This window comes from Nonlabens xiamenensis, assembly GCF_003865345.1.
GTDB lineage: Bacteria > Bacteroidota > Bacteroidia > Flavobacteriales > Flavobacteriaceae > Nonlabens > Nonlabens xiamenensis.
Genome location: NZ_RMVE01000008.1, coordinates 1 through 57671 on the forward strand (window position 1 = coordinate 1; position 57671 = coordinate 57671).

General features: G+C 40.3%; 47 protein-coding genes, 5 tRNA genes and 1 pseudogene (1 of these 53 running past the window's edge). 37 read left to right on the forward strand and 16 right to left on the reverse strand.

Going from position 1 to position 57671, the window contains the following annotated elements:
• The 3 genes and pseudogenes from EGM47_RS16550 to EGM47_RS15875 form a co-directional block, all read right to left on the reverse strand.
• Nucleotides 1-124, reverse strand: a pseudogene (locus EGM47_RS16550) (transposase); the annotation flags it as partial.
• Nucleotides 125-266: 142 nt separating this feature from the next.
• On the reverse strand, nucleotides 267-761 hold the full coding sequence (locus EGM47_RS15870; RefSeq protein ID WP_124981825.1) for a hypothetical protein: 495 nt from the start codon (nucleotides 759-761) through the stop codon (nucleotides 267-269).
• 5 nt (nucleotides 762-766) lie between these two features.
• A complete protein-coding gene (locus tag EGM47_RS15875; RefSeq protein ID WP_164510934.1) occupies nucleotides 767-2215 on the reverse strand; it encodes an RHS repeat domain-containing protein in 1449 nt (482 codons plus the stop codon).
• 110 nt (nucleotides 2216-2325) lie between these two features.
• On the opposite strand from EGM47_RS15875, the gene EGM47_RS15880 reads away from it, so the two are divergent.
• Nucleotides 2326-2646 (forward strand): hypothetical protein, encoded by a 321-nt coding sequence (locus tag EGM47_RS15880; protein WP_124981827.1) that lies wholly within the window; start codon nucleotides 2326-2328, stop codon nucleotides 2644-2646.
• A 270-nt stretch (nucleotides 2647-2916) separates the two neighbouring features.
• Here the strand turns inward: EGM47_RS15880 and EGM47_RS15885 are convergent, their stop codons facing one another.
• The 10 genes from EGM47_RS15885 to EGM47_RS15930 form a co-directional block, all read right to left on the reverse strand.
• Entirely contained in the window at nucleotides 2917-3294 is a 378-nt protein-coding gene (locus tag EGM47_RS15885) for a hypothetical protein (RefSeq protein ID WP_124981828.1), read from the reverse strand.
• Between the two features lie 2 nt (nucleotides 3295-3296).
• A complete protein-coding gene (locus EGM47_RS15890; RefSeq protein WP_124981829.1) occupies nucleotides 3297-7811 on the reverse strand; it encodes a DUF6443 domain-containing protein in 4515 nt (1504 codons plus the stop codon).
• Between the two features lie 11 nt (nucleotides 7812-7822).
• Nucleotides 7823-11566, reverse strand: a complete 3744-nt coding sequence (locus tag EGM47_RS15895) for an RHS repeat protein (protein WP_124981830.1) — start codon at nucleotides 11564-11566, stop codon at nucleotides 7823-7825.
• A 522-nt stretch (nucleotides 11567-12088) separates the two neighbouring features.
• On the reverse strand, nucleotides 12089-12676 hold the full coding sequence (locus EGM47_RS15900; RefSeq protein ID WP_124981831.1) for a hypothetical protein: 588 nt from the start codon (nucleotides 12674-12676) through the stop codon (nucleotides 12089-12091).
• A gap of 121 nt (nucleotides 12677-12797) precedes the next feature.
• A complete protein-coding gene (locus EGM47_RS15905) occupies nucleotides 12798-13295 on the reverse strand; it encodes a hypothetical protein (RefSeq protein ID WP_124981832.1) in 498 nt (165 codons plus the stop codon).
• Nucleotides 13282-14307, reverse strand: a complete 1026-nt coding sequence (locus tag EGM47_RS15910) for a hypothetical protein (RefSeq protein WP_124981833.1) — start codon at nucleotides 14305-14307, stop codon at nucleotides 13282-13284. Before EGM47_RS15910 ends, EGM47_RS15905 begins: the two co-directional genes overlap by 14 nt.
• 5 nt (nucleotides 14308-14312) lie before the next feature.
• Entirely contained in the window at nucleotides 14313-16460 is a 2148-nt protein-coding gene (locus tag EGM47_RS15915) for a type II secretion system protein GspD (protein WP_124981834.1), read from the reverse strand.
• Nucleotides 16461-16462: 2 nt separating this feature from the next.
• Nucleotides 16463-17866, reverse strand: a complete 1404-nt coding sequence (locus EGM47_RS15920) for a GspE/PulE family protein (protein WP_240642498.1) — start codon at nucleotides 17864-17866, stop codon at nucleotides 16463-16465.
• A complete protein-coding gene (locus EGM47_RS15925) occupies nucleotides 17863-18336 on the reverse strand; it encodes a hypothetical protein (RefSeq protein ID WP_124981835.1) in 474 nt (157 codons plus the stop codon). The genes EGM47_RS15920 and EGM47_RS15925 overlap by 4 nt, the downstream gene beginning before the upstream one ends.
• The gene (locus EGM47_RS15930) at nucleotides 18336-18749 is read right to left on the reverse strand and encodes a type II secretion system protein (RefSeq protein WP_124981836.1); all 414 of its coding nucleotides are present in this window, start codon (nucleotides 18747-18749) and stop codon (nucleotides 18336-18338) included. The genes EGM47_RS15925 and EGM47_RS15930 overlap by 1 nt, the downstream gene beginning before the upstream one ends.
• A gap of 76 nt (nucleotides 18750-18825) precedes the next feature.
• Here EGM47_RS15930 and EGM47_RS15935 point away from each other — a divergent pair, with 76 nt between their 5' ends.
• The 6 genes from EGM47_RS15935 to EGM47_RS15960 are packed head-to-tail and all read left to right on the forward strand — an operon-like array spanning nucleotide 18826 to nucleotide 22748.
• On the forward strand, nucleotides 18826-19194 hold the full coding sequence (locus tag EGM47_RS15935) for a hypothetical protein (protein ID WP_124981837.1): 369 nt from the start codon (nucleotides 18826-18828) through the stop codon (nucleotides 19192-19194).
• Nucleotides 19194-19664 (forward strand): hypothetical protein, encoded by a 471-nt coding sequence (locus EGM47_RS15940; RefSeq protein WP_124981838.1) that lies wholly within the window; start codon nucleotides 19194-19196, stop codon nucleotides 19662-19664. The genes EGM47_RS15935 and EGM47_RS15940 overlap by 1 nt, the downstream gene beginning before the upstream one ends.
• Nucleotides 19651-20856: a hypothetical protein gene (locus EGM47_RS15945; protein ID WP_124981839.1), complete on the forward strand. Its 1206-nt coding sequence runs from the start codon at nucleotides 19651-19653 to the stop codon at nucleotides 20854-20856. Before EGM47_RS15940 ends, EGM47_RS15945 begins: the two co-directional genes overlap by 14 nt.
• A complete protein-coding gene (locus EGM47_RS15950) occupies nucleotides 20844-21161 on the forward strand; it encodes a hypothetical protein (protein WP_124981840.1) in 318 nt (105 codons plus the stop codon). The genes EGM47_RS15945 and EGM47_RS15950 overlap by 13 nt, the downstream gene beginning before the upstream one ends.
• Nucleotides 21143-21622 carry a PulJ/GspJ family protein gene (locus tag EGM47_RS15955; RefSeq protein WP_124981841.1) on the forward strand — a complete coding sequence of 160 codons (480 nt, stop codon included), beginning with the start codon at nucleotides 21143-21145 and terminating at the stop codon, nucleotides 21620-21622. Before EGM47_RS15950 ends, EGM47_RS15955 begins: the two co-directional genes overlap by 19 nt.
• Nucleotides 21612-22748 carry a type II secretion system F family protein gene (locus EGM47_RS15960; protein ID WP_124981842.1) on the forward strand — a complete coding sequence of 379 codons (1137 nt, stop codon included), beginning with the start codon at nucleotides 21612-21614 and terminating at the stop codon, nucleotides 22746-22748. Before EGM47_RS15955 ends, EGM47_RS15960 begins: the two co-directional genes overlap by 11 nt.
• A 320-nt stretch (nucleotides 22749-23068) precedes the next feature.
• On the opposite strand, the gene EGM47_RS15965 is transcribed toward EGM47_RS15960, so the two are convergent.
• A complete protein-coding gene (locus EGM47_RS15965; protein WP_124981843.1) occupies nucleotides 23069-24229 on the reverse strand; it encodes a tail fiber domain-containing protein in 1161 nt (386 codons plus the stop codon).
• Between the two features lie 238 nt (nucleotides 24230-24467).
• Entirely contained in the window at nucleotides 24468-25499 is a 1032-nt protein-coding gene (locus EGM47_RS15970) for a metal-dependent hydrolase (protein WP_317126907.1), read from the reverse strand.
• 113 nt (nucleotides 25500-25612) lie between these two features.
• Here EGM47_RS15970 and EGM47_RS15975 point away from each other — a divergent pair, with 113 nt between their 5' ends.
• Nucleotides 25613-26074, forward strand: coding sequence for a ferritin-like domain-containing protein (locus tag EGM47_RS15975; protein WP_124981844.1), 462 nt, complete (start codon nucleotides 25613-25615; stop codon nucleotides 26072-26074).
• A 324-nt stretch (nucleotides 26075-26398) separates the two neighbouring features.
• On the opposite strand, the gene EGM47_RS15980 is transcribed toward EGM47_RS15975, so the two are convergent.
• A complete protein-coding gene (locus EGM47_RS15980) occupies nucleotides 26399-27262 on the reverse strand; it encodes an OmpA/MotB family protein (protein WP_124981845.1) in 864 nt (287 codons plus the stop codon).
• 426 nt (nucleotides 27263-27688) lie between these two features.
• On the opposite strand from EGM47_RS15980, the gene acs reads away from it, so the two are divergent.
• The 29 genes from acs to EGM47_RS16125 form a co-directional block, all read left to right on the forward strand.
• Nucleotides 27689-29599 carry an acetate--CoA ligase gene (acs, locus tag EGM47_RS15985; RefSeq protein ID WP_124981846.1) on the forward strand — a complete coding sequence of 637 codons (1911 nt, stop codon included), beginning with the start codon at nucleotides 27689-27691 and terminating at the stop codon, nucleotides 29597-29599.
• 404 nt (nucleotides 29600-30003) lie between these two features.
• A complete protein-coding gene (locus tag EGM47_RS15990) occupies nucleotides 30004-30798 on the forward strand; it encodes a helix-turn-helix domain-containing protein (RefSeq protein ID WP_124981847.1) in 795 nt (264 codons plus the stop codon).
• A gap of 79 nt (nucleotides 30799-30877) precedes the next feature.
• Nucleotides 30878-31972 (forward strand): amidohydrolase family protein, encoded by a 1095-nt coding sequence (locus tag EGM47_RS15995; protein ID WP_124981848.1) that lies wholly within the window; start codon nucleotides 30878-30880, stop codon nucleotides 31970-31972.
• Nucleotides 31973-32134: 162 nt separating this feature from the next.
• The gene (locus EGM47_RS16000) at nucleotides 32135-33151 is read left to right on the forward strand and encodes a PLP-dependent cysteine synthase family protein (RefSeq protein ID WP_124981849.1); all 1017 of its coding nucleotides are present in this window, start codon (nucleotides 32135-32137) and stop codon (nucleotides 33149-33151) included.
• Between the two features lie 115 nt (nucleotides 33152-33266).
• On the forward strand, nucleotides 33267-34568 hold the full coding sequence (locus tag EGM47_RS16005; RefSeq protein WP_124981850.1) for a DUF2851 family protein: 1302 nt from the start codon (nucleotides 33267-33269) through the stop codon (nucleotides 34566-34568).
• Nucleotides 34569-34592: 24 nt separating this feature from the next.
• The gene (locus EGM47_RS16010) at nucleotides 34593-34820 is read left to right on the forward strand and encodes a PspC domain-containing protein (protein WP_124981851.1); all 228 of its coding nucleotides are present in this window, start codon (nucleotides 34593-34595) and stop codon (nucleotides 34818-34820) included.
• Nucleotides 34821-34880: 60 nt separating this feature from the next.
• Complete coding sequence (locus tag EGM47_RS16015; RefSeq protein WP_124981870.1) at nucleotides 34881-35849, forward strand: potassium channel family protein; 969 nt, start codon at nucleotides 34881-34883, stop codon at nucleotides 35847-35849.
• A 69-nt stretch (nucleotides 35850-35918) separates the two neighbouring features.
• On the forward strand, nucleotides 35919-38003 hold the full coding sequence (locus EGM47_RS16020; protein WP_124981852.1) for an amino acid carrier protein: 2085 nt from the start codon (nucleotides 35919-35921) through the stop codon (nucleotides 38001-38003).
• A gap of 7 nt (nucleotides 38004-38010) precedes the next feature.
• The gene (locus EGM47_RS16025; RefSeq protein WP_124981853.1) at nucleotides 38011-38871 is read left to right on the forward strand and encodes a helix-hairpin-helix domain-containing protein; all 861 of its coding nucleotides are present in this window, start codon (nucleotides 38011-38013) and stop codon (nucleotides 38869-38871) included.
• Between the two features lie 98 nt (nucleotides 38872-38969).
• Nucleotides 38970-40139, forward strand: a complete 1170-nt coding sequence (locus EGM47_RS16030; RefSeq protein ID WP_124981854.1) for an acyl-CoA dehydrogenase family protein — start codon at nucleotides 38970-38972, stop codon at nucleotides 40137-40139.
• A gap of 130 nt (nucleotides 40140-40269) precedes the next feature.
• Entirely contained in the window at nucleotides 40270-40464 is a 195-nt protein-coding gene (gene rpsU, locus EGM47_RS16035; RefSeq protein ID WP_124981855.1) for a 30S ribosomal protein S21, read from the forward strand.
• Between the two features lie 72 nt (nucleotides 40465-40536).
• Entirely contained in the window at nucleotides 40537-41421 is an 885-nt protein-coding gene (locus EGM47_RS16040) for a tyrosine-type recombinase/integrase (protein ID WP_124981856.1), read from the forward strand.
• Nucleotides 41422-41441: 20 nt separating this feature from the next.
• Nucleotides 41442-41741 (forward strand): ribosome hibernation-promoting factor, HPF/YfiA family, encoded by a 300-nt coding sequence (gene hpf / locus EGM47_RS16045; RefSeq protein WP_124981857.1) that lies wholly within the window; start codon nucleotides 41442-41444, stop codon nucleotides 41739-41741.
• A 99-nt stretch (nucleotides 41742-41840) separates the two neighbouring features.
• Nucleotides 41841-41914 (forward strand) — tRNA-Thr (locus tag EGM47_RS16050).
• 40 nt (nucleotides 41915-41954) lie between these two features.
• Nucleotides 41955-42035: transfer RNA gene (locus EGM47_RS16055), tRNA-Tyr, on the forward strand.
• A gap of 90 nt (nucleotides 42036-42125) precedes the next feature.
• Nucleotides 42126-42198: transfer RNA gene (locus EGM47_RS16060), tRNA-Gly, on the forward strand.
• 163 nt (nucleotides 42199-42361) lie between these two features.
• Nucleotides 42362-42433 (forward strand) — tRNA-Thr (locus EGM47_RS16065).
• 115 nt (nucleotides 42434-42548) lie between these two features.
• Nucleotides 42549-43736, forward strand: a complete 1188-nt coding sequence (gene tuf, locus EGM47_RS16070) for an elongation factor Tu (protein ID WP_124981858.1) — start codon at nucleotides 42549-42551, stop codon at nucleotides 43734-43736.
• Between the two features lie 91 nt (nucleotides 43737-43827).
• A tRNA-Trp gene (locus EGM47_RS16075) sits at nucleotides 43828-43900 on the forward strand.
• 78 nt (nucleotides 43901-43978) lie between these two features.
• The gene (gene secE / locus EGM47_RS16080; RefSeq protein WP_124981859.1) at nucleotides 43979-44173 is read left to right on the forward strand and encodes a preprotein translocase subunit SecE; all 195 of its coding nucleotides are present in this window, start codon (nucleotides 43979-43981) and stop codon (nucleotides 44171-44173) included.
• Nucleotides 44174-44180: 7 nt separating this feature from the next.
• Nucleotides 44181-44735, forward strand: a complete 555-nt coding sequence (gene nusG, locus EGM47_RS16085; RefSeq protein ID WP_124981860.1) for a transcription termination/antitermination protein NusG — start codon at nucleotides 44181-44183, stop codon at nucleotides 44733-44735.
• Nucleotides 44736-44805: 70 nt separating this feature from the next.
• Nucleotides 44806-45246 carry a 50S ribosomal protein L11 gene (rplK, locus tag EGM47_RS16090; protein ID WP_124981861.1) on the forward strand — a complete coding sequence of 147 codons (441 nt, stop codon included), beginning with the start codon at nucleotides 44806-44808 and terminating at the stop codon, nucleotides 45244-45246.
• A gap of 11 nt (nucleotides 45247-45257) precedes the next feature.
• On the forward strand, nucleotides 45258-45956 hold the full coding sequence (rplA, locus tag EGM47_RS16095) for a 50S ribosomal protein L1 (RefSeq protein WP_124981862.1): 699 nt from the start codon (nucleotides 45258-45260) through the stop codon (nucleotides 45954-45956).
• A gap of 11 nt (nucleotides 45957-45967) precedes the next feature.
• On the forward strand, nucleotides 45968-46483 hold the full coding sequence (gene rplJ, locus EGM47_RS16100) for a 50S ribosomal protein L10 (RefSeq protein WP_124981863.1): 516 nt from the start codon (nucleotides 45968-45970) through the stop codon (nucleotides 46481-46483).
• Nucleotides 46484-46537: 54 nt separating this feature from the next.
• A complete protein-coding gene (rplL, locus tag EGM47_RS16105; protein WP_124981864.1) occupies nucleotides 46538-46915 on the forward strand; it encodes a 50S ribosomal protein L7/L12 in 378 nt (125 codons plus the stop codon).
• A gap of 124 nt (nucleotides 46916-47039) precedes the next feature.
• The gene (gene rpoB, locus EGM47_RS16110) at nucleotides 47040-50849 is read left to right on the forward strand and encodes a DNA-directed RNA polymerase subunit beta (RefSeq protein WP_124981865.1); all 3810 of its coding nucleotides are present in this window, start codon (nucleotides 47040-47042) and stop codon (nucleotides 50847-50849) included.
• A gap of 90 nt (nucleotides 50850-50939) precedes the next feature.
• Nucleotides 50940-55247 (forward strand): DNA-directed RNA polymerase subunit beta', encoded by a 4308-nt coding sequence (gene rpoC, locus EGM47_RS16115; protein ID WP_124981866.1) that lies wholly within the window; start codon nucleotides 50940-50942, stop codon nucleotides 55245-55247.
• A 2-nt stretch (nucleotides 55248-55249) separates the two neighbouring features.
• On the forward strand, nucleotides 55250-55561 hold the full coding sequence (locus EGM47_RS16120) for a DUF3467 domain-containing protein (RefSeq protein ID WP_124981867.1): 312 nt from the start codon (nucleotides 55250-55252) through the stop codon (nucleotides 55559-55561).
• 362 nt (nucleotides 55562-55923) lie between these two features.
• Nucleotides 55924-57671, forward strand: part of the annotated coding region (locus EGM47_RS16125) for a beta strand repeat-containing protein (protein WP_317126908.1) (this coding region is incomplete at its 3' end). Its footprint extends 3988 nt past the window's final position; 1748 of its 5736 annotated nt are in view.

Here is a 57671-nt window from a genome sequence, read left to right on the forward strand (position 1 = left end):
ATTGAACACTTTGTTCAAGAATATCGAAATCAACCTGTCGCGTAAAAACATCTATCCAATAGACCGTTGCAAAACTCACGAAATATGCGCCGGCCTTGTGGTGGAATTTGTAGTTTCTGCTCATTCCTCAAAAATACAAAAGCTGCAACACTACATTACAGCTTCTGTATTTTATTTCTTACTCGGTACGCCACTAGTCATAGACTAGCGGTAGCGGGGGACACTACCAACTCAATACAGCGCTTTGGAACACTTTCATCGCGGTTTTAACGATTAGTGCCGCATAATCCGAAATTAGTACGTTCTAATTTTTTATTTTTTAGAGTTGGTAATCTAGCACTGCCAATAGGAGAATCGTACTCAAATCCAAATTTTCTAGAATCGCCTAAAATTTTAGGATAATTTTCAAAGTTGTATATGCGTAAATAAAAATATTCTTGTTTGAGTAAATTAGAATTCAAATTCAACATATATATTCCATCATTTCTAAGGCATGGGTCATAATACTTAAATTTTAGATGAAGTTTTTCACTTTTTAATAGCTTCATAGCTTTATGTTTTTCTATACGAATCCTTCCTGTCTTATAGTCCACATTAGTAGCATTTAAATCTTCATCTAATATTTCAAAATCGCTTAAATAAATAGTCGGATCATTGTCCATGAATATGAGAATTTCAAGATCGACTTGTTCTTGTGAAGATCCAGAAAGACAAGATGAAAATGTTATTATAAATACGATTAAAATGAAAATACTCTTCATAAAATTTAAATTTTGGTAATTTTTTCTAAAGCTTCTTTGGTTAAAGTCAAAATTGGCTTGGATTTAACGGTTATATTATTACCGAAAAAAGCTGCACCTAAAGGTGGTTTTTTCTCATCGATTGTGATACTCCCATCTGGATCAATTGTACCTGTGTGAGTACCCAAACGACCTACAATAATATTTTCTTTATATTCTGAAAACGCTGTAGGATCTGATGGGCCAGGAACTCGAGCATCATTTGAAGATATGAATCCATCGTCTGTAATAGTTGCGTTTAAACCATGCCCATGAATTGATGTACTACTACTTTTTTCATCTAAAGGAATAGCAGGTAATTTACCTTCAGCGACATCACCATTTTGTTGATAAGATCCGTCACCATCTACCACTGTACCATCTGCTTTTACAATTGAGGATTCCTCAGGATTGCCACCATTGTCTATTGTTCGCTTGAGGACACCCAAAGCGGCATTTAGAACAACCTTAGTTGTTTGATAACCTGATTCAACATCTGCTTGACTAGCCAAGCTTCCACCAGACTTACCTTTCTTATAACGTTTATAAGATTTTCGAATTGCTTTAGCTTTTTTTGAATCTCCAATTATACTTACATTACCATCAATACCATTTGCATCTTCACCTATTTTTTCTCCTTTCAAATTGAATAATTCAGTTTGAGGCGCCATCCCATCAGGATCCATAAAGTATATGGGGTTATCAAAGGCATAGTTATAAGGAGAGTGACGACGCATTTGTTCCGCAAGAGGATCAATATTCATCCAACGCCCAAGAGCAGGATCATAATTACGCGCTGTAATGTCTATCCATTCTAAACCTAATTCATCCTGTTCTTCTTTCCCACCAAAGCCATACTTGTGATCACGCCCGTTTACGACATTATTGTACCCTTTGTGTTGTAAGCCAAAAGGATAATAATTATTCTCTTCTCTAATTTCTGTGCTGTTGACTGACCCATCATGGTTATTATCTGCATACGATAGTCTGACGTTTCCTAAGTGATCCTTATATTGATAGACATAATCAAAAGAAGAACCGTTCTGCTCCACATATCCTTCTTCATGGGAGAAAAAGGCCAATTGCTCTGTTCCTCCATTAACCTCATAGATATAGTTGCCCGCGTAGTAGGTGGTGGCATCAGCCACTGGATTAACCGAAGCTGGCGGAGTCAAAAAGATTTCCTTTTTTAGCTTAACACCAGTGGCATCATAAGTATATCTTATCGCTTGACCATTTTCAAAGTTGATACTGGTTAGTAGATTCAAATGATTATAGTTTATACTGGCGATATCTTTATTCCTGTCGGCGGTAAGGTTGCCATTATAATCTCCATACACAAAATCTTTTGGTTGGGTTTGTCCAGCAGGCGCATTGGGCGTATCGCTATACCCTCCATTATAGACGCCGGCCTGTTGGTTATCAGCTGTATCCACCACGTCCAACAGCTGGTTGCTTTTGGGCGCATATTCATATACGAGCTTGTCTACATAATCCATATGCTGGATGTTGTTGGGTGTATCAATATACAAACCAAATCGGTCCAATGAAAGTATATTCCCGTTATCATCATAGTCGATACCGCTTACTGAGTAGTTTTCCTGCGTGTTGGAAGGTTGGTGGAACTGTCCCTTTAGCTCGTCGAGTTCATATCCACTGTGGCGGACTACTATTTACAAAAGTTCTTGATGAAGTTGTTACTACTTACAACACCATTATTTCTCAAATGAATCTAGGTGGAAATACACCTCTTGAAACATTTGAAGGGACTCCTGTACATTTAAATCAATATACCGATGGCCTTGATCTACAAAAAGCAATAAGAATACAAGAAAACAGAAAAAATGCCTGTTCACTATGTTATTAAATCACTAACTCCTTAAGAAACAATAAAAGGAAAGCCTTTTACAACTTTACTTTTATAATTTCAAATACTATTAAAGTAGTAGTTTTGATAACTATCTATAATTGAGCCACATCCCTTATAAGGAACACGCTATTTCAAAATACCCTCGTAGGTTGCATCGCTTGTTCGTGATGCCAAAGCTCGTAATACTTACGCATAAAAAAAACAGCAACTAGTATTTAACCAATTGCTATTTCTTAATTATTACACTCTTATGATCTCAAATATCTCCTAATTCGGAATGTTATCATCATTTAAATGCCCATTATTTGCAGCAATTTCTCGATAAAAATCAACTAACGATTTATCTACTTCCTTACTTAATGGATTAGGAGGATCTACATTATAAATTTTTTTTAGTGCTATCATCTTACTTTGGTATACAGAAACTCCTTTAAATTTCAAGTCATGAGAAATTCTAACATCTTCAATTTGAGAAAAAATATTTTTTACAAAACTGGTATCTTTATGCTCCCCAATTAAATAATAAGCTTCTACTAATTGCGAGGTATTATTACTATTCAACATTTTCTCCACATCTTTCTTATTATAATCATCTTTACAGCTAAAAAACAAAAAAACAAAAAATACATATTTTAAATTGCTCATAATTATTTTACTACAAAGTTAGTTTTCTTTTTTACGATAAATTTATTCTTAGATAAATCCAGCATACTTCGTAAGTTATTGGGAGAAAAACCTCTATAAGTTAGTCCAGGATTGTCTAAGGAAAGACCCCAGAAATTTTGAATTTTAACATCTGAGTCAGCCATTGCTTGAACAGCAACTGAAGTACACGTTCTTCCCCATAGTTCATATTTACCAGGAGATTTGGTAACGTCAGCTAAGTTTTTAAGAATATCATTTTTTTGTCCACTAGTGACTTTTATTTCATAAGAGGTTACATTTTGACCTAGATATGATGCCGTAAAACCTTTATTGTTTTGAATGTGCATAACACCATCGCTATCGATTAGATCATTCAGATCATAAGCTCCATTTCCATCCATATCAGTAGGGTAATAACCATATACAGTACCATCTATTCTTAGAGCTACGTGACCAACATCTTTTACTGCATTAGTATCTTTTTCCCATATTAAAACTTCAAATGATTCACTATACTTAGAATTAAATTCTGAATTAGTTAAATACTCTCCAAATCTGCTAGCATTAGTTAATTTTTCAAAAAAATCTTTAACAGGTCCGTTATCAGCAGATTGACTAATTGAATTAGAACTTTGATTATTCGTTCCGCTCACAAGGTCTGTAAAGGCAACTTGAGCATTTAAGCCAGTAAAATATGACCATCCATCTCCGTGAATAGCATCAGCACCACTTGGGTCAGCCCAAAACACTGGATTATTATCAAATGCTACACTTGTTCCTTGTGAATAATGTGTTACAGGATCAATACCATTGAAACGTCCAATTGCAGGGTCATACATCCTAAAGTCCATCTCATATAAATCAAGTCCCAAGGCTTCTTCGTGTTCGATACTTTGAAGTTTAAACTTGCTTGCAACGTTGTTGCTGTTGGAACTCACGACAATATTGTACCCTTTATGTTCAAGCCCAAAAGGGTAATAATTATTCTCTTCCCTAATTTCTGTGCTGTTGACTGACCCATCATGGTTATTATCTGCATACGATAGTCTGACGTTTCCTAAGTGATCCTTATATTGATAGACATAATCAAATGAAGATCCGTTCTGCTCCACATATCCTTCTTCATGGGAGAAAAAGGCCAATTGCTCTGTTCCTCCATTAACCTCATAGATATAGTTGCCAGCGTAGTAGGTGGTGGCATCAGCCACTGGATTAACCGAAGCTGGCGGAGTCAAAAAGATTTCCTTTTTTAGCTTAACACCACTGGCATCATAAGTATATCTTATCGCTTGACCATTTTCAAAGTTGATGCTGGTTAGTAGATTCAAATGATTATAGTTTATACTGGCGATATCTTTATTCCTGTCGGCGGTAAGGTTGCCATTATAATCTCCATATACAAAATCTTTTGGTTGGGTTTGTCCAGCAGGTGCATTGGGCGTGTCGCTATACCCTCCATTATAGACACCGGCCTGTTGGTTATCAGCTGTATCCACCACGTCCAACAGCTGGTTGCTTTTGGGGGCATATTCATATACGAGCTTGTCTACATAATCCATATGCTGGATGTTGTGGGGTGTATCAATATACAAACCAAATCGGTCCAATGAAAGTATATTTCCGTTATCATCATAGTCGATACCGCTCACTGAGTAGTTTTCCTGAGTGTTGGAAGGTTGGTGGAACTGTCCCTGGTAAGTGGCAGATTTGATTCGGTTCAAGGCATCATAACCAAATTTGTAACCCCTTGACTGGTTGTCATTGGCAGTTTTCCAGTAGGTCTCGGATATATTGCCATTGTACAATGCCTGGGCGCCATGTTCAGGGTTGTTATAACTGATCGAAAAGGCAAATAGGTCAGTACCCAAATTCAAATCGTCATTGATATTTTGTAACCAGCCCCTTACATTATAAGTGTAGTCAACATCCTGCAAACGCTGTGAGGAAGTTGTTGCGCCCCCTACCGATTTCTGGATCAGCTGCCCCATGGCATCATAGGTGTTACTTACCAAACGCTCCCTGGCCTGCGCATTGACCTCCTGATCATGAGTAAGTAGGCGATCCATGTGGTCGTAGCCCATAAAATCCATGAGCGTAATGGTCTGTGCAAGACTGGTTTTGTGATGTTGATTTCTAGCTTCCAATGTTTTTCCTACAAAGTCTAACTTCATCCAGGATTTGTCCCATGTACCCAAGTGATTGTTATACACTGCCGCGGCAACCGGTTGCGCTTTCTCATTGTAATAGGTAGTACTGGTCGTCCAATCACCTGTTCCCAATACACGTACCTCTGCTATTGTAGATAAACCTATATTGGAACTTGACAGCTGCGCTCCGTAAAAATCAGCATACTCCAGTTGCTGCTGTTGTGAGGCGCTATTGTCATATTTCTTATTGAGACCACTGTTAATAGTTTGGTCATCGTAATAATTTACGATTAGAACGCTAGTGATAAGCTCATCCGAAGGAAAATTCTTATTCGTATAGTAAATGTCCTTTCCATCATTTGTAAATGGGGATGCACTCCTGGTCTCATAGTGTTGGGAAGGGGTATGACCATCGAATTGTTGCTGCAATTGCTTTCTGTCTTGGCTGCTTTCGTAGATTCCTGTATAGACGACACGCCCCAGTTTATCGTATTTGGTAAAGAGCCATGTCTTTTTAGTTTTGATGGGGAATGTGTTGATCGGATTCCTCTGGTTACCATCTTGAGTCATCACTGGGCGATCCAGCCTATCGTAGACGATATGTTCCCAATCTTTACCTGGTATCTTCTTTTCAACCAACCTGTTGCGGTGGTCGTACTCATAGATGTAGCACAACCCCTCCAATGTGGGCTGATCAATATTTGGTTGGGTCAAGACATCAGGTCCAGAAAAGTTGATGGTCAGATGTGATATTTCTCCCGATCCCACAATCTTGATGTGGTTATTATATATTGAAAAGGTGTAGCTGTATCCACTACCTGATAAGGTTCCTAATGACCTGTTAGCAAGGCTTCTATTAATTCCCAACGGTATATCAGCATTCAGTATTTCAAGTTGCCCGCTGTGGCTTGAATTAAATATCAATTGAATGTTATCGTTGGTATCAACAACAACTTTTAGACCTCCGGTACCGTCATGAGGATTGGGAATTGTTACATCTAGTATTTCATCATTGCTATACGGTAAAAGAGCTGATTCATAATCGTCCCTTACCAGATTGGACACATTCATGTAGTCGGTCCAAGGAAAATTCTTCTCATAGTTGACTCCATTTTCATTGGTTACAGTCGCATTGAGCTGTGATAGTTCTCCATACCCTGAGATAAATATTTGTCTGTCTAATATGCTAATAGTGTACTCATATCCATCTCCACTAATAGTTCCTATATCTGTATCATCGTAAACTCCATAGGGCTCTAAGTCAAATACATAACCCTGCAATAATTCAATTGGTTCATCTACCGATAAATTGAAGTTGATTGAAATGCTATCGCTATTGTTGTAGGTTGTAACGGTCATTCCTCCTTGACCATTATAGGTGTTTTCCAGTCGAACGTTGAGGATCTGGCTATTGTCATAATCAGACAATTGTTCGTTATAGGAGTCCGCAAACTGCCGATCGACATTTACTACATCCGTCCATGGCACGTGGATCACGTGACCAAGAGTGGGAACCTGATCGTAGCGTACAACTGATTTACTGCCTTTAGGGGATAAGACGTAAGTTAAATTTCCAAAATCATCGTATATGTACTGCGTATCTAATGCTTGATTATCCTCAAAGGTTCGCTTTAGAACTATTCTGCCAGATTTATCTTTGTATTCTTCGACCGTATGGTCTTTGCCATCAGCTGGCGTCCAGTTTTCATCTTTTACGATCGATTTGTAAAGTTGGCCCTGAATATAGGCTCCTCCAAAGACCAGGCTTGGCTCAAAGGGATCCGTGGTGCTGCCAAACTCAACTCCAAACATCCTAACCGCATCAGCGCTTGTATTGGTCTGATAATCCATCTTTACCTCATGACCTGAGTCCATGGCCCAATCACTTCCAGGTGCGGCTTGTCTAAATACGCGGTTTAGTGGAGAAGCTTCATATTCTACCTCGCTGTAGGGATTTAAAATGCCTGTTGTAAAATCATCTGAATAGTTGGTCTGGTAATACCCCTCGATCTCAGCTACAGGGTCCACGACAAGATTTAGTGTGCCGTTAGTTACCTGTGTATTTGTAGCGTACGGAAGATATGTCTTTGCTTCACGACCATATTGATCATACTCATGGTGCTGTACAATATTTTCCTTGTTACCTCCAGCTCTCACTTGAATGGACTGAAGTGGCCTGCCTAGACCATCAAAATATTGGATGCTCTCTATCTTATCATCTTGGGCAATCGGCTGGCTAGTATTTGAATCTATCAAGCCGTCAGCCGTCTCTACCTTAAAGGCAGTGGACTTGATATTATTTGTAGAAGGTGTCTGTGCGTTAAGCGCTGTGCCTGCCATAAGCAGCAAGCCGGTCAGTAGTTGTCTCATCGTTGGTTGGATTAGTTCTGTGTGGCGTATTTATATTCGTTTTCGGAAAGCACATTGCCATCGTGGTCTACCACGCGCTCTAGGCGATTAAAGTCATCATCATACTCGTAGATTGTGCTGCGCCCCCTGGGGTCCGTCATTTTCGTAATGCCGACTCCTACTTCGTACTCGTAGGTGGTCAACAAAAATGGATCCTCAACGCTAAAGGCCGAACGCAGGGCGTCAATGGCAGACAGGTCCGTTTCATCAAACGCATCTAGCTGCTGTTCAGTTATCCCCAGCCTAGAAGCCAAATCTGCATAGGACAAGCCTTCAATCTTGGCGATGGGGAGTGAACCATTGTGCCCCCAGATATAACTCACGTGCGTCCCGTCTTTTTTACTCACATCTAAGACATTGCCAAATTCATCATAACGATGATATTTTAATCGCGATTCCGAGGGCATATCGCCCTTGGCAGTGCGCACTTCTGTGGCCACAAATTGATTGGTTAGTGGTTGATCATAAATGTACTGTACAGTTGAAGTAAGTTCATTATTTAGGTAACTTCTTTGTAAGATTGGAGACTCCTTCATATTTGCGTTTGTTCTCATTTCATTTATTATAATGATGTCAGACGCATTAAATAAGCTACTTATGGTCGATGGACTATTTCCTTGTAAATAGAAGTCAGAATAAACAATTTGATTTTCTATTGTTTCTCCTTCGCTATTCGTTGTGATTTGCTTGTTTAATTGGAGATTATTGGGATTGTAGGTTGATGTAGTAGTGTTAGAAACAATTGTTGGGTTATTGGAAGAATCGTAATAATAACTCTTTTGAGATGAGGATTTCAGATAAGAAAAATTAAAGAAGTCAATATTTAATACATTATGTAACAACACAGGAGTAATTAGCGGGCTAACAGAACCACAATCGCCATAATACCCAGATGTTCCTGAAGAAAGTGGTGAAACATCTTGTGTCTGATTTATATAATTTTGAAGCGTATGATAATATACGGTTCGAGCACAATCTTTTCGTTCGACAGGAAAAAGAGTGATTCCTATAGGCTCTTGAAAATAATCAAATTCATTTATTTCTTCCGATAGAATTCTATCTTGTTGATCATATATCTTTTTTGTTTTTAACAAACCATGCTTGAATGATAAATCTCTCGTAGGGGTGAATGGCCAGATGTAGCTATATTGAGAATTACTCGGGTAATCTTTTGGATTTGAATATTCTAATTCTGTTACGCCAAGATAATTGTTGCCTAAGAAGTTATCATCACTCTTGATAATTTTAACCTTACTATAACCAACATAACCACCTTTCGTAAGGCTGGATCTCGGCATATAATTATACTGAGTAACGTCGTAATGAAGAGTATATGGATCAACAGTACCCGTTAAACCATTATTACCTGATGAGATCTCTGTAACAATAGCAAATTCATAAGATTTTTCAAAATCGTACCAATTATCATGATCCAAAACTCCATCAATGACGCCATAGTGATTAATAATATTTGGTAATAACGTAAGACCCAAAGGACCGTCATCATAGATAAACTTAGTGGTCAAGGGAAGTCCTCCTAAAGATTCATAATCTTTGATTGTTTTAATTCGAAGTCCACCTCCCGCAACATACCTCTGCAATGTGTTTTTTGCAGATCTAAAGTACATTTTTGATTCAACGTGCAGCGGTACTTGGTTTGTGGTGCTGACACTTAAATTCCTAAAACTCATAATGTAGCTTCCAGCTTCTAATCTTTGTAGACCATCTTTATCAAAGGAACCTCCGGTATAGAATTCAAAAGAATTGTTAGAGGTGTTGAATTTTTCTATAACAAAACTAAGGTTATTTAAATATGATATGACTGAAGGATCCGTTGGATCTCCGAAAATAAAATTCTTGTAAAAAGACACATCTTGTTCAAAATCAATTGTAAATAAAACGTCCGGTCCTTGAACTAATTGATAATCATTAGAAGTATGGGAATTGAAAACAACTGAACTTTGTTCAAGGGTAGAGTTGATAATATTTTTATCATAGAATTCATAATCCGTTAAATCTCTATCTCCTAAGCTATTGATCTTGTTGCTTTCAAATTCAAATTCTTTAAAACCAGAGGTGGGATAGTCGATTCTAAGTAGACTTCCATATTTTACTGATTCTTCATTTGCACTAGATTTGTGAATTTCCCAACTCGTTGGCATCCATATATCACTAGGTTCATTATAGTATCCCCAAATATCAGTTATATCAGAAAATGAAAGCGAAAGTGTAGAATTAGGCACTAGTTCTTCAGGTTTATAGTAACTTAAAATATAATCCATGGATTCTGTAGACAAAATATCCTTTTTAAATGATATTTTGTCTAGAAAGAGTCTTTGGTAATCATCGACATCAGGACCTTGAGAGTTATATTCAAAATCAACGGTTTTTAAGGCGTTAGAGTTATTATTGTTTAGTATTATAATACGCTCCAGAACTTTACCTGAATTATCATCATATTCCATATGATGATCTGTTGATGTTTCAAAGTGTATTTCTACTCCATCATTGAAAGTGATAAGTTGTGGTTTTTTAGTATCAATGGTTAAAAAAGTAATTTGGTTGGTTTCTTTTGGAAGAGCTATCGAATTATTGTAATCCTCATAGCCAGGAGTAGGATACTGAGGGTCTTTTTCAAATACCTTGATATAAGAGAAGTTGAAGCCTGTATGATCTACGTTTCTAACAAATGTTTCGGGGATGTTTTGGTCTTGTAAATAAAAATTACCTTCTTCTAAGGTAATAGCATTAATGTAGTTTTTGGTTTTCACAATTCCAGTGGCCAGTTTTTCTTCTATGTCATAATAGTTGTAACTAAGAAGAGATTGATCATTTGAATTTAAGACTGATGAGACTTTCCAAGCAGACTTATAAGTGTTTGTTAATTCTGAAGGATTGATGTCTGAACCATCTTGATACTCTGTAAAGGTTACATTTCTAGATTGGGTTAATTCTGGTTGGTTTAAGATGTATTGATTACCATTCACATCAGTAACCTTAAATGAATTGATTTCAAATGTCAAAGGGTCATAATTATTGACTTCAACTTTTAAATTTGAATTGTTCTCTAAATATTTAATTATCAAAGTAGAGCTTGGAGGTTGTAATCTGTGGATTACAAATCTAGCGGTTTCCCCAAAGATATTTACTTGATATAAATCTAAGTCTTTGTCGAAGGCTCCTTCTTGGTAAACCTGACCTGATCCCCATCCCATAGTATTCCATAGAAAGTTTTTCGTTTCAAAGTCAGATGCTGAAGCAGGGTTACTCCAATCAATGCCAAAATAATTATTGTGTAAAACTCCTACCTGCTTGGTGTCTCTAAATTGATTTGAGGGGTGCGTCTTATAATATTCATCTGGAATCCCTCTAACTGTTCTAGAAATAACAGCCTCTCCGCTTAAAGACCATGATACACCTGTCCAACTTGACCTTTCGGTAACTTTTAAATTTGTAGTACTATAATTTAATGCCAAATTAAGAGGAGTATTTGGAGCTATATTTTTATTATAAATAGGTATAGATATACTGGGTTGGCCTGTGTAATAATCTACAGGTATTTCCTCAATTTTCATTAAGGAAGCAACAGTTGGCGAAGGCGGTATAATCGTTGGTAAATCTGATGGGCTTGAATTTTGTGCTTGAGTAAAATTAAAAAGCAAAAATGCAAGGATAAGAGTTGATTCTAAATTATTGAAAGAAAAAGATTTAATCATGGTTTTGGTTGGTATTCTAATTAATGTTCTCGCTAAACTTATAGTGAATATTTAAATTTAAAATATGTATTACATATTTCTAGCAGTTAAATAAAACTTGTTAAATATATCTCATACATATTCTTCTTTGTAGCAGATCACTTGTCTTAACAAATGGTTAACAGAAACTATTTATATTTATCAAAACAAAATTAGCTTCAACACTCGTGGTAAACTAGAGTTAGGACGGTTTCTAGATGAAATTGACCGCTTCTAACTTTAGAGAACGATTTAACAGTTTATCTAACGCTATAACTAAATCCCCATAATTCCTAGCTCTTTAATTTTAGGTCCTTTTGAAATATAGGGTCATTTTAATTTTATAAAAATTAGAGGTTTTTTTCTAAACTTTTAAATTAGGCATCGTGGGTACTCATAGTTGTAATTTGATGTTTTTACAAAAGCCTTAATAAATACGATTTTGCTGAGCCGATTTAATTAATTTTTGTCTTCCAACTGATCCATCCCTCAGTTGTCCCTAGTTTACCCTTCAGTATTTCTCAACACCTGACCGTAGTAAGCACCTCCGGCATTATCTCCTTGAAAAGCAAAATGGCGATGCCCACCAAAATATGGGCCTAGCTTCAATTTCATTTGAAGCATCTCATATGGATGTGTGGTGATTGGAGGGAAGAATGTCAAATTATAGGGATTGCTCTCGGACAACGAATTTAGCACTGAATTTTTTTGTATTTGATGATCATAGCTATTGATATCCACCCTGCCATTGGTTCTCCTTGAAACATGTCCACCTATATTCAAATTCCATCCCAGCCCTACCAAGCTTGCTTCTTCTTCAACTTTTATTCCCCCCGCATGATAGCGAAGGTTAATCGGGATTGAGATAGCCCCGTCTCGGATCGTATGTAGAGGGATATTTATGTCTGGTACACCAGTATATAAATTAGTTTTAATATCTTCAAACTTCATAAAAGAAGCAACATCAGGACTCGCAAAATCTGGAGCCGTCTTTACATCTGGTCCGGATGATTGCTGTGCGAATACAAGAAATAAATTTGAAAATAGGATGAAAAAAGTCATCAAATGACTTTGGGTTGGTTGGTAGGTCATTAGTTTTAATTTGAACTAAAAATAAATGCAATCCTCCATCAACATATTAACCCAATGTAAAATAACTCTAGTTTAACAACTATTACCTTTGAGCAGATTTGGAATGTCTGACGAAGCGAATTTACCTGTTAGAAAGTAAGATCAACTCAAGACTTAAATGTTCTGACTCTCGGTATGTTCTTTTATGAACTAGCCATGATGCACTGACCAAACGGGTGTTGGAACTGTCTTGTAGTAATTGATCAATGAATTGAATCAATTCCCGATATTGCCCTTTCAACTGGAGTTGATGGTACTTGACAATACTAAGATCACCAGATATAACGATTTCATCATTATAATTGACGATTTCGAGCGATTGAGCCTCTTTCGTATATTGTAACAATAACGTCCGTAAATCTTTTTGTGAAATATTATTCTCAGCCAGCTTAGTTTTAATCATCCTATTTTGTGAAGCAAGCCTTTCTAAATTTCTTTGCTTTTCTTTAAGCCCTTGGATGTTGATAGTCTTCAGCTCCTGATGATAAGCGAAAGTATTTTTGACTGTAAATTGCCAAGAAATAACTATTATGACCAATATGATCATAATTAAAATAATGTTACGTTTATCGAGTTTCATCCAGTCGAACTAATATTTTAAAATCTACTTTTCCTGCATCTTCATTGATAGACTGTACCAAAACTTCGCTTATTAGATCTTGCTCTTTTAGAAAAGCCAAATAATCGTTCAATAAGATTTTAGAAGTTGTAACTCCTGAAAGAATCAACTCATTTTGTTGAATTCGTAACTCTTGATCCACCTTAATTTTAGATTTTAAAGGTTGATATTCAACGGTATTAAATTTGATTTCTTCATCAAAAAGCATAATGCTATTAAGGAATCTTATTAATTCGATGTCTTCAGAGTTATCACTATTTAATATCAATCGATTTGCTTTCACTTCCTCTTGCAAGTTTTGAATTTTCTGATCAATATTTTTAAATGATTGGGCTGAGATCTTAACAGTTTCCAGCTCTTTCCTGTACTGCTCGTGATAAAAGAAATTGATCAATAATCCAACTAAAAACACTGTAATGGCAGACCACTTAACGACCTCAAAAAAACGCTTGTTAAATAATTTTTCTTGAAAGTTCTTTTCTAGAGCGTCGAGATTACTTTGACCATTAACTGACTTCAACCTCATTCCCAAACCAATCTCGGCGAGTTCACCGTCAGTAAAATCTTGATTACTCGTTGAAATTGCGGTCAGCGAAGGAGCAAGTCTGATATGATTGATATAGCGTTTAGGCAGGTTATGTTTGTCTATAAGTGATTTCAAATAAGATTTTTTAATGATTGAAATCACATTGCAATTTAAAGACTGATAATCAAAATATATATCTGTAGTCCTGATGGCAGGAAACGCCTCTTCCAGTGCATCTTGTGGATTACTACTGACTACGATCTCAGTAATAATTTCCTTAGATTTTAGGATGAGCAACGTGTCATAGAAATGAAAATTATCAGTCACTTTAGGACTATATTCCTTTACAATCGATATACTGCCTTCTTTTATAGCTACCTCATAAGCCGTGAGGACTTCTTCATTAAGTACTAAAGCTATAGGGCGGTATGAGAATTGATATTTCAATGCAATTACTTAAGAACAGTAGGACGTATAAGAATGGCTAGCTTGCGCTTAGTTCCTTCGCGCACTCTCTTGCTAAACAAAAATTTGATAATGGGAATTCTTGCCAGAAAAGGAACTCCAGAACCCGTATTGCTTTTAATAACTTCCTCTAAGCCACCCAGAATAACTATATCCTTGTCTTGAACTCTGATGGTGGAAGTAAATTGACGAGAAGTGATATCGGGTGGTGCGTCTTCATTGATTCGAGTTCCAGTAAAAGTTGATTGGTTGACCACAATTCCCATAGTGATTTCTCCTTCCTCAGAGACTACCGGCTTAATGAATACACCTAATTCTGCATCTATTGGCTGAAAATTTTCAACAATTTGTGTTTGCGGATTTTGAGCCCCAATAATATCTCTGCTGGTAATGACATAATAAGTTGTTTGTCCGATGGAAAGGTTGGCTTGATGACCGTTCAAAACGGAAAGTTTAGGTGAAGATTGAATATTGATATCTCCATTAGTTTCCATGGCCTTTAGTCTAGCAAAAAAATTTGGAACAACCCTGCCTAAGTTAATGGAAGCAAAACCTTCTATGCCTCCAAGAACCCTATTTACAGTATTTGCCCCGAGAGTAAGATCAGTATTGGGGTAAATATTACCTGTCGTGTTGGTGGGCTGATTAGCCAGACCCCACTCGATTCCCGTTTCTACAGTAGAAGTACGATTAATCTCAATAATCATAGTCTCTATTAATATGACGGGAACTGGTTTGTCAATGGAGTTGACTAATTTTTTAAATTTTTCAACCTTATCTGCGGCTCCACTTACTACAAAACTGTTTAACTCCCGATCTATTTTAATATCCAAAGACTGGATCACATCATCTGGCATCAAATCGCTGATGACATCAGCAAGACCTTCAGTATTAGCAGGATAATTTTGTCTCGGTAAATTGTTAGCAAGATTATTTGAGTTTTGAGAAAACCCGTTGTTTGTGATAAGTCCATTTTGGCTGAAATTACCTGCACGGGCAAATGATTGTTGCACCGCAAAGCTATTGTTTCTTTCCAACTCTTGATCCTTAATAATCTCAATAGAGCGGTATTTTAAAGGCACCAATTCGACAGTTCGCAAGGATAACTGCGAGCTGGTTCCGAAGTAAAATAAATTACCTTCTCTTTTAAAGGTATACGCATCAGCTGGATTTTGATCCTGATTATTGCTGCGCCTGGTGTTTATCTGACCGTTGATAGGGTCAGTGCTCAAATTTGTGTTTTGCTGTGATTCAAAAATTTTCCGCAGTAAATCCTCAAACTCAATAGAATTGGATTTCATAGTAGCCTTGCCCGCATCTGACAATGGGGAGGCAAGAAAAATGCCAAGATCCAGATCTTCAGCAATGGATAATACAATATTTTCAACCGATACCTCTTTAAAATTAACTCTTAATTGCTGTCTTAAAGTATCAAGAATAGTGTAGTCGAAATTACGCCCACGACGTTCAAATGGTCTAGAGCTTGAAGAGCCAGCTTCTGTAGGAATAGAGGAAAATAAGTAAAAACCATCTTCCGACTCCTCAAACAATAGATTATTACCTAGCGCTAATTGTTCCATGGCCTTTTTAAGCTGTACGTCTTTAATAAAGATACTCAATGCTTTGTTTTGTAAACTTTTGTCGTAGAGCAGATTCTTCCCAGTTTGTTCGGTAATCGTCCTGAAAACTTCATCTAACGGGGCATTATTTAGATCCATGGATATGTATCCTCTGGAAAGATCATAGTTTACTTCTGAGCGATCAGTATTCACTACAACTTGTGGTTCAATCCATTTTTTTACGGTAATTATATTACCGACAAAATCATATTCAAGTCCATATTGCTTGGCCAAATAGAGAAGAAGATTGCTCACTTCTACCTCGTTGAAGGTATTTTCAATTCTAATATTTTTCAGCTCTTGAGCGATTACCATGTTCATGTCATGTACTCTGGCTACCGCAGTGAGCAAGGTATGAACATCTGTATTAGCAAGGTCCAGCTCAACAGTTTCTCCTAGACCTTCAATTTGTTGCACCTGCTGAGCGATTTTAGCCTCTAATTGGATAAGCCGCGAATTTTGCGCCAAAGAAAGACTAGTTAAAAGTAAGAAGATGATGGTTGGGAAGTACTTCATAATTATTCAATCAGTAGGGGGTAAACCTCGGCGTAGGAAGTTTTTCGATCTTTTAAAAGACGTATGGCTTGTTCTTTAATGCTGATAAAACTAAGGGAATCTGCATCACTATCATAAGATGAGCTGTTATTTTTAATTTTTTCAGTCATTTTTTCGTCAATTTCAATCATTTCAAACAACGCTGTTCTTCCTGAATATCCAGTGTAATGACAACGAGAGCATCCTTTAGCTAAAGCGTGTTGATGAAGAAAAGCCTTATTATGTGTAAAAAGCGCTATATCAGAATTTTCTATTTCCATGCAATGCGTACATAATAATCGCACGAGCCGCTGTGCCACACTAAGGTTGAGCGTTGAGGCAATAAGGTAGTTGGGAATACCCATGTCCTTTAATCGGTCAATTGTTCCCAAAGCAGAATTGGTATGTATTGTTGATAACACCAGATGTCCAGTTAGAGAGGCCTTAACAGCCATTTGAGCGGTTTCTTGATCCCGGATTTCTCCCACCATGATTATATCTGGATCTTGTCTTAGGAAAGTTTTCAACGCTGCAGCAAAATCAAAACCTATATCATGTTTAACCTGCACCTGATTAATCCCTTCCAACGTATATTCAATTGGATCCTCAACCGTAAGTACATTATTGCTTTCTTGATTTAACTCCTTTAAAGTGGCATAGAGCGTTGTGGTTTTTCCAGAACCAGTAGGTCCACTAATCAATATAATGCCATTGGTCTTGTTGTAGGCTTTTTTATAAGTCTCCAACTGATCGTGTGAGAGTCCTAATTTAGAAATACTTACGTCTTCTTGATTTGACTCCAATAAACGCATTACCACTTTCTCTCCATGCAGACTCGGTAAGGAAGATACCCGGATGTCTATTTGACCTACACCTTGAATCCGTTGAGAAATTCTGCCATCCTGATTTCTTCTTTTTTCAGAAATATTTAAATTGGATTTAATCTTTATTTTATTCACTAGAAGTGAATGTTCCGAGGCTGGTAATTGATAAAATGTTTTTAAGGCACCGTCAATACGAAATCTTACCCTTGTTTGTTTAGACAAAGGTTCTACATGAACATCGCTCGAATTTACTTGATATGCGTGATGAATAATAGTTTCAAAAACATCATCACTTACTTGTAAACGGCGACTACCCGTAGCGGAATTAACTCTATAATTAAAAGAAACATACTGATCAAAATCTGACTCAGTTATTCTTTCAAATGTGAGTTGTTCGTCCAGGATCATACTAATCTCCTGTTTTTTCAGTATTTCCTCAGGCAATTTGTGATAGGCCAAAATACCTTTTGAATGCTTTTTTACCAATATGATTCCATAATGATTCACCTGCTCTGGAGTAAGCATCTGCTTAAGTTGGGCTGGTATGGAATAATCGATGATCAAGAAAAAAAGTTGAATTGCTCAATAAACTTCTGACCAGCTAAGTAAATAGTCATATAGCCTGCCAAAGGCACTGAGGTGTGAGTTGTATATTTTCTTTTTAAGATCAAATGAAGTGATAGAGCTGCCACAAGTGAAATCACAAACTGCAATACGAATTCTTCAATTCCATAGCCTAATGCAAAGGCCAAAAATACGACCACATCACCTTTTCCCAAAGTTTGTTTTGGATCCATTCCCTTCAAGAACTTAAAATACAATGCAACTCCACCCAACATCAACAGGATAAGCGCGGTGTTCACTGCGGATTCCAAAATGTAAATCTGAAAAAACAAACTTTTTGAATACTGTAGACAACCAGATGCCAGTAAAAATAAAAGTAGAACCACCAGATGCACCTGCCTATCCTTAAGATCCTGAAGCAAAATAATAGCCGCAGAGATCGCCAGCACAATCAATAATATTATAGGCATCAATCTTTAACCACCTCCTTAAATACACCAGTTTCATCGATACGCCACAGATTTAATGTCCCATCTCCGTCAAAGTCTACCACAGCCTCAGCTTCTATAACAAAAGATGATGGTGTAACCTCTAACACCCGGTAATCATATTTGGCAATTCCTCCTTCTTTTTCAGTCAGTGGTTGATCAAAATCCAGATCCTTGAGATCTTGCGCATATTTGGAATTAATGTATCGATATTGTGTTTGCAAAGTATATAAAGATCTTAATTGAAGTTGGGCTTCCAATGCCTTGGTAGAGGAAATAAATGGCATCAAATTAGGCAACAGAATCATGGTCGCGATCCCGACGATACATAAAGTAACCAACATCTCTTGTAGATTGAAGGCGCTCAAGTGATTCGGTTGAGTTGGATTTCGCATTCTTGATTAGCTTGAAATGCTAAAATACATAAAATTCGTTTTATCTTTAGCGCAAAGGAAAACAAAGATGGATCATATGATCAAGTACCGCATTGGGATACTGTGGGCATTATTGATTTTTACCAGTTGTGAAGATATAATAAATGAGGATAATTTGAATAACAATCAAATTATCTTAGTGGCACCAGCTAACGACACTAACCTTTCTCCTGGTGTTGTACAATTTGACTGGCAAGCCTTAGAAGGCGCCAGCTCTTATCGAATTCAGATTGCCCGTCCAGATTTTATCAATCCTGAACAAATTGTCTGGGACGAAATCGTGCAGGATTCCACAGGTACAAATTCTGCTGTAAATTTGGAAGAAGGTAGTTACGAATGGAGAGTGCGAGGCCAGAACAGTGTTTATGTCACACCTTATAGTTCTGCTTTTTTAGAGATCAATTGATGCTTAAATCCAAGAAATCATTATTCGTACTTATTCCGCTGACCTTAATGATTTGGGGAATAATCGGATATCAAATTTATGATGGATTGAATCCTGAGTTGCCACCATTGGAACAAGTTGATCAATCCCGCTTTCGCGAAAGCGAAAAGGAAAAAGCAGTTTTGCAGCCACTCAAAGTCCCAATCTATGATCCTTTTTTAGGAACACGGTATACACCTAAAAAGACAAAACAAACCATTGCGAAATCTAGCGTCATCAACAAAAAGGAGGTCAACTGGCCATCGATTAATTATCTAGGGTTTATCAAGAAAAAGGACGGGAAACGGAAGGTGGCTGCTTTGCAGATCAATGGTCAGGTACTCACATTTGAGCCAAGACAGACAATTGATAGTATACAATTACTGAGCGCTACATCTGGTTATGCTGAATTGAAATACCAAGGAACCCTTAAAAGATTTGAAAAAAACTAAATTACCTAGCCACCTTAAAGCAAACGCCTTGCAGTACACACTAATCATAGGTGTGGTGATTTTTATCTTGGTGTTGAGTATCATTTTGTATTTTCATTTCAATACACTTGTAGGATATACAACTGACCTGAAGGTCAAACAAATTCGCAAAAATCAAGATACATTTTTACAAGAGCCATCATTTGCCTACGAAGGTTTAGCCATAAAAAATTGGGGGGCATTTCAAATTACGACTTCGAGCAAGGAAGGGGATGTTGAACAGTGGGGTCCATTAACCCTTGCAGGCATGACAGCCCAGAAATGGCATCAAGGTAAACTACCACAACTACACCTTGAAAATAACCCAGGATCTCTGCAGATTTCGGGATCAACAAGAATGGAAGGTGTACTCCATGTTCCCAACGAAATCATCAAAACTAGCAATGTCGCAGGAAGAATATATGAAGGTAGAGCCTCAGGTAATATTCTTTTGAGGAGTTCGCAGGACAGACTTCCTAAGTATCGTGGCGGGTTATCCACTTTTCAAGAAGCCATGGATTCAACCAAGGACAGTATATTGACTGAACTTCCCACTCAATTGACCCATTCATTCTTAAAAAAAACTGTAGTTTATCGAGACGCTGAAGAGATTATACTTACCGATAACAAATTGACAGGCAACATAAAAATAATCTCAGATCGTCGAATTACTGTTTCCCACAGCGCTCAATTGAAGGATGTACTTTTGATTGCACCAACGATTGAAATTGCACCAAGGTCAGTTATGCAAGCTCACCTTGTGGGTACTGATAGCCTGATCCTAAACAAAAATGCCCACTTACAGTTTCCTAGTTCAATGACGACTTTAGTTAAAGAGGAAAACCAAGGTAGGATCCTATTGAAAGAAAAGAGTAGAGTTGACGGATTAATTAATCAATTTTCCCTGCCAAAGCCCAAAGTGTATGTACCAAATTTGGAAATCTCAGATGGTGCTATTGTGAACGGATTAATTTATAACTTAGGCATCACCCAATTGAAAGGAACGGTGAATGGTAGTATTTTTACACATAAGTTTGTGGCATTGGAAAAAGGTTCGGTATATATAAACCTTATTCTTGATGGGGAAATCAGAAATCCCGAATGGACTTCAAAATTATTAGATTTATTTGATTTAAAGTCACCTAAAAATCAACCGATCCAATGGCTCTATTAAAAAAAATAAAAGCTAGTACGGTGCTTGAAAACCTAATAGCCAGCGTGATCTTAATGGTCGTTTTTATCATCGCTGGGAATGCTTTGAACCAAAGCTTTAAATCAAGTATTGACAATCGTGACCTGAGTTTTGATAATGAGGTAAAACGAACGGTTTATTTAATTGTAAACGATCAATTGGACACTCCACAATATATTGAAGTCAACAATCATAATGCTTCATTTTATGAAAAAGATGGATTCTTGATTGTTGAAGGTAAAAAACACAACTTTTTTAAGGATAAAATATGTTGTTTAAAAAGGTAAACTCGTTCACCTTGACGGAAACGTTGGTAGCCCTCCTGCTCATGGTAATTATCGTCGGAATAGCTTCTACCATAGTGAATTTAACGTCTCAAAACATCAGAATCATTAAGCAAAATGAAAACGGTTACCGGGATCTGGAGCAACTTGAATTATTATTAGAGATTGATTTTTCAAGGAGTAAAAGTGTGGTTATTGTAGATTCTACTTTGTTGTTTAAAAGCCCCGTACAAAATATCACCTACACATTCAACCAAACATCAATTGATGATTCTCGAAATTTGATGCGTGGTCAGGATACCTTATTAAAAAGGGGATTTGAATTGGAATTTTTTAAAAATGGTAAAGGAACCACCAAAGGTTTGCTCGATGCAATTGAAGTACAATTAACGAAAACTGATCATTTTATATTTGTGACGAAACCCAATGACCTGATTACAGAACTACGACCTTATGGCTTTTGATTTATCAAAAATAACAAAGTCTGATCCAGATATTTCAACAAAAGAAGACGGGCAAAGCATATGGGAGAGGGAGATATTCTCCTTTACCCCAACTTTTTCAAAAAAAATTAAAGAGACTTTTTATCTGGAATTAGGAATTCTTCTTGATTCTGGTATACCTCTTAAGCAAGCTCTTGATCTGGTTGCACAAGGTTTAAAAAAGAAAAAGCCTAAAGAAGTATTACAAAAAATTTCCGATCGATTGGTTCAGGGAAGCACTTTAAGTGCAGGGTTTAAGGAACACAATGTGTTTACAAACTATGAAGTGCGCTCCATAAAAATAGGGGAGGAGACAGGAAGGTTAACAGAAGTTATTAAAAGTCTCGCTGATTATTACAAACAACATAATGAGCAAAAAAAGGAATTGCTCAACGCACTGACCTATCCAATAATTGTTTTAATAACTGCAGTAGTAGTAGTTTATTTTATGCTCAATTTTGTGGTCCCAATTTTTCAGGATTTGTTTAAAAGAAACAACACAGAATTACCTTGGATAACTGAAATGGTGATAAAGGCTTCTGAGCTTCTAAATCAATACGGACTGCTAGCCTTAGCTTTGTTGGTTGCAGGATTAATTGCGAGACGCTTATTAGCAAAAAACAAAACTTATCAAAAATGGAAGGGATTGATAATTATCAAAGTACCCTATATTGGAACATTGACTACCCGTAGCTACATCAATCAGTTTATCAATGCCATGAGCCTTCTATCAAGTGCCAAGATTAATGTTACCCATGCCTTGAAATTGATCAGTAACATGATCCCATACTACCCCCTCAACGCTGCACTAGAACAGATCAATAGAGATTTGATTAATGGCGACTCACAGTCTGAGGCTTTCAAAAAACATCCAAAACTATTTGATAATAAGTTAATTGCAATGATTCAAGTGGCAGAGCAGACTAATCAAGATGAATTAGTCTATCAAAACTTGAAATTGCATTACAACAACCTGCTCAAGCAACAAGCTAAAACTTTTACCAATCTAATCAATCCGATCCTCACTTTACTTGTAGGTTGTATAGTTGGTTTTATACTGATAGCTTTATACTTACCTATGTTTAAGATGAGTACTTTGATTGGTTGATTCGTTTGTTTACTCTATTATGTTCGTAACGGTTTAAATTGGGAATTAAAGCTACATGTATGAAACGTGATGTGCTTTTAAATAGTGCTTTTATTCTTAAAGAAATTGACTTATCCCAAGTTATACGGGATTTATTACACAAACGCTAATTCTCAAAATTTTTTGGCAAATAAATCCTTTGCTACAGCCTATTATTTCAATTTCACCTCTTTCTAAGCTTTTGTAATTTATACAGAGATTCACAACCTCTCTACAGTTTCTACCAACAGCAAAAGCCTTTGAACAATCAAAGGCTTTTGGTCCTTCAACTCTAACATATTTTATTCCTGCAAATTGGCAGCGGTCGATGCAGTACCAGCCGCGGCCTCGGTGTTCAATAAAGCCAATATTTTGGCGATATCCTTGGTGTTTTTCCGTAGTTGGGATTCCTGGTGATCAATGATCGCCTGCTGTTCACGAATGGCATTCACCAGCACTGGGATCAACTCTGAATAAGAAACACCCATCAGCTGTTCTGGTGAATCATCCACCGTGACAACTTCAGGAATCATGTCTTTTAGCTCTTGCGCCATAAAGCCTAAATGCAGTTCGCGTTCCTTGTCTTGCTTTAATCGATAACTATAGGATTTTAATGCCAGTACCTCTTTTAACCCGTAACTTATTTCTTCAATATCTTCCTTGAGCCTGCGGTCAGAGGCAACATTGGTATTTTGGGTGGCAAAAAGTCTTTGCCATCTCAGCTGTGTATTTCCAAGAGCTTTGTCTGCATTGGTGGCCGGATGAAAATCATTATCATCCATCTCGTATTCTACAGATCCTGAAAATCCAAAACCGAAATTTCCACTGACATCATTATTCTCGAAATACAAACTATTCAAGGGGGTTCCCGTGGTCGCATTGGTATATCTAAACATGGCTATTTCTGAGGTAAAGGCATTAGCTCCTTGCTTTTCTAGGAATAAACCATCATAGACGGCGGTACCCACGTTCAGGTGTAAACGCCAAACCGGACCCGGGGTGTTGATGCCTATACGTCCCAAGGTATTGATCCGCATTCTCTCGATACCATTGGTGGCTATCGCCATACTGGTGTTGTCTGTGGTTCCTAGGAAGTTCTGGCCCGCACCTGTTCCTGGTGTAGTTCCTGAGTTCCCTTCTGTGTTCCAAAATCCAGATTTATCATTGTCGGCTAGCAATTTCTCCCAAACACCTAAAGAATTATTCCAGTAATAAAAACCTTTACCGGTGGTTAGGTTTGTATTGTAAACCAACAAACTTTCTTCTATGGTGGCCGTGGTTACTGGGGCTTGGGTGCTTAAGTCGGCAATGTCCACACGTGGTATAAGCATACCTTTGTCGGCCGATTGTATCTCAAGAAGCGAACTTTCAGCAGGGTTGTCCGTTCCAATACCTACTTGAGCCATCGACAATGTCGCACCCGCTAGGAGGTATATAAATGAATTTAGGAGGAGATTTTTCATAGTTGAAGTATTTCAAGGGCATATACTACAAATCTAATGTATCTGTAGATAACTTTAAAAAATGGGTTAGATAACTTACATAGATTAAAATACGTAAAACACGGTTTAAATAAAAAAACTACATTTATTCTTTTAACCATGAACAAGTATTGTTTGGTTAGTGGTTCAGGGTAAATGGACACTTTTGCCTTATTTACAGTTGATCCCAGCAAATGTTAGCCATCCGTATTTACTAGGACTAATTTCCCTTGATGCGGTTCCATAAGTAAGACATCAAAAACTGGGCGTCTTCGACTTTCCTTTCTCTTTCTCGTGCTTGTAGTATCTCTCGTTCGTCGTAAAAGAGTTCGTAGGTAAAAACAAACTGTTCTTCACCTGGTGAAACCGGCATACGACCAAAGCGTAGGTCATAAAAATACCATTGCCCCTCCTCCTTGTCCATTAAATACCAGCCCTTGGTGATCTTGATCAAACGTTCCAGGTTTTCACGGGAAGCTGGATTTTTGGGTTGAAGCTCGCTCTCGCGTGACTTGGGATAGCGATCAAACTTGATAGGCTGGCTATCAAAAAAAGAATAATCTGCTATCAAATAAGCGTCCTCAGTCTCAATATTAGCATTCCATAAAATGGTATTAAAAGCTGCGGGTCGGGTGGAAATCTCTTTATAGGGGATATTTTGCTGTTCCAAAGCCTGGATAAATTGAGATAAGGCCAATTGTTTCAATACTATGCTCAGCAGCAGATAGCTTGTACTGTAGATAAGACCTATGTTATTGATTCGCTTTCGCGAAAGCGAACCACGCCTTAAAAACAAAACAGCGATCACACATCCTAAAAAGGGTAAGGTATATAAGGGGTCGATGACAAATATCGAATTCAAGGCCAACCTATTGTCTAATGGCCAAAGAAGTTGGGTTCCCCAAGTCGTAAAGATATCTAGCAATGGGTGGGTAAAAATAGCCCAGAAAAACAACCAGGCCCATGGTTTCCAACCCAGATTTTTTCTAGCTTCCACCATAGCTGTCAGTTGACCTAACACCGCTGCGGCTATAAAGGCAAATACAATGGAATGGCTGAATCCGCGATGCATTTCTGTGGCGGTAATGGTATCCGTAAAGTTACCTACCAATACATCCAAATCCGGAATCGTTCCAGCAATGGCACCATATAATAAAGCCTTATTGCCTGCTTTTGATCCCAAAACGGCTTCCCCCACAGCCGCGCCCAATACAATCTGTGTCAAACTATCCATGGTGGAAAGATACTTCATTCGTTCCTTGATGACTCAGCATCTGGAAACGGAGCGTTAAATACTTACCAACTCACAGTTTTTTAAGAGGCTTTACTTCATGATGATCTTATCTTTAGAAAAAACTAAACATTATGGAAACTGTAAAAACTGAAAAATATCTCAACGATTTGTTGGAAAAAACCTATGATGCAGAGCGCGGATATGCTTCTGCTGCCGAGGCTACTGAACATGTTCAACTGAAAAGATGGTTGGCAGAGCAGGGAGCAAGACGTACTCAGTTTGCCGCCTCATTGGCTGGAGAAATAAGAAACATGAACTCGACTCCTGAAACAGATGGTTCATTCAAAGGCGACATGCACAGAAGCTGGATGAATATCAAAGCAGCTTTAAGTTTGAACAAAGACGAGGCGATTCTGGAAGAATGTATCACTGGTGAAAAAGCCGCAGTTGAGGAGTATGACGATGTTCTTGAACATCGCAGCGAGCTACCATCTACAGTGGTAAGTATTCTGGAAGCACAGCGTGATGAGATCAAAGGCACGATTAACGAAGTTAAAACGTTGGAAAATATTGCTGATCAAAAAGATTTGTAATCCCAGTTAAAATTGAATGAAAAAGAGAAAGCCAGTCCGATAAGGACTGGCTTTTTTATTGAATTATCTCAAGCTTTATAAGACGTGTACCAACTTATAAAATGTATATGATTGGTTGTCAATCTACCTTTGGCTATCTACAATCCATTCAGCTGTCTGTGGGAAAGACAGACCGTTATACTGAAGTTTAAAACATAGCTTTCAACAGGTGTAATTTATAGAACGTAAGCAAACTACTCGCATTAGGTATTCAGATCACCACATAAAAAAAAAACAGCTTGCCCGAAAGCAAGCTGTTGATTTTTAAAGCCTTTTATCGCTGAATTATTTATCGTTTTCAGAGAGTACTTGGGTATCTTGTTCTAACATGGCAAAGAACTTATCCAAATTAGGCATGATCACAATCTGTGTACGTCTGTTCTTGGCCATATTTTCTCTATTATCGTTGGCAACGATAGGATCATAACTGGCTCTTCCCGCTACGATGAGCTGATCAGGAGATACACCAAATTTTTCTTCTAGTCTTCTGACAATTGCCGCACTACGCTCAGTACTTAAGTCCCAATTATCTTTAATATAACTTCCTTCTCTTACGGTACGGCTATCGGTATGACCTTCTACCAGTACTTCCAAAGATGGCTCTGATTTGACTACATTGGCAATGCGCTGTAGTATATCGTCTGCATCGCTTCCTACCCGATAACTGCTGTCCTTAAATAGCAAATCATCATCTATGTTGATCATGACCACAGTTTCCTCAACAGAAACGTTCAAGTCATCACCGCCTTCACCAGTACCAATTTTTTTGGAAATGTTATGGGCGATGGCAACATTCAAGGAGTCTTTTAAGGTAGTTGCTCCAGCCAACTTAGACGATGGTACATCCTGAAGGGTTCTGCGCATCGCTTTTTTGTTGTTCTCGGACAATACGAGGTCGCCGTCATCAGTGCTGACCATCATTCCATCCTTTTCACCTTTCAAGGTAGCGATCTTATCATTGTATCGCTCAACACGCATTTCAATTTGGGCCATCCTGTTTTCAAGATTTTCCTTTTCGACCCTGGTTTTTTGCAGTTCTGAAGTAGTATTCTGGTATTTATTTTCCAGTTCATTGTACTTCTTCTTAGACACGCAGCTTACAAGTAATGCTGCCGCCGTACAAGTGATAATAATAGGTTTGATATTCATAATACAAGGTTTATTTATATGGGCGAAATAACGAGCCTAGCCTTAAAGCCATTGCCAATCAAATATTAGACTTTTGTTAAACTCTGTTTACGTCCTGTTAAAGCACTCTGATTATCAATTAGTTAATGTAATTTTTGGCCAGCAGTGTTTTGTTAAGATATAGAGCAAATTTTAGAGTTCGTTGGGAATTTGGAGAAATGTTCTTAAGGGTAGGTAGGTCTTCCTGTCTACTCCTTTTGCTTCCCTTCGGTCGCGAAAGTTGACCCTTGATGCGTCGATGGTCTATTGTATATCATCGCAATGCCCATTCATTTCCAGCAATAGAAAGCAACAGAAAAAACAAGAATATGCAAACTTGATGAACTTCTCTCCAAGTGGATATCATTTCAAAAATGGATTATCTTTAGTTGTCCAAATCAGAACAGTATGAGTAACTACCATATCAAACACCTCGAAGAGTATTGGCAAGTCTATCGGAAATCAGTCCGGCATCCTGAACATTTTTGGGAAGAGATTGCTGAAGAGCATTTTGTCTGGAGAAAACGCTGGGACAAGGTGTTAGAGTGGGATTTTGACACACCCATTGTGAAATGGTTCCAAGGCGGACAATTGAACATTACCGAAAATTGTCTGGATCGTCACCTGGCTACCAGAGGCAACCAAACCGCCCTCTTGTTTGAACCTAACGACCCGAATTCACCAGCCGAACACATCAGTTATAGCGAGTTGCATCAACGCGTTTGTAAAATGGCCAATGTGCTTAAATCAAAAGGTGTCCAGAAGGGAGATCGCATTTGTATCTATCTGCCCATGATCCCAGAACTTGCTGTGGCTGTCTTGGCCTGTGCCAGAATTGGCGCTGTGCACTCCGTAGTATTTGCTGGTTTCAGTTCTACGGCTTTAGCGACCCGTATCCAAGATTGTGATTGCCGGATGGTGATTTGTAGTGACGGTTCCTATCGCGGAGAAAAGATCTTGGATTTAAAATCCATTGTTGATCAAGCCTTAGAGGAATGTCCAGAGGTATCCACGGTATTGGTGGTCCAACGCACCCTGCAGGACATAGCAATGGTCCAAGATAGAGATTTTTATATGGCCGATTTACTGGAAAAATCCAGTGCAGATTGTCCAATAGAGATCATGGAAGCTGAGGATCCGCTGTTTATTCTTTATACATCTGGATCCACAGGAAAACCTAAAGGAATGTTGCATACTACAGCAGGTTACATGGTTTACACTGCCTATACCTTTAAAAATGTTTTTCAATACAGGGACGGTGATGTGTATTGGTGTACGGCTGATATCGGATGGATCACGGGACACAGTTATATTGTTTACGGACCCTTATGTAATGGGGCGACATCCGTCATGTTTGAGGGAGTTCCTTCTTATCCTGATTTCGGGAGATTCTGGGAGATCGTGCAAAAACATAAAGTCAGCCAGTTTTACACGGCTCCTACCGCCATTCGGGCCCTGGCCAAGGAAAATGTGGATTATGTCAACAGCTATGATCTCTCTTCCCTCAAAGTATTGGGTACCGTAGGGGAGCCCATCAATGAAGAAGCCTGGCACTGGTACAATGAGAATGTAGGTAAGAAAAATAGCCCAATTGCCGATACCTGGTTCCAGACCGAAACCGGTGGCATTATGATCAGTCCCATTCCGTATTCGACGCCCACCATCCCCACTTTCGCGACTTTACCATTGCCGGGAGTTCAATTGGCTTTGATGGATCACGAACGTGAAGAAATTAAAGGCAATCAAGTTCATGGTAAACTTTGTATCAAATTTCCCTGGCCCAGTATGGCTAGAACAATTTATGGAGATCACGACCGCTACAGGGAAACCTATTTCAGTGCTTATGACCAAATGTATTTTACAGGAGATGGTGCGATGCGTGATGCCGTGGGATATTATCGCATTACTGGGAGGGTCGATGATGTAATCATAGTGAGCGGTCATAATATAGGTACAGCTCCCGTAGAAGATGCCATCAATGAACACCCGGCTGTTGCCGAAAGCGCCATTGTGGGCTATCCCCATGATGTAAAGGGTAACGCTTTGTACGCCTACATTACCCTCAAGGAATCTGGGGAAGATAGGAACCATGACAACTTGCGGAAAGAAATCAACGAACTCATACGCTCGAGGATTGGGCCGATCGCTAAAATGGACAAGATCCAATTTACCCAGGGATTACCCAAGACCCGTAGCGGTAAAATAATGCGTAGAATATTGAGAAAAATTGCCCACGATGAATCCAACCAATTAGGTGATATTTCCACGTTACTTAATCCAGAAGTGGTGGAGAGCATCATCAAGGGTGCGATGATTTAAAAATCAACATTACCAATACAACTCCATTACAGGAGGGTGATGTTAAAGGTGAGGTTAGCTTGAGGTTGTTCTAGCGACTGCATACCTTATGACCATAATTAAAGCATAGCATATCTATTTAAAGCTGTCAAAACCATATTGAGATTTCAAGGTTGGCAACAGGTTGAAAACAAAGATGACGCCTGATTTCCATGTCGTCAATGTGCGACAACTTATGGCAACCAACATCATGAGTGTGAAAAATTGAAAAGTAGGGGAATAAATGTATGTAAATGGTTTTCTTAGCTTTTTCAAGCTATTCAAGGCTTTGCCGTGTAAATGTCGGGTGAAAGAATCATTGAAACTTTGGAGTCATCTTCAACTTGTGGCTTGTATTGTTCCCACAAACACAAAATCCTTTTATCATGGAACAACCAGAATTAGGCATCTATATTGCCCAGCTTAGAAAACAACAGGGACTCACCCAAGAAGAATTGGTCGAAATGTGCAATATCAACGTGCGCACGATCCAACGTATAGAGAACGGAGAGGTCACACCACGCAGTTATACGATTAAAAACATTTTGGATGCTTTGGGCACCTCTATTGATGAGGTTTTTAAACCAGTTCAGAAAAACTCAAAACTTCAACCCCTTCAAGTCAATCAAAGCCTATTGGGTAATGGAATGGTGTGTGGGATTTTTTACCTGATCCTATCCACCCTTACTACCTGGATAGCGATAGCGGATCAATTTGATGGTAGTAAGTTAATTTCCTATAGCTGGTATATCATACTGAGTTTAGTAAGTTTCGCCGCATTGGTATTCTTTTATATAGGAGGGGTTAAATACGCCCAAGCTTTTCAGGCTAGACTTTTTAAACACGCATGTTACGGTTTTATGATTTTAAGCCTGCTCCTTGTATTTGTCGATGTGCTCACGTATATAGAGATTGTCGATACTTCCTCTGGTTTAGGATTGGCTTTGGCAACGCTATTGATCTTTATCTATGGTTTGGGTTATATGTTCTTGGGCGCCGGACTCTTTACGTATAGGAATTCACTAGGTGATCTAGCAAAATGGGCTGGAATATCCGCGCTCATAGGAGGTTTTGGCTATGTATTTATTTTACTTTTTCCTGTGGGGATCTTGTTCAGCTTTATTTTTGAAGTCATACTTATGATTCTCCTTTACCGGACTTGGGAACAATTGAAATCATGAACCATTACTGGGTTGTGTGAGGATGAGAAATAATTCTTGTAAATTTACCTGGAAACTTAACTCTTAAATCCAGATCGATTTGACCACAGCCCAAAAACTACGCATCAATGGCCATTCTCACCTGTTGCCGTACCCAGAAGAAATTCCTGATTTTATGCGGGAAAAAGGGATCTTTTGGGTAGATCCTGAACGTAAGAATATGCTTCAAAAAGGCTGGTCACGTCCAGTGACTGATTCCAGCTTTTTTCTGGATGAGAAATTGGAATGGATGGATAAATACAAGATTGATCATGCAGTCATTCTCAATTTAAGTCAACTTTACGGTAATGGATTGCGCTTAGAAGAAATGAAGCAGGCACTGCGATTCCAAAACGATTTCAATGCCAAAGTACAGCATGATCATCCCTCAAAATTTACCAGTGGTTTTGTAGTTCATCCAGGATTCGTGCGCGGTGCGCTCTGGGAAATTGAGCGATGCGTCAAGGTGTTGGGAATGAAATTACTCTGTTTGCCTACACACTATATGGATACTATCGGGCAGTGGCGCTGTATTTTTGATGAAGAAAATGAACCGATATTTGAGCTGGCTAGCGAACTCAACCTAGCGGTAGAGATACATCCTTACGATGGTGAGAAGTTTATTAAACTACAAAATACTTCTTGGAGGTTCCACCTGATCTGGATGCTCGCGCAGTGTGCTGATGCCTATCATTTTATGACGCTAAATGGGTATGCTTTCAAATATCCAGGTATGCGGGTTTGTTTTGCCCATGGGGGACAACTGGCTCAAATGAATCTGGGTAGGCGTATACAGGGTTTTGACGGACGACCGGATCTCTTTGAAGGAAAAACCCATCCCAGAAAATCAGTCGGACACCCCAATATTTTCTTTGATAGTTTGGTGCACGACACAGGCTCCCTTAAGTTACTGGTAGAAAATCAAGGCGCTAAACAAGTATTGGTCGGATTGGATGACCCTTATCCGCTGGGAGAAATGGACAGCGAAAAACAAAGTAGTTATCCGGGGAAAATTATTGACCTGGCCAAAGAAAGAAATATCATTACTGAGGAGCAAGCTGATGATATGTGGGACGAACACGTTACTCGTTGGCTCTTCGGTGAGGATGAATCTGCCAAAAACGCATTCTACAGGCGCATTCGCAGTAAGGCATAAGTTGCTTAGTTATTTAAGATATATCCTGACCGCACACTTCAAGTTGCCCATGTGGCCTATGCAACTCCTTCAAAGGATCTTGTTCTTGCTGAGGCATATTTTCTATACTACCATCCGGTTTTCCTGTGATATCTCCCTATTTTTGCAGCTCAAAAGTAGTGCATGAATTACGCAGAAAACATTTTAGGGACTATTGGTAACACACCTATGGTCAAGATGAATAAATTGGTAGAGGAAATCCCGGCTTTGGTTTTGGCCAAATACGAGACCTTTAACCCTGGAAATTCGGTCAAAGACCGTATGGGCTTAAAAATGATCGAGGATGCAGAGGCTGATGGAAGACTACAACCTGGCGGTACCATCATTGAGGGTACCAGTGGAAATACAGGGATGGGATTGGCGCTGGCTGCTATCATCAAAGGATACCAATTGATCTGTGTATTAAGCGATAAACAATCCAAGGAAAAGATGGACATTCTCAAGGCTGTAGGCGCTGAAGTGCATGTTTGTCCGACGGATGTCGCTCCAGATGACCCCAGATCCTACTATTCAACCAGTAAGCGATTGAGTGAGGAAATTCCCAACTCCTGGTATGTCAATCAATATGACAATCCTTCCAACTGTAAAGCACATTATGAAAGCACTGGACCTGAAATTTGGGAACAAACAGATGGTAAGGTTACCCATTTTGTGGTAGGTGTAGGAACCGGCGGAACTATCTCTGGTGTAGGAACTTATCTCAAAACCAAAAACCCCAACATTAAGGTATGGGGGATTGATACCTACGGTTCGGTATTTAAGAAATATCACGAGACCGGAATCTTTGATGAAAATGAGATCTATTCTTATGTCACCGAGGGAATTGGAGAAGATATATTGCCTAAAAACGTCAATTTTGATGTGATCGATGGATTCTTTAAAGTCACCGATCGAGATGCAGCAGTTTACACACGCCGACTAGCCAAGGAAGAAGGTATGTTTCTAGGCAATAGCGCTGGTGCTGCCATCAAAGGACTTAAACAGATCCACAAGGAAGTAGGTTTTACCAAAGACGATGTGGTGGTTATCCTATATCACGATCACGGTAGTAGATACGTGGGTAAGTTCTATAACGACGATTGGATGAAGAAAATGGGATATATGAATGAGGACGGTACTTACTTGCCTGATGAGAAATAAATCTTTCAAGGAGGAGCTGCTCATCCTGTACCCATTTTGCCTGCAATTCATGAATTGCGTGTAATTTCACTGTTTACAAATTTCGTTCATGACTGGATAGACTTAATTTTCAGTCATGAATGAAGATTTTATCCACTACCTCTGGAAATTTAAAAAGCTGAGTGGGCTCCATTTATCAACTACAACTGGCTTATCTATTCGTATTCTGTCTCTGGGAACCCACAATTACTTTGCTGGTCCAGACTTCTTCAATGCTAGGCTACAAATCGATGGACAGGATTGGGCAGGTAATGTAGAAATGCATGTCAACGCCAGCGATTGGTATCTGCATGGTCATGATGAGGATCCAGCTTACGACAATGTAATCCTGCATGTCGTGTGGAATCACGACGCAGAAATCACCCGCAGAGACGACATCAATATTCCAGTGTTAGAGGTTTCTACATATGTACAAAAGGAATTGGTAAAAGCTTATCGTCAAACCTTTGATTTTAAAAACAGAAAATTTATCCATTGCGAAAACCAGATTCAAGAGGTGAGTGATTTTACCTGGAAGTTTTGGCTGGAAAAGATCTACGTGGAACGGTTAGAATCAAAATCAACGCGTATACTTCCTATGTTGAAGGCTACCCAAAATGACTGGGAGGCCGTATTTTTTCAAATGCTGGCCCGTAGTTTTGGTACCAAGTCCAACGCCGATGCCTTCGAACAAGTGGCCACAAGTATGGAACCTGGACTACTGCGCAGATTAGCACGCGATAGCTTTAGGCTAGAAGCCGTGTTGCTGGGTCAGGCGGGATTACTGAATCAATCCTGTACTGATTCCTATTTCAAAAGTTGCCAGGAAGAGTACGCTTTCGCGAAAGCGAAACATCAACTCTCGCCATGCCTTACACCTATGACCTTTTTTAGGTTGCGACCGGCCAATTATCCGGGCATACGACTGTCACAACTCGCCGTTCTTTATTATCAGAGTCCGCTGTTGTTTGGTGAAATTCTCTTGGCGAATAAGAAAGAGGAAATTTACCAGCTTTTTGATATTCAGGCTTCTGAATATTGGGACACCCACCATGTGTTTGGCAAACCCACGGCTTTACGGAAAAAGAAATTGACGCCGGCGTTCATCGATTTATTGATCATCAATTGCATCGTACCCGTCAGGTTCACCTACGCCAGGTCCATGGGAAGAGACCCCACTGATGGTTTGCTGGACCTGATGTACAGCGTTTCCAGCGAGCAAAACAAGTGGGTGCAAAGTTTTGACCAACTCATGTCGGTAGAAGATGCTTTGCAGTCGCAGGCCGTACTTCAGCTGAAATCTCAATACTGTGACCGCAATCGGTGTTTGCATTGTGATGTAGGTCTTCAACTCCTCAGAAATAACAATGGAAAAGAATCGGAAACGGTCATGGATTGAGGCGAATTGACTATTTTTACCTTTATGGGATTAGTAACAAATCTTAGGCATTATATGGAGAGGTATGGCTTCTATGTCTCCACTCGAGTAGCCGATAGGCTGGGCATGCGGGCGCGGAATGTGCGTATCACCTTCATCTATTTCACCTTTGCGACCTTGGGAGCTGGTTTTGCTGTTTATTTGATCATGGCGTTTTGGTTAAAGCTTAAAGATTTGATTTATGTTAAACGGAGTTCTGTTTTTGACCTCTAATCTCTAAACTACTGGATCTTGCGCAATAAACTGACCATCGCCATTTTCTTGTTGCTTGCCATGCTGATCATAGGCGTGGTGGGGTTTAAATTGACCATGAATCTTTCTTGGGTGGATGCCTTGTATATGACGGTCATTACTATTACAACGGTAGGTTATCGAGAAATTGGAGAGCCCACCGAAAATGCCAAGCTGTTTACGATCTTTCTGATCCTTTTCAGTGTTGTGATTGTAGGTTATGCGGTCTCTGCCATCACAGAATATTTATTGTCCCGTAACAATCTCAAGGACATCAGAGAGCGTCGAAAACTCAAATATTTGGAATCTATGGAAAATCACATCATTGTCTGTGGTTATGGAAGAAACGGAAAACAGGCCATACAAAAACTTCAGGACTACAATAAGGAGTTCATCATCATTGAAAAAGACCAGCAGGTCATCGAGGACTCTGGTTTGGATGACGATTTTTTCTTTAGGGGTAACGCCAATGAAGATGAGGTGTTGATTAAAGCTGGAATCGAAAGAGCATCAACTTTGATCACTGCTTTACCTGAAGATGCAGATAACCTGTTTGTCGTTCTTAGTGCCCGTCAGTTAAATAAAGGTCTCAAAATTATCTCAAGGGCAAGCGAAGAGAATTCTTATAAAAAATTGAAGTTGGCCGGCGCCGATAACGTGATCCTGCCTGATACAATAGGTGGGCAGCATATGGCATCATTGATCGTTAGCCCAGATTTGATTGAGTTCTGGGACAACCTGAGTTATGGTGGTGATGAAGGCGTCAATCTTGAACAAATCAGTTTTGAACAGATGTTTGATGGAAAGCGCGAGTGCAATATCATTGATCTAGATTTAAGGCAAGAAACCGGATGTACGATCATAGGTTACAAATCTCCGGATGGGGAATACACTGTCAATCCCGATCCCAAAACTGTTTTAATTCCTGGTTCAAAGATCATCGTTGTGGGGAATTCTAAGCAAATTCAAAAGCTTCAGGATGTGTATAGAATCAACAATGAGGTAACATAAAGACTCTTAAAACTTTCAAAAAGCAAGATTTTTGTGCATATTGCCAGCTTATAAACATACGTTCATAAAATGAAGAAAATTTTCTTTCTGTTCAGCGTTCTGCTGACTTCCCTTTCGGCAAATTCTCAAGAACTTAACCTGAAGGCAACTACTTCCAATCCCAGCTCTAAAATCAATGATGGAGTCATCAGCATCCAGGTAACTGGAGGGCAGGGACCTTATACCTATAAATGGTCCAACCAAAGCACTTCCTTAAAATCTGATACTGCTACTGGACTTACCGAGGGTGTTAATTACAGTGTTGAAGTTACCGATGCTAATGGTGAGCATACCGCTGGTGTCTACACCGTAGAAACTGAAAGTGTGGTAGAGGTTCTTAATGGTGCCGCAGTACCAGCAGTTGGCTTCTTGGGGGATATTTTGTTTTGGGATCCATTTTCGGCCATAGGAATTTATGACCCAGTAGTGTATGCAGAAGCAAAAAACATCGCCATCCCTGGTTGGGAAGCTGGTGATTTAAATAAATACACTTTAAAGCAGTGGCTTAAAGCCGATGGCGCCAAAGTTAAAAAAGGTGAGCCTGTGGCGATAGTTGGGGTTGAAGGTGGAGATGATCTTAGGGTTATCGCCCCAGCCAGCGGAACTTTTAATCACTTAAAAAGTAGAGGTGAAGAGCTTACTGAAGGAGATGTGATTTTTAATGGGCAAAATTCTGAAGACATTATTGAAACTGGTGCCCACTTGTTCTCGCAAGTAGTATATGATGAGAAAGTCCCATTATTGCATCCCAATGGAGATGTACAACAAAAGGGAATTCCATTTATCGTGGTATGGTTAGTATTGGGTGCTTTGTTCTTTACCATCAGAATGGGCTTTATCAATTTCAGAGGTTTCAGACATTCGATTGATTTAGCCAAGGGTAAATATGATGATCCTACTGCTCCAGGTCAGGTAACTCACTTCCAGGCGTTGGCGACAGCGGTTTCTGGAACTGTAGGTCTAGGAAATATTGCCAGTGTGGCAGTTGCTATCTCTATCGGTGGGGCGGGAGCAACTTTTTGGATGATCATCGCTGGATTGTTAGGGATGTCTTCCAAGTTTGTAGAATGTACCTTAGGTGTTAAATACAGATTCATTGCCGAGGACGGTTCAGTCTACGGTGGACCTATGAACTATTTGAGATACGGTTTGGCCAAGCAAAGTAAAAAAGGACTTGGAAAGATCCTTGCTGTAATGTTTGCGGTGCTTGCGATTGGCGCTTCCTTTGGAGGTGGTAATATGTTCCAGTCCAACCAAGCCTTTGAAGGTTTGGCTACTCAGTTTACCTTTATGGAAGGTCATGGACTTATATTTGGGATTGTTACGGCCATCTTGGTCGGGGTGGTAATTATTGGTGGTATCCAAAGTATCGCTAAAGTTACCGGTAAAATCGTACCCTTTATGGCCAGTGTGTATATCATCGCCGCATTAGCTGTCATTATCATCAATATTGAAAACGTTGGACCAGCATTTTCTGCCATCATCGATGGTGCCTTTAGTCCTGCTGCTATTAAAGGTGGTATTATAGGAGTGCTGATTGTTGGATTCCAAAGAGCTGCATTTTCCAATGAAGCGGGTGTGGGATCTGCTGCAATTGCCCACAGTGCTGCCAAAACACACCACCCACCTTCAGAAGGTTTCGTGGCCTTGTTGGAGCCGTTTATTGACACAGTTGTAGTATGTACCCTGACTGCCCTGGTATTGATATTCACGGGTATGCACGAAGTAGAAGGAATGACGGGCGCACAGCTTACCTCAGATGCATTTGGAAGTGTGATCTCTTGGTTCCCTTACGTGTTGGCAGGTGCTATATTTCTATTTGCCTTTAGTACGATGATTAGTTGGTCCTACTATGGTATGCGTGCCTGGACTTATTTGTTTGGAAAAAGTAAAGGTGTTGAGATTACCTATAAAATTATCTTCCTGGTATTTGTTGTTATTGGATCTTCAGTTTCTCTAGGAGCTGTGCTGGATTTCTCTGATATGATGATTCTGGCGATGTCCTTCCCTAACATCATCGGATTGTACTTGATGTCTGGTGAAGTACGCAGGGATCTCAACGAATACTGGCGTAAATTAAAAGCAGGTCAACTAGGTCTTAAGACCGACGAGTAAGCATCCTATGAAAATATTAAAATCCCTCTTTGCGTTTGACAAACGACAGCAAAGGGGGATTTTTGTATTGATGGGCCTCTTGCTCATCGCTATTGGTGCCTATCTCTGGACTTCCACCAGACCCGTTCCACCATTGCAGATGCAGGACCTGAGCATATATCAAGGGCGTATTGACTCCCTTAAGAAACTTGAGACAGTTTCCAAGGATACTATTTATGCCTTCAATCCTAATTATATCACAGATTATAAAGGATACCGTTTAGGTATGGGGCTGGAGGAGATAGATCGGTTGCACCGCTTTCGCGAAAGCGGACAATTCATCAACTCCAAAGCACAATTCCAGCAAGTCACCAAGGTCAGCGATCAATGGTTGGATAGCATTGGTCCGTATTTTAAGTTTCCTTCCTGGGTGAATTCGTCCCGTAAACAACAGTCATCCCAGAGAACTTCCTACACCAAAACCATCGTTCGTACGGATATCAATCAGGCCACCGCCGAAGAGTTAAAAAAAGTTTACGGTATTGGTCCTGCTTTGTCCAAAAGGATACTTGAAGAGAGGGAGCGAGTCCAGGGCTTTATTGATCGTTCACAAATCAGCGCGGTTTACGGACTCACGGACTCTACCATGCTACAATTAGACAAACATTTTTACGTACAACTTCCTGCCGATTTCAAAAAACTAGCCTTAAATACGGCTACCCAGGACGAACTGTTAAGGATCCCTTATTTTGACGACTACCTTGTGAAGCAATTGATCCAGCAGCGAACGCTTAGGGAAGGTTTTGATAGCTGGGATAAAGTCCTGTTAACCTCCAGGTTTCCACAAGAGAAATTAGCCCTAATTCAGCTATATTTGACACTGGACTAAAAAACCTATAGAATTAATCCGAATATCGTGATGAAGCTTTGCTTTTGAAAAGGAATATGCAATCAGCTCGGATCGGATGAAAAACATTAAATCTTTTTATGTATTCAAAATATTTTACCGAGGAGCACCTCGCCTTTAGACAAAGTTTTAGGGATTTTCTACAAAAGGAAGCTGTTCCGCATATCGATCGCTGGGAAGAAACCGGTCAAATAGACCGAGAAATCTTTGAGAAGATGGGTGAGATGGGCTATTTTGGATTGTACTATCCCGAGCAGTACGGTGGATTGGATCTTGATTTCTTTTATACCGTTATTTTCTTGGAAGAAATGCAGCGCATCAATTCTGGAGGCTTTGCTGCAGCCATGTGGGTTCAAGCTTTTTTGGGCGCCCAGCATTTATTGAAAGAAGGTGACGAGCGTATCAAGCAAGAGTATCTGGTGCCAACATTAACTGGAGAGAAAATAGGTTGTTTAGGGATTACTGAGCCTTTCGGCGGAAGCGATGTGGCAGGAATGCGTACCACAGCGGTAAAAGATGGGGATCATTATGTGATAAATGGGTCAAAAACATTTATTACCAATGGTGTATATAGTGACTATCTTGTTATAGCTGCCAAAACAGATCCAGATGCCAAGGGGCGTGGAATTTCCATTTTTGTGATGGACCGAGAGACACCAGGCATCAGTGCGACCAAACTCAATAAATTGGGTTGGAGGGCAAGTGATACCGGAGAGATAGGTTTTGACAATGTGAGAATCCCAGCAGAAAACTTAATGGGAGAAGAAGGGAAAGGGTTTCCTTATATCATGCAACATTTTGCCTTGGAGCGACTGATCATGGGGATCAATTCCCACGCCCGCGCCGAATACGCTATAGAGTACACCATTCAGTACATGAAGGAGCGCACAGCTTTTGGTAAATCTCTAGACAAGTTTCAGGCCTTGAGGCACAATATTGCCGATATGGTGAGTGAGGTAGAAATGGCCAAGAATTTCAATTATTCCATCGCAGAGGAGTTGGATAAAGGATTATATCCAGTTAAAGAAGCCAGTATGTCTAAATTGGTTTCCACTAAAATTGCCGATGAGGTAATTTATAAATGCCTTCAATATCTAGGCGGGTATGGTTATATAGAGGAATATCCTTTGGCCCGTATGTGGCGTGATAGCCGTTTGGGTCCTATAGGTGGTGGGACTAGCGAAATCATGAGAGAGATCATTGCTAAAATGACCTTGGATGGAAAGGACTACAAGCCTGCCGCTGGGTGATAATCAGTTAGAAAGTTGTATCTGTTCAGTGTACCCAGGCCGGGAATATTCAGGAATTTTGTAGGTAGTGCTGTTGAATTTAAAAATATAGTGTATTTTTGCCGTCCCAAAGAGAGGAGGTGATGACCCTATGTTAATAATACCAGTAAAAGACGGCGAAAATATCGATAGAGCCCTAAAGCGTTTCAAAAGAAAATTTGATCGTACGGGAAAAATGCGTGAGTTGCGCAGAAGACAGCAGTTTACAAAGCCTTCTGTAGCCAAACGTGCGCAAAAGATTAAAGCCCAGTATATACAACATTTGAGAGATCAGGAAAACATCTAGGTTTCCTTATCCTTTCAGAAAGTTTGAGCCGCTTGACGTAAATTGATACATTTACGGTAAGCGGTTTTTTTTATGTATCTACAGGAGTTTTTAGATTATCTGGAATTGGAACGTCATTATTCCAAACATACACTGGAGGCCTATGCCAGAGATCTCGATCAGTTTATAGCTTATTTGGAAGAGGAAATGGTGGATGATATCAAAGAGGTAAATTACAGTCTTATACGTGGCTGGATTGCTTCTTTACTGGAAGACGGCGTTACCAGTCGAACGGTTAATCGTAAATTATCCTCGCTTAAATCTTATTTCAAATTCCTCAGACGTACTGAAGTATTGGAGCGTAATCCAATGCTGCAGCACAAAAGCCTCAAGGTTTCCAAAAACGTTCAGGTGCCATTTTCAAAGGAAGAGGTTTTTCAATTGTTGGATGCTCCCTATGATGTGGCCGATTTTGAATCCTCAAGAGACAGGTTGATGATCGAGATGTTATACGTAACAGGTATACGTAGAGAAGAGATGATCACGCTTAAACTGGTCGATGTTGATGTGGCTCATGGGCAAATTAAAGTTCTCGGTAAGCGCAATAAAGAGCGGTATGTGCCAATGGTCAATTCTATGAAGAAGCATATCCAGTCCTATCTGTTGTTGAGGGAGGCAGTCACTCGTGAGGATACCGAGGAGTTTTTTATCACGGCCAAGGGCGTTAAAATTTATTCAAGTCTTGTTTATCGAGTGGTAAAATCTTATTTTAGTAAGGTTTCCTTGAAGGTAAAGATCAGTCCGCATATCTTGCGTCATACCTTTGCGACCCATCTATTAGATGAGGGTGCTGATCTTAATGCGGTCAAGGAACTGTTGGGGCATGCCAGCCTGTCTTCCACGCAGGTGTATACGCACAGTAGCATGGCGGCCTTGAAAGGGGTATATAGCGATGCACATCCCCGGTCAAAAAAATAATAACCTCAAAATATGAGACTATGAAGGTAAACACCCAAGCCGTTAATTTTGATGCAGATGTTAAGCTCATCAATTTTATTCAGAAGAGGATGGACAAGCTGGAGCAGTTCTACAGCAAAATCATCAATGCTGATGTGTATTTGAAAGTTCAGAAGACTTCAGCGCCAGAAAACAAAATTACTGAGATCAGATTATTTGTTCCAGGCGATGATATGGTGGTCAAGAAAACTTGTAAAACATTTGAGCAATGTGTGGATGAATGTGCAGCATCACTGGAGCGTCAATTAAAGAAGCGGAAGGAAAAACTCGCAGCTCATTAAAAAAAGGCAAAAAAATATTTTGACAATTAAAAAATAGGCTTACATTTGCAGTCCGTTAGAAATAGCGGACTTTTTTTTGGCAGCAAAAAAGGGTCAAAAGCCGATGTAGCTCAGCTGGCTAGAGCAGCTGATTTGTAATCAGCAGGTCGTGGGTTCGAGTCCCTCCATCGGCTCTTGAAAGATTGAAAAAATTGAGTTCTTTTTGAACTTGTAGGGGAGATACTCAAGCGGTCAACGAGGACGGACTGTAACTCCGTTGGGCAACCTTCGCAGGTTCGAATCCTGCTCTCCCCACAACCTTTTCGCGAAAGCGAAAATGGCCGATTAAAATCGGTTGGGAATTTGACATTTTGAATACCATTCTGTTTTTTAAACAGATAAATTGCGAGAGTAGCTCAGTTGGTAGAGCGTCAGCCTTCCAAGCTGAATGTCGCCGGTTCGAACCCGGTCTCTCGCTCTAAAGGACTGATGTGTTAAGATAAACTGTGTTTGTCTATAAGCTTGGGTCTGTAAATATCTAAAGTCGGCAGGCGTTGTAATGCTTTTGTCGATGATTGATCAAGACCTTGTTGAATAGCGGGTTTTAAGTCAATATGTCCACTCCTTATTGTAAGGGTTTTGCCGGTGTAGCTCAGGGGTAGAGCGTTTCCTTGGTAAGGAAGAGGTCACGAGTTCAAATCTCGTCATTGGCTCTGTTAAGATAACAATAGGTCTCATTTGAGGCCATTACTAGTATAGGCTGATTTGGTTTTAGCTCCGGTCGGTTCTTTTAAATTGAAACACTAATATAAACTAAGATTATAAGTTATGGCTAAAGAAACGTACGATCGTTCGAAACCGCACCTTAACGTAGGGACTATTGGTCACGTTGACCACGGTAAGACTACACTTACGGCTGCGATTACTAAAGTGCTTGCAGATGCTGGTCATTCTGCTGCGACAAGCTTTGAGCAAATTGACAACGCACCTGAAGAAAAAGAGCGTGGTATCACAATCAACTCTTCACACGTTGAGTATCAAACTGCAAATAGACACTATGCACACGTTGACTGTCCAGGTCACGCCGATTATGTAAAGAACATGGTAACTGGTGCTGCTCAGATGGACGGTGCGATTCTTGTTGTTGCTGCAACTGATGGTCCTATGCCACAAACTCGTGAGCACATCCTTCTTGGTCGTCAGGTTGGTATCCCTCGTATTGTTGTATTCCTTAACAAAGTGGATATGGTGGACGATGAGGAGCTGCTTGAGCTTGTTGAGATGGAAGTACGTGATCTATTGAGCTTCTATGAGTATGACGGTGACAACGGACCTGTTGTTTCTGGTTCTGCTTTGGGTGCTCTTAATGGTGAGCAAAAATGGGTTGATACCGTTCTTGAGTTGATGGATGCTGTTGACAACTGGATCGAAGAGCCTGTACGTGATATGGATAAGCCTTTCTTGATGCCTATCGAGGATGTATTCTCTATTACTGGTCGTGGTACTGTTGCAACTGGTCGTATTGAGACTGGTGTAGCTAACACTGGAGACCCAGTAGAGATCATCGGTATGGGTGCTGAGAAGTTGACTTCTACCATTACTGGTATCGAGATGTTCCGTCAGATCCTTGATAGAGGTGAAGCTGGTGACAACGCTGGTATCCTTTTGAGAGGTATTGAAAAGAATCAAATCTCTCGTGGTATGGTAATCACCAAGCCAGGATCTGTTACTCCACACGCTAAATTTAAAGCTGAGGTGTATATTTTGAAAAAAGAAGAAGGTGGACGTCACACTCCATTCCACAATAACTACCGTCCACAGTTCTACGTACGTACAACTGACGTGACTGGTAACATCGCTTTGCCTGATGGTGTAGAGATGGTAATGCCTGGGGACAACTTGACTATTACAGTTGACTTGATCCAGCCTATCGCCTTGAACCTTGGTCTTCGTTTTGCTATCCGTGAAGGTGGTAGAACTGTAGGTGCAGGTCAGGTAACTGAAATTCTAGATTAATCATCTATTTCAATACACTAAGTATCCCATCTTTGCGATGGGATACTTTCCCTTTATATAAGGGATGGTGATCAACCTTTAGGTTGGTTATGCGGGTTTAGCTCAGTTGGTAGAGCACTGGTCTCCAAAACCAGCGGTCGTGAGTTCGAGTCTCTCAGCCCGTGCAAGAGTAAAAGGACAGAGTTCCTGTGGTCTATGATCACGCTAATGGCAGGGCAATCCTGCTTCAATAATATAGAATTATGGGATTGATAACATACTTTAAAGAGTCATACAATGAGTTGACTAACCATGTCACCTGGCCAACTTGGGCCGAGACGCAGAAGTTGACCATCACGGTGGCTGTTTTTTCCATTGTCTTTGCCTTGATCATTGCCGGAATCGATTTTGTGTTCAAAACGGCGATTGAGAATTACTTTAATTGGTTAGAATCTTAATCTAGGGATGGCTGAAGAAAAAGATGTAATGAAGTGGTATGTGGTCCGATCCGTCAGTGGACAGGAAAATAAAATTAAAGACTACATAGAATCAGAGATCGCTCACCATAATCTTAGTGATTATTTGCAGCAGATCTTGGTTCCTACCGAAAAGGTAGTCCAGATACGTAACGGAAAAAAATACAACAAGGAAAAGGTGTACTTCCCTGGTTATATCATGATTCAAGCACGTCTTGAAGGTGAAGTTCCTCACATTATTAAATCTGTCAATGGAGTGATAGGATTTTTGGGGGAGACCAAAGGCGGTGATCCGGTGCCCTTGAGAAGAACAGAAGTAAACAGAATGCTTGGTAAAGTCGATGAATTGGCTGAGCAGACTGACAATATAGCGATTCCATTTAAGACGGGTGAAACCATCAAGGTAGTAGACGGTCCTTTCAACGGTTTCAACGGAACTATTGAGAAGGTGAATGAAGAGAAGCGAAAGCTGGAAGTAATGGTTAAGATTTTTGGCCGTAAGACCCCGCTTGAGTTAAGCTATATGCAAGTAGAGAAAATATAAATGTTACAGTTTATAGGTGATAAATAAGGCTTCCACTTTATTATCATCAAATTAGTGAAATTAATTAGAAATGGCTAAAGAAGTATCTAAGGTTGTAAAATTACAAGTTAGAGGTGGAGCAGCAAACCCATCTCCTCCTGTAGGACCTGCGCTAGGTGCGGCTGGTGTTAATATCATGGAGTTCTGTAAGCAGTTTAATGCCAGAACCCAAGATAAAGCCGGTAAAGTGTTGCCGGTGGCGATCACTGTTTACAAAGACAAGTCTTTTGACTTTGTAATCAAGACCCCTCCAGCAGCAGTACAAATCCTGGAAGCAGCAAAACTAAAAGGAGGTAGTGGTGAGCCCAACCGTAAGAAAGTAGGATCGATCAGCTGGGATCAAATCCGTGTGATCGCAGAGGACAAAATGCCAGACCTTAATGCATTTACAGTAGAGAGCGCCATGAGAATGGTTGCTGGTACTGCTAGATCAATGGGTGTTAACGTCAAAGGTGGAAACGCACCTGCTTAAAACTTGTAACAATGGCAAAATTAACAAAGAATAGAAAGGCAGCTAATGCAAAATTGGACAGGTCGCAGACTTACTCCGTTGCTGAAGCTTCCAAATTGGTAAAAGAAGTTTCAAACACAAAATTTGACGCTTCTGTAGATCTTGCCGTGCGGTTGAATGTGGATCCACGTAAAGCTAACCAAATGGTTAGAGGTGTGGTAACCCTTCCCCATGGAACAGGAAAAGACGTAAAAGTTCTAGCATTGGTAACTCCAGACAAAGAAGCAGAAGCTCAGGAAGCTGGAGCAGACTATGTAGGACTTGACGAGTATCTGGATAAGATTAAAGGCGGATGGACTGATGTGGATGTGATCATCACCATGCCTAGCGTGATGGGTAAACTCGGCCCTTTGGGACGTGTGCTTGGGCCTCGCGGCTTGATGCCTAACCCAAAGACCGGAACGGTAACCATGGATGTAGCCAAGGCTGTATCTGATGTAAAAGCTGGTAAAATTGACTTTAAAGTCGATAAAACCGGAATCGTTCACGCATCTGTAGGTAAAGCATCTTTTGATGCAGAAAAGATCGCAGGAAACGCAAGAGAATTAATCAATACACTAGTTAAATTAAAACCGACGGCGGCAAAGGGTATTTATATCAAGAGCATCTTTATGTCTAGTACCATGAGTCCTAGCATTGAGATTGACGCCAAACGTTTTGCAGACGACTAAAAATCTAGATCATGACAAGAGAACAAAAAGGAAATGTTATTCAAGATTTGACTGCTACGTTAGGTGAGAATTCAACTATTTATCTAGCAGATATCTCAGGCCTTAATGCCTCTGATACCTCAAATCTACGCAGAGCTTGTTTCAAGGCTAATGTAAGCCTTGCCGTGGTCAAGAACACACTTCTTGCCAAGGCAATGGAGGCTTCGGATAAGGATTTTGGTGAATTGCCTGAATTGTTGAAAGGCAACACCTCTATCATGCTTTCTGAAACAGCAAACGCGCCTGCCAAGGTGATCCAAAACTTCCGTAAGAAATCCGATAAGCCTGTGCTTAAAGGAGCTTATATAGAAGAGGCCATCTACGTAGGAGATGATAAGATCGACGCATTGAGCGAGATCAAGTCTAAGGAGGAGATGATTGGAGAAATCATCGGACTTCTTCAAAGTCCTGCCAAGAATGTTGTTTCAGCACTTCAATCAGGTGGTGGAAAACTTGCAGGAATTATCAAAACTCTATCTGAAAGATAGAAACAAATTAGTACGCACTTAATTATTTATAAATTTTATTAAAACGATAGAAAAATGGCAGATTTAAAAGATTTCGCTGAGCAGTTGGTTAACCTAACTGTAAAAGAAGTAAATGAATTAGCAGACATACTTAAAGAAGAGTATGGTATCGAGCCTGCAGCTGCTGCTGTAGCTGTTGCAGCTGGTGGTGGAGCCGCTGGTGGTGATGCTGCTGATGAGCAAACTGAATTTGATGTAATCCTTAAAGCTCCAGGTGGCGCTAAGCTAGCTGTTGTTAAACTTGTAAAAGAACTTACAGGTGCAGGATTGAAAGATGCTAAAGAACTTGTTGATAACGCACCTTCTCCGATCAAAGAAGGTATCGCCAAAGACGAGGCAGAAGCACTTAAAGCCCAGTTGGAAGAAGCTGGAGCTGAGGTGGAGTTGAAGTAATTTTTCTCTACCCAACAATATCGGTTTAGACCTGTGGGCGGCGCTCACAGGCCTAGACCATTTTGCGTATAAAGATGAGACGTCGTCGATAACGCTTTTTTTAATCACTTAATACCGTGCATTGATGCTAGCAACAAACACAGAGAGAATTAATTTTTCAACGGTAACAAATAAGGCAGAATATCCTGATCTGCTGGATATCCAAATCAAATCGTTTCAGGATTTCTTTCAGTTGGAGACTAAATCCGACAAAAGGGAAGTAGAAGGACTTTATAACACCTTCATGGAAAACTTCCCGATTACAGACACGCGCAACCAGTTTGTGTTGGAGTTCCTTGACTACTTTGTAGACCCACCAAGATACTCCATCCAAGAGTGTATTGAACGCGGTTTAACCTATAGCGTGCCACTTAAATCACGTCTTAAATTATATTGTACCGATCCTGAACACGAGGATTTTGAAACCATCGTACAGGATGTTTACCTAGGTACAATACCTTACATGACGCCTTCTGGAACTTTCTGTATCAATGGAGCAGAACGCGTTGTTGTTTCTCAGTTACACCGCTCTCCTGGTGTATTCTTTGGACAGTCTTTCCATGCAAATGGAACTAAACTCTATTCAGCCCGTGTGATTCCTTTTAAAGGTTCATGGATTGAATTTGCTACCGATATCAATAGCGTAATGTACGCTTATATCGATCGTAAGAAAAAATTACCCGTGACTACCCTTTTCAGAGCCATCGGTTTTGAAAGAGATAAAGATATCTTGGGGATTTTTGACCTGGCCGAGGAAGTAAAGGCTTCCAAAACTGGTCTTAAAAAATATTTAGGTCGCAAACTCGCTGCACGTGTTTTGAGAACATGGCACGAAGACTTTGTAGATGAGGATACAGGTGAAGTAGTATCTATTGAACGTAACGAAATCGTTCTTGATCGCGATACTGTTTTGGAAAAAGAACACATCGAAGAGATCCTTGAATCACAGGCCAAAACTATCCTGCTTCACAAAGAGGATAACCAGTCTGCAGATTATGCCATCATCCATAACACTCTTCAAAAAGACCCTACTAACTCGGAAAAAGAGGCAGTAGAACATATTTATAGACAATTGCGTAACGCCGAGCCGCCCGATGAAGAAACCGCCCGCGGTATCATCGATAAGCTTTTCTTCTCTGACCAGAGATATAACCTGGGAGAAGTAGGTCGTTACCGAATGAACAAGAAATTGGGCTTGGATATCGCTATGGATAAGCAGGTGCTTACCAAGGAAGATATCATCACCATTATCAAACACCTGATCATGTTGATCAACTCAAAAGCTGAGATTGATGACATCGATCACCTTTCCAACCGTCGTGTACGTACTGTTGGTGAGCAGTTGAGCTCTCAGTTTGGTGTAGGTCTTGCCCGTATGGCGAGAACTATTCGCGAGCGCATGAACGTTAGAGATAACGAGGTATTTACACCGATTGATTTGATCAATGCCAAGACTTTGTCTTCTGTGATCAACTCCTTCTTTGGTACCAACCAGCTGTCTCAGTTCATGGACCAAACCAACCCTCTTGCAGAAATCACACACAAACGTAGGTTGTCTGCCCTTGGGCCAGGTGGTCTTTCCCGTGAAAGAGCAGGATTTGAAGTACGTGATGTTCACTATACGCACTACGGTCGTTTGTGTCCGATTGAAACACCTGAAGGTCCAAACATTGGATTGATTTCATCCTTGGCTGTTTTTGCCAAGGTGAACAATATGGGATTCATTGAAACTCCGTATCGCAAGGTTGAAAAAGGTGTAGTAAATCTGGAAGAAGATCCGATTTACTTAAGTGCTGAGGAGGAAGAAGGAATGCACATCGCACAGGCCAACCTTCCGTTGAAAAATGGTAAGATCGATGAGGAAAAGGTGATTGCACGTATGGAAGGTGACTTCCCGGTAGTAGACCCTTCTGAAGTGGTTTATGCCGATGTTGCCCCTAACCAGATTGCATCCATCTCTGCTTCCTTGATTCCATTCTTGGAGCATGATGATGCAAACCGTGCCCTGATGGGATCAAACATGATGCGTCAGGCAGTTCCTCTTTTGCGTGTGGATGCACCGATCGTAGGAACAGGATTAGAGCGTCAAGTAGCTACAGATTCCCGGGTCTTGATCAATGCAGAAGGTGATGGAGAAGTAGTGTACGTGGATTCCCAAAAGATTGTGATCCGCTATGACCGCACCGACCGTGAGAAATTGGTCAGCTTTGATCCAGAAGATACATCTTACGACTTGATCAAATTCCGCAAGACCAACCAGGGTACAAGTATCACCCTGAAGCCAATCGTTCAGAAAGGTGATCGTGTGGAACGCGGACAAGTACTCTGTCAAGGTTATGCTACCGAGGCAGGAGAATTGGCCTTGGGTCGTAACATGAAAGTGGCCTTTATGCCATGGAAGGGATACAACTTTGAGGATGCAATTGTAATCTCTGAGAAGGTAGTACGTGAAGACATTTTCACTTCTATCCACGTGGATGAATATTCTCTAGAAGTAAGAGATACTAAACTAGGTAATGAAGAATTGACGGCCGATATTCCTAACGTAAGTGAGGAAGCTACTGCCAATTTGGACGAGCATGGTATGATCCGTATCGGTGCCGAGGTAAAACCCGGAGATATTCTGATCGGTAAAATTACACCTAAAGGTGAATCTGATCCTACGCCAGAAGAAAAACTTCTACGTGCCATTTTTGGTGACAAGGCTGGTGATGTAAAGGATGCTTCCTTGAAAGCTTCTCCATCCCTACGTGGTGTAGTAATCGATAAGAAATTGTTCTCCCGTGCAGTAAAAGACAAGAGAAAAAGAGCACAGGACAAAGAGGATATCGCAAAATTGGAGCAGCAGTACCAATCTAAATTTGATGCACTTCAAGACCGATTGATCGAGAAATTGTTTGAGATCGTCAGCGGTAAAACTTCTCAGGGAGTATTCAACGACTTGGGCGAGGAAGTTCTTCCAAAAGGTAAGAAATATACCCTCAAGATGTTGAACTCTGTTGATGACTTTACCCACTTGGTATCCGGAACATGGACGACAAGTAAAGAAGTCAATGAGATGGTGGCCGACTTGTTGCACAACTATAAAATCAAGGAGAATGATCTTCAGGGATCCTTGAGACGTGAGAAGTTTACCATTTCTGTGGGAGACGAACTTCCTGCAGGTATCATCAAACTTGCCAAAGTTTACATTGCCAAAAAGCGTAAGCTTAAGGTGGGTGATAAAATGGCAGGACGTCACGGTAACAAAGGTATCGTTGCACGTATCGTTCGTGAAGAAGATATGCCATTCCTTGAGGATGGAACGCCTGTAGATATCGTATTGAACCCACTAGGTGTACCTTCCCGTATGAACATCGGTCAGATTTATGAAACTGTGTTGGGTTGGGCAGGAGAGAAGTTAGGTAAGAAATTTGCCACGCCAATTTTTGACGGTGCTTCGCTCGAGCAGATCAATGGATATACAGATGAAGCTGGAATCCCACGTTATGGTCACACTTATCTATATGATGGTGGAACCGGTGAGCGTTTTGATCAGCCGGCTACGGTAGGAATCATTTACATGTTGAAATTAGGTCACATGGTAGACGATAAGATGCACGCAAGATCTATCGGTCCATACTCATTGATCACCCAGCAGCCTCTTGGAGGTAAAGCGCAATTTGGTGGTCAGCGATTTGGAGAGATGGAGGTTTGGGCACTTGAGGCTTATGGAGCTTCCAGTACCCTGCGTGAAATCCTGACTGTAAAATCAGATGATGTGATAGGACGTGCCAAAACTTACGAGGCAATCGTTAAGGGTGAGCCTATGCCAGAACCTGGTCTTCCAGAATCCTTCAATGTATTGATGCACGAGTTGAAAGGTCTAGGTTTGGATCTTAGACTGGAAGATTAATTTTTTCGGTGGGGCCTTGGTGGTCTTCGCTTTCGCGAAAGCGGAATTCACCAAAGCCTCACTACTTTAACTAAAAATAGTACCATTATTATGGCTAGATATAAAGACAACCCAACACAAAAGAAATTTTCTAAAATTTCCATTGGTCTTGCCTCACCTGAATCCATCCTTGCTGAGTCTAGGGGAGAGGTGTTGAAACCAGAAACGATCAATTATCGTACGCACAAACCTGAAAGGGATGGACTTTTTTGTGAGCGCATCTTTGGTCCCGTAAAGGATTACGAATGTGCCTGTGGAAAGTACAAGCGTATACGTTATAAAGGTATCGTCTGTGATCGATGTGGTGTTGAGGTGACAGAAAAGAAAGTTAGACGTGACCGTATCGGGCATATCAATCTTGTGGTGCCTGTAGCACACATTTGGTATTTCCGTAGTCTTCCAAACAAAATTGGATATCTACTTGGGTTGCCATCCAAGAAATTGGATATGATCATCTACTACGAAAGATATGTGGTCATTCAACCAGGTATTGCTAAGAATGCCGAAGGTGAAGAAGTACAAAAAATGGACTTCCTGACAGAAGAAGAGTATCTAGATATCTTGGATAGCCTTCCGCAGGAAAACATGTACTTGGAAGATTCTGATCCTAACAAGTTCATTGCAAAGATGGGAGCTGAGTGTTTGATTGAACTATTGAACCGAATTGATCTAGAGTCTTTGTCCTATGACTTGAGACACAAGGCCAACAATGAAACTTCCAAGCAGCGTAAGACTGAGGCGTTAAAACGTCTTCAAGTAGTAGAGGCTTTGAAGGAGTCCAATGAAAACCGCGAGAATAAACCTGAGTGGATGATCATGAAGGTGGTTCCTGTGATACCGCCCGAATTGCGTCCATTGGTGCCGTTGGATGGAGGTCGTTTTGCTACCTCTGACCTTAATGACTTATACCGTCGTGTAATTATACGTAACAATCGTTTGAAGCGATTGATGGAGATCAAAGCCCCAGAGGTAATCTTGCGTAACGAAAAGCGTATGCTTCAAGAATCGGTAGATTCTTTACTGGACAACACAAGAAAATCTAGTGCGGTGAAAACTGATTCTAATAGGCCTTTGAAATCACTTTCAGACTCTCTGAAAGGTAAGCAGGGACGTTTCCGTCAAAACCTTTTGGGTAAACGTGTGGATTACTCGGCTCGTTCGGTAATTGTCGTTGGTCCTGAATTGAAATTATATGAATGTGGTCTTCCGAAAGACATGGCTGCAGAATTGTACAAGCCCTTTGTGATCCGCAAGCTTATTGAGCGCGGAATCGTAAAGACGGTGAAGTCTGCCAAGAAGATCATCGATAAGAAAGAACCAGTGGTTTGGGATATTTTGGAAAACGTCCTTAAAGGACATCCAGTATTGCTGAACCGTGCCCCAACATTGCACCGTTTGGGAATCCAGGCCTTCCAGCCCAAGTTGATTGAAGGTAAGGCGATTCAACTGCACCCGTTGGTTTGTACGGCATTTAATGCCGACTTTGACGGTGACCAAATGGCGGTACACCTTCCATTAGGTCCAGAAGCCATACTTGAAGCTCAACTATTGATGTTGGCTTCCCACAACATACTGAACCCTGCTAATGGTAGTCCTATCGCGGTACCATCACAGGATATGGTGTTGGGTCTATATTATATGACTAAATTGAGACGAACCGATGACCAGCACACGGTCAAAGGAGAAGACTTGATTTTTTATGGTCCAGAAGAATTGGTCATCGCCTTTAATGAAAAGCGTGTAGATATCAATGCCCCTGTCAAGTGTAGAATTAACTTGCTGCAGGAGGATGGAACTTTTAAATCAGAGATTATCGAGACCACTGCTGGTCGTGTTATCTTTAATGAAAAAGTGCCGAATGAAGCAGGTTTCATTAATGAAGTATTGACTAAAAAGGCGCTTAGAGATATCATTGGTGATATCCTTAAAGTGACCGATGTGCCTAGAACTGCTGCATTCCTGGATGAGATCAAAGATCTTGGATATGGATTTGCTTTCCGTGGTGGTCTATCCTTCTCTTTAGGAGATATCATGATCCCAGAGGAAAAACAAGCCATGATTGATGCGGCCAATGCCAAAGTAGATACCATTAGAGGAAACTACGGTATGGGTCTGATCACTCAGAATGAACGTTACAACCAGGTCATTGACGTTTGGACTGCTACCAATGCGCAGCTTACCGAGCTTTCTATGAAAAATATCCGTGAGGACCAACAAGGGTTCAACTCGGTATATATGATGCTTGACTCTGGAGCCCGTGGTTCCAAGGAGCAGATTAGACAGTTGACTGGTATGCGTGGATTGATGGCCAAGCCTAAGAAATCCAATGATGGTGGTGGGGCAATTATTGAAAACCCTATCCTTTCTAACTTTAAGGAAGGATTATCTATCCTTGAATACTTTATTTCTACACACGGTGCGCGTAAAGGACTTGCAGATACGGCCTTGAAAACGGCTGATGCGGGTTATTTGACCAGACGACTGCATGATGTGGCACAAGATGTTATTGTGAACACTGAAGACTGTGAAACGCTGAGAGGAATCGAAGTTGCTGCGTTGAAGAAGAATGAGGAAGTGATGGAGAAGCTAGGTGCGCGTGTCTTAGGTCGTACCGCATTACACGATGTTGTGGATCCGGCGACCCAAGAAGTTTTAGTGGCTGCTGGCGAATTGATCAACGAGCGGATTGCAGATGCTATAGAAGCTTCTGATCTGGAAACGGTTGAAGTAAGATCTGCCTTGACATGTGAGGCTCCAAAAGGAGTTTGTACAAAATGTTATGGTCGTAACCTGGCTACCAACCGACTTGTGATGAGGGGAGAGGCAGTAGGTGTTATCGCAGCCCAATCTATTGGAGAACCTGGTACGCAGCTTACCTTGAGGACTTTCCACGTAGGAGGTGTAGCTGGTAACGTTTCTGAAGATAGCGGTATTGTAGCTAAGCATGATGGTGTACTAGAGATTGATGATTTGAAGACTGTTAAAGGAGAAAATAGTGAAGGAAAAACTATTGATGTAGTAATCTCCCGTACGGCCGAATCTAAATTGCTTCATGAGAAAACAGGTATGTTGTTGAACACTAACAATATTCCTTACGGATCTGAATTGTACGCCAAGCCAGGCTCCAAAGTGAAAAAAGGTGATTTGATTGCCAAATGGGATCCTTTCAACGGTGTGATTATTTCTGAATTTGCTGGAAAAATCAAGTTTGAAAATATCATTCAGGGAGTTACTTTCCAAGTAGAAAGTGACGAACAAACAGGTTATGAAGAAAAAGTAATCTCTGATTCCAGAGATAAGAAGTTGATCCCAACCCTTCATATCGTAGATGGCAACGGAGAAACACAAATCTCTTACAACCTGCCTGTAGGTGCCCACTTGATGGTGAATGATGATGAGAAGATCAAAGTTGGTAAGGTATTGGTGAAGATTCCGCGTAAATCTGCCAAGGCGGGTGATATTACTGGAGGTCTTCCACGTGTAACAGAATTATTTGAAGCGCGTAACCCTTCCAACCCAGCAGTAGTAAGTGAGATTGATGGTGTGGTTTCCTTTGGTAAGATCAAACGTGGTAACCGTGAGATCATGGTGACTTCAAAAACCGAAGAAGTGAAGAAGTACTTGGTTAAACTTTCTAACCAGATATTGGTACAGGAAAATGACTACGTACGTGCCGGAATGCCATTGTCAGATGGGTCCATCACACCAAAAGATATCCTTGCCATTAAAGGACCTAGCGCTGTTCAACAGTACTTGGTGAATGAAGTGCAGGAGGTTTACCGACTACAAGGTGTGAAGATTAATGACAAGCACTTTGAAGTTGTGGTGCGTCAGATGATGAGAAAAGTAAGAATCGTTGATCCGGGAGACGGAGTGTTCTTGGAGAACCAATTGGTCCACAAGGAAGATTTTATCTTGGAAAACGATAGACTTTATGGAATGAAGGTAGTAGAGGTAGCCGGCGATTCTGAAAATCTGAAGGAAGGACAAATCGTTTCTCCACGTCAGTTGAGAGATGAGAACTCCCTCCTTAGAAGAGAGGATAAGGCACTTGCAGTTGCCCGCGATGTCATGCCAGCTACAGCAGAGCCTGTACTGCAAGGTATTACGCGAGCGTCCCTTCAAACTAAATCATTTATTAGTGCGGCATCCTTCCAGGAAACGACCAAAGTATTGAATGAGGCTGCCGTGAGTGGTAAAGTTGATACCTTGGAAGGCTTGAAGGAAAATGTGATCGTTGGTCACAGAATTCCTGCAGGTACGGGTATGCGTAACTACGATGATATCATCGTTGGTTCCAAAGAGGAGTTTGAAAAGCTGCTTGCCCAAAAAGAGGAACCACAAGTAAATTATAACTAGTAATGGCGGATAAAAATAATCCAGAACACAAGATCAATATCGAAATCGATGCTGATGTGGCAGAGGGACAGTATAGCAACTTAGCTATCATTAATCACTCGGCATCCGAATTTGTGGTGGATTTTGTCAATATCATGCCCGGTAATCCGAAATCTAAGGTCAAATCAAGAATTGTATTGACACCGCAGCACGCTAAACGTTTGGCAAAAGCGCTCGCGGATAATGTTCGAAAATTTGAACAAGCCCACGGTGAAATTCGAGATTACGAGCAACCGCCCATTCCTTTAAATTTTGGCCCAACGGGTCAAGCCTAACAAAAAGCCTGATTTTTTAATCAGGCTTTTTTATTTTCACCATGTAAATCCATAAATTATTTCTATTCTAATTGATTTTGTTGCTGATTTAAATGTGATCTAAGGGTTTGTTTTGTCTTTAGAATACTATTTACTTGTTCCTCACTCTATAACCTTGTTTTAGCCTTTAAAACGCATTGGTAGAAAATCAATTGATGTTTCTATATAAAATGTACCTAACTGGCCTTTCCTTAATCCGAAATATTAAATCATTTGTCGAATAGTTTAAACAAAGCATTTTATAAAATAAATATGTTCAGGTCGATCTATTACTTTTGCCCGTTAACCATTGTTAACACCTCTTAGTCTTATAACCTCCCCGTATGAGAATTTTTACTTTTAATTGCATTTCACGACTTTCCACCATTTCGTCTTATATATCTATTCTTGTTTTTCTACTGGCATTTCCTCTGTTGGCATCTGCCGATGGAACACGGCAAGCATCACCCGCCGCCGATCCTAATAATCCCAGTGAACCAAATAATGGAACTGCCCTTTATATGAGAAGGGGTGAAGTGGGAGCTTACATTAATGCGCCAAATGAGAACCGGTTGCGGTTCACTATTGCCGATGCGACCATAGAGAATCTTTACTTTGGTCTCCAAGTTCGCCAAAGGAATGCCGCAGCAAATAATCCTATTGTAAATGCCTCCTACTATTACGGTATTTATGACGAATCAGGAACTTTGGTTGCGGGAAGGGCACCAGGGGTCGGGCCTGTCGGTGGATTGTCAGGAAGATTTGATAACGGTGCTGGTGCTAATCCTACGGCCGCTTCTCCAGGTTATACAGATGGATACCTACCTGCTTATAATGGTCCAAATGGTGTGGATGGTACAACCAATGGGTATGTTCCTTTAATTTTTGACCCTACTACGAACGGTGATTTTTATATCGAATTTTATGCCAGTGTTGATGGTGGTGCTAGTGCTCTAACATTTGTAGATGGAGCTGGAAATACTTTCCCTCCAGTACTTTTCGTTCCTTATTTTGATTTTACGGTGGTCAATACAGCTCCAGCAACTCCTACGGCAATACTAGGTCGTGTCTGGTCCGAGAAGTGGAGTTTTATTGCCTATGAATTAGATGATGTACCGGATACTACTGGTGCGGGTGGAACTAATAACCCAAGTATTGTCCCAAACCCTAGTTTAAATGCTTCTGTAGAAGGTACTTATTTTGCATTTACCGATGATGGTGTAATTGTACAAGTAGATTTTCAGGACGGTTTTAGACCGCTTGCATATGAACTTGCCATGAATAGGTTTGGGGTGGTTGATGACGACGATGATCCAGCCAATGATTTTGAGGTGACAAGGAGGTCTGTAAATCGACCTACAGGTCTCGCTCCTGATTTGAGTAATGGCTATCCGGTATTTCTTTCCAGTCCCGATACCAATGTTTTTACTGTCCAACCGATCGGGCAACCGGCTATCACTGGGGATGTTTATGGATGTCCCGGAAATTATTTTATTCCTTATTTCTTGGATACGCCTGGGGATATTGCATTGTTGTTGGATTTAAACGGAACTCCAGGCTACCAGCCTGGAAGTTCGGATAGGACCTTAGAGGACTTTGATATACCTGCCGGAAACAACGTGCTGACTTGGGATGGATTGGATGGATTGGGTAACCCAGTTGCTGAAAATCTGGATATTATGCTGGAGCTTTTCTCCTATAAAGGTCGTACGAATGTCCCCATGTATGATGCCGAATTTAACTTGAATGGATTAGTGATTACTTCTATTGATCCCGTTCTTCAATCAAGAAATATCTATTGGGATGATACTCAGCTCACTGCCTTTGATACCACTGGCGGAAATGGCTGTGTGGATGCTACAGATAATAATGGTACAAACTCAACTGTAGGTAACTTTGCAAGACTTGACCTGTTAAATGGTCAAGTCGGTCCATTGCATGCGTGGGATGGTTCCAATCCAGATAACTCAGTTCCGGCACCAGTTGGACCAGCAGAGGGAACGAATACACCCAATTTGCTTTGCGATGACTATGGTAATAATCGTGTGATCAACACCTGGTTCTATGGGGCTATCACACAATCCCCAGTTAC

Excerpts from the sequence above, each read along its gene's own strand:
- rplJ (WP_124981863.1), top strand. The coding sequence starts at position 45,968 with ATGACAAGAGAACAAAAAGGAAATGTTATTCAAGATTTGACTGCTACG.
- EGM47_RS15930 (WP_124981836.1), bottom strand. The coding sequence starts at position 18,749 with ATGCGAAATCCAACTCAACCGAATCACTTGAGCGCCTTCAATCTACAA.
- EGM47_RS15970 (WP_317126907.1), bottom strand. The coding sequence starts at position 25,499 with ATGAAGTATCTTTCCACCATGGATAGTTTGACACAGATTGTATTGGGC.
- rpoC (WP_124981866.1), top strand. The coding sequence starts at position 50,940 with ATGGCTAGATATAAAGACAACCCAACACAAAAGAAATTTTCTAAAATT.
- rpsU (WP_124981855.1), top strand. The coding sequence starts at position 40,270 with ATGTTAATAATACCAGTAAAAGACGGCGAAAATATCGATAGAGCCCTA.
- EGM47_RS16000 (WP_124981849.1), top strand. The coding sequence starts at position 32,135 with ATGAATTACGCAGAAAACATTTTAGGGACTATTGGTAACACACCTATG.
- EGM47_RS15950 (WP_124981840.1), top strand. The coding sequence starts at position 20,844 with ATGGCTCTATTAAAAAAAATAAAAGCTAGTACGGTGCTTGAAAACCTA.
- EGM47_RS15915 (WP_124981834.1), bottom strand. The coding sequence starts at position 16,460 with ATGAAGTACTTCCCAACCATCATCTTCTTACTTTTAACTAGTCTTTCT.
- EGM47_RS15935 (WP_124981837.1), top strand. The coding sequence starts at position 18,826 with ATGATCAAGTACCGCATTGGGATACTGTGGGCATTATTGATTTTTACC.
- rpoB (WP_124981865.1), top strand. The coding sequence starts at position 47,040 with ATGCTAGCAACAAACACAGAGAGAATTAATTTTTCAACGGTAACAAAT.
- nusG (WP_124981860.1), top strand. The coding sequence starts at position 44,181 with ATGGCTGAAGAAAAAGATGTAATGAAGTGGTATGTGGTCCGATCCGTC.
- EGM47_RS15925 (WP_124981835.1), bottom strand. The coding sequence starts at position 18,336 with ATGCCTATAATATTATTGATTGTGCTGGCGATCTCTGCGGCTATTATT.
- secE (WP_124981859.1), top strand. The coding sequence starts at position 43,979 with ATGGGATTGATAACATACTTTAAAGAGTCATACAATGAGTTGACTAAC.
- EGM47_RS15980 (WP_124981845.1), bottom strand. The coding sequence starts at position 27,262 with ATGAATATCAAACCTATTATTATCACTTGTACGGCGGCAGCATTACTT.
- hpf (WP_124981857.1), top strand. The coding sequence starts at position 41,442 with ATGAAGGTAAACACCCAAGCCGTTAATTTTGATGCAGATGTTAAGCTC.
- EGM47_RS15965 (WP_124981843.1), bottom strand. The coding sequence starts at position 24,229 with ATGAAAAATCTCCTCCTAAATTCATTTATATACCTCCTAGCGGGTGCG.
- EGM47_RS15885 (WP_124981828.1), bottom strand. The coding sequence starts at position 3,294 with ATGAGCAATTTAAAATATGTATTTTTTGTTTTTTTGTTTTTTAGCTGT.
- EGM47_RS16030 (WP_124981854.1), top strand. The coding sequence starts at position 38,970 with ATGTATTCAAAATATTTTACCGAGGAGCACCTCGCCTTTAGACAAAGT.
- acs (WP_124981846.1), top strand. The coding sequence starts at position 27,689 with ATGAGTAACTACCATATCAAACACCTCGAAGAGTATTGGCAAGTCTAT.
- rplL (WP_124981864.1), top strand. The coding sequence starts at position 46,538 with ATGGCAGATTTAAAAGATTTCGCTGAGCAGTTGGTTAACCTAACTGTA.
- EGM47_RS15905 (WP_124981832.1), bottom strand. The coding sequence starts at position 13,295 with ATGAAACTCGATAAACGTAACATTATTTTAATTATGATCATATTGGTC.
- EGM47_RS15990 (WP_124981847.1), top strand. The coding sequence starts at position 30,004 with ATGGAACAACCAGAATTAGGCATCTATATTGCCCAGCTTAGAAAACAA.
- rplK (WP_124981861.1), top strand. The coding sequence starts at position 44,806 with ATGGCTAAAGAAGTATCTAAGGTTGTAAAATTACAAGTTAGAGGTGGA.
- EGM47_RS16010 (WP_124981851.1), top strand. The coding sequence starts at position 34,593 with ATGGGATTAGTAACAAATCTTAGGCATTATATGGAGAGGTATGGCTTC.
- EGM47_RS16025 (WP_124981853.1), top strand. The coding sequence starts at position 38,011 with ATGAAAATATTAAAATCCCTCTTTGCGTTTGACAAACGACAGCAAAGG.
- EGM47_RS16120 (WP_124981867.1), top strand. The coding sequence starts at position 55,250 with ATGGCGGATAAAAATAATCCAGAACACAAGATCAATATCGAAATCGAT.
- EGM47_RS15900 (WP_124981831.1), bottom strand. The coding sequence starts at position 12,676 with ATGACCTACCAACCAACCCAAAGTCATTTGATGACTTTTTTCATCCTA.
- EGM47_RS15940 (WP_124981838.1), top strand. The coding sequence starts at position 19,194 with ATGCTTAAATCCAAGAAATCATTATTCGTACTTATTCCGCTGACCTTA.
- EGM47_RS15960 (WP_124981842.1), top strand. The coding sequence starts at position 21,612 with ATGGCTTTTGATTTATCAAAAATAACAAAGTCTGATCCAGATATTTCA.
- EGM47_RS15890 (WP_124981829.1), bottom strand. The coding sequence starts at position 7,811 with ATGAGACAACTACTGACCGGCTTGCTGCTTATGGCAGGCACAGCGCTT.
- EGM47_RS15895 (WP_124981830.1), bottom strand. The coding sequence starts at position 11,566 with ATGATTAAATCTTTTTCTTTCAATAATTTAGAATCAACTCTTATCCTT.
- tuf (WP_124981858.1), top strand. The coding sequence starts at position 42,549 with ATGGCTAAAGAAACGTACGATCGTTCGAAACCGCACCTTAACGTAGGG.
- EGM47_RS16015 (WP_124981870.1), top strand. The coding sequence starts at position 34,881 with ATGCTGATCATAGGCGTGGTGGGGTTTAAATTGACCATGAATCTTTCT.
- EGM47_RS15870 (WP_124981825.1), bottom strand. The coding sequence starts at position 761 with ATGAAGAGTATTTTCATTTTAATCGTATTTATAATAACATTTTCATCT.
- EGM47_RS16020 (WP_124981852.1), top strand. The coding sequence starts at position 35,919 with ATGAAGAAAATTTTCTTTCTGTTCAGCGTTCTGCTGACTTCCCTTTCG.
- rplA (WP_124981862.1), top strand. The coding sequence starts at position 45,258 with ATGGCAAAATTAACAAAGAATAGAAAGGCAGCTAATGCAAAATTGGAC.
- EGM47_RS16005 (WP_124981850.1), top strand. The coding sequence starts at position 33,267 with ATGAATGAAGATTTTATCCACTACCTCTGGAAATTTAAAAAGCTGAGT.
- EGM47_RS15880 (WP_124981827.1), top strand. The coding sequence starts at position 2,326 with ATGAAAGTATATTCCCGTTATCATCATAGTCGATACCGCTTACTGAGT.
- EGM47_RS16040 (WP_124981856.1), top strand. The coding sequence starts at position 40,537 with ATGTATCTACAGGAGTTTTTAGATTATCTGGAATTGGAACGTCATTAT.
- EGM47_RS15955 (WP_124981841.1), top strand. The coding sequence starts at position 21,143 with ATGTTGTTTAAAAAGGTAAACTCGTTCACCTTGACGGAAACGTTGGTA.
- EGM47_RS15975 (WP_124981844.1), top strand. The coding sequence starts at position 25,613 with ATGGAAACTGTAAAAACTGAAAAATATCTCAACGATTTGTTGGAAAAA.